This window comes from Micromonospora sp. NPDC005194, from assembly GCF_040608335.1.
Taxonomy (GTDB): Bacteria; Actinomycetota; Actinomycetes; order Mycobacteriales; family Micromonosporaceae; genus Micromonospora.
In genome coordinates this window covers 169,356-224,719 of record NZ_JBEXIA010000005.1, presented here as the reverse complement: position 1 = coordinate 224,719, position 55,364 = coordinate 169,356, and the positions used below count along the sequence as shown (strand labels likewise).

54 protein-coding genes, 1 other RNA gene and 2 pseudogenes (1 of these 57 only partly in view) are annotated in these 55,364 nt (G+C 70.6%); 23 read left to right on the top strand and 34 right to left on the bottom strand.

What is annotated here, in order from left to right:
- From ABZU53_RS06625 to ABZU53_RS06615, 3 genes are all read left to right on the top strand, one after another.
- A protein-coding gene (locus ABZU53_RS06625; protein ID WP_355064324.1) for an NAD+ synthase crosses the window boundary here: on the top strand, positions 1-150 show its end. 1,608 nt of this gene lie to the left of the window's left edge; only the last 150 of its 1,758 coding nucleotides appear in the window; its start codon lies off the left edge, out of view; the stop codon is at positions 148-150.
- A gap of 152 nt (positions 151-302) precedes the next feature.
- Positions 303-1,148 carry a 3-methyl-2-oxobutanoate hydroxymethyltransferase gene (gene panB, locus ABZU53_RS06620; protein ID WP_355064322.1) on the top strand — a complete coding sequence of 282 codons (846 nt, stop codon included), beginning with the start codon at positions 303-305 and terminating at the stop codon, positions 1,146-1,148.
- A 405-nt stretch (positions 1,149-1,553) separates the two neighbouring features.
- Positions 1,554-2,804 carry a DUF222 domain-containing protein gene (locus tag ABZU53_RS06615; RefSeq protein ID WP_355064320.1) on the top strand — a complete coding sequence of 417 codons (1,251 nt, stop codon included), beginning with the start codon at positions 1,554-1,556 and terminating at the stop codon, positions 2,802-2,804.
- A 497-nt stretch (positions 2,805-3,301) separates the two neighbouring features.
- Here the strand turns inward: ABZU53_RS06615 and npdG are convergent, their stop codons facing one another.
- From npdG to ABZU53_RS06595, 4 genes are all read right to left on the bottom strand, one after another.
- Complete coding sequence (npdG, locus tag ABZU53_RS06610) at positions 3,302-4,000, bottom strand: NADPH-dependent F420 reductase (RefSeq protein WP_354856662.1); 699 nt, start codon at positions 3,998-4,000, stop codon at positions 3,302-3,304.
- Between the two features lie 93 nt (positions 4,001-4,093).
- On the bottom strand, positions 4,094-5,524 hold the full coding sequence (locus ABZU53_RS06605) for an RNB domain-containing ribonuclease (RefSeq protein ID WP_355064318.1): 1,431 nt from the start codon (positions 5,522-5,524) through the stop codon (positions 4,094-4,096).
- Between the two features lie 86 nt (positions 5,525-5,610).
- On the bottom strand, positions 5,611-6,525 hold the full coding sequence (locus ABZU53_RS06600) for a histone (protein ID WP_355064316.1): 915 nt from the start codon (positions 6,523-6,525) through the stop codon (positions 5,611-5,613).
- Between the two features lie 82 nt (positions 6,526-6,607).
- Positions 6,608-6,811, bottom strand: a complete 204-nt coding sequence (locus ABZU53_RS06595; protein ID WP_354856657.1) for a hypothetical protein — start codon at positions 6,809-6,811, stop codon at positions 6,608-6,610.
- A 208-nt stretch (positions 6,812-7,019) separates the two neighbouring features.
- Between ABZU53_RS06595 and ABZU53_RS06590 the strand changes: the two genes are divergently transcribed.
- Both ABZU53_RS06590 and ABZU53_RS06585 read left to right on the top strand, forming a co-directional pair.
- Complete coding sequence (locus ABZU53_RS06590) at positions 7,020-8,285, top strand: M48 family metallopeptidase (protein WP_355064353.1); 1,266 nt, start codon at positions 7,020-7,022, stop codon at positions 8,283-8,285.
- 59 nt (positions 8,286-8,344) lie between these two features.
- Entirely contained in the window at positions 8,345-8,842 is a 498-nt protein-coding gene (locus ABZU53_RS06585) for an NUDIX domain-containing protein (protein ID WP_355064314.1), read from the top strand.
- 37 nt (positions 8,843-8,879) lie between these two features.
- Here the strand turns inward: ABZU53_RS06585 and ABZU53_RS06580 are convergent.
- The 4 genes and pseudogenes from ABZU53_RS06580 to ABZU53_RS06565 all read right to left on the bottom strand — a co-directional run.
- Positions 8,880-9,167 (bottom strand): annotated as a pseudogene (locus ABZU53_RS06580) (helix-turn-helix transcriptional regulator); the annotation flags it as partial.
- Positions 9,168-9,292: 125 nt separating this feature from the next.
- Positions 9,293-9,868 (bottom strand): GNAT family N-acetyltransferase, encoded by a 576-nt coding sequence (locus tag ABZU53_RS06575; protein WP_355064313.1) that lies wholly within the window; start codon positions 9,866-9,868, stop codon positions 9,293-9,295.
- Positions 9,869-10,120: 252 nt separating this feature from the next.
- Positions 10,121-11,191 carry a redoxin family protein gene (locus ABZU53_RS06570; protein WP_355064311.1) on the bottom strand — a complete coding sequence of 357 codons (1,071 nt, stop codon included), beginning with the start codon at positions 11,189-11,191 and terminating at the stop codon, positions 10,121-10,123.
- Entirely contained in the window at positions 11,192-12,418 is a 1,227-nt protein-coding gene (locus tag ABZU53_RS06565) for an epoxide hydrolase family protein (protein ID WP_355064309.1), read from the bottom strand.
- 255 nt (positions 12,419-12,673) lie between these two features.
- On the opposite strand from ABZU53_RS06565, the gene ABZU53_RS06560 reads away from it, so the two are divergent.
- Positions 12,674-13,594 (top strand): expansin EXLX1 family cellulose-binding protein, encoded by a 921-nt coding sequence (locus ABZU53_RS06560; protein WP_355064307.1) that lies wholly within the window; start codon positions 12,674-12,676, stop codon positions 13,592-13,594.
- A gap of 114 nt (positions 13,595-13,708) precedes the next feature.
- On the opposite strand, the gene ABZU53_RS06555 is transcribed toward ABZU53_RS06560, so the two are convergent.
- Positions 13,709-14,155: a DUF3592 domain-containing protein gene (locus ABZU53_RS06555; protein WP_355064305.1), complete on the bottom strand. Its 447-nt coding sequence runs from the start codon at positions 14,153-14,155 to the stop codon at positions 13,709-13,711.
- On the opposite strand from ABZU53_RS06555, the gene ABZU53_RS06550 reads away from it, so the two are divergent.
- On the top strand, positions 14,154-14,555 hold the full coding sequence (locus ABZU53_RS06550) for a hypothetical protein (protein ID WP_355064303.1): 402 nt from the start codon (positions 14,154-14,156) through the stop codon (positions 14,553-14,555). The two genes, ABZU53_RS06555 and ABZU53_RS06550, sit on opposite strands and share 2 nt — an antisense overlap.
- 168 nt (positions 14,556-14,723) lie before the next feature.
- On the top strand, positions 14,724-17,519 hold the full coding sequence (locus tag ABZU53_RS06545) for a TIM-barrel domain-containing protein (RefSeq protein WP_355064301.1): 2,796 nt from the start codon (positions 14,724-14,726) through the stop codon (positions 17,517-17,519).
- 68 nt (positions 17,520-17,587) lie between these two features.
- On the opposite strand, the gene ABZU53_RS06540 is transcribed toward ABZU53_RS06545, so the two are convergent.
- Both ABZU53_RS06540 and ABZU53_RS06535 read right to left on the bottom strand, forming a co-directional pair.
- On the bottom strand, positions 17,588-17,854 hold the full coding sequence (locus ABZU53_RS06540; protein WP_355064299.1) for a hypothetical protein: 267 nt from the start codon (positions 17,852-17,854) through the stop codon (positions 17,588-17,590).
- Positions 17,851-18,123: a hypothetical protein gene (locus tag ABZU53_RS06535; RefSeq protein WP_355064351.1), complete on the bottom strand. Its 273-nt coding sequence runs from the start codon at positions 18,121-18,123 to the stop codon at positions 17,851-17,853. The genes ABZU53_RS06540 and ABZU53_RS06535 overlap by 4 nt, the downstream gene beginning before the upstream one ends.
- A gap of 275 nt (positions 18,124-18,398) precedes the next feature.
- On the opposite strand from ABZU53_RS06535, the gene ABZU53_RS06530 reads away from it, so the two are divergent.
- The 3 genes from ABZU53_RS06530 to ABZU53_RS06520 all read left to right on the top strand — a co-directional run bounded on the left by ABZU53_RS06530 (position 18,399) and on the right by ABZU53_RS06520 (position 19,691).
- Positions 18,399-19,205, top strand: a complete 807-nt coding sequence (locus tag ABZU53_RS06530) for a helix-turn-helix transcriptional regulator (RefSeq protein ID WP_355064297.1) — start codon at positions 18,399-18,401, stop codon at positions 19,203-19,205.
- Complete coding sequence (locus ABZU53_RS06525; protein ID WP_355064295.1) at positions 19,192-19,383, top strand: DUF397 domain-containing protein; 192 nt, start codon at positions 19,192-19,194, stop codon at positions 19,381-19,383. The genes ABZU53_RS06530 and ABZU53_RS06525 overlap by 14 nt, the downstream gene beginning before the upstream one ends.
- A gap of 116 nt (positions 19,384-19,499) precedes the next feature.
- A complete protein-coding gene (locus ABZU53_RS06520) occupies positions 19,500-19,691 on the top strand; it encodes a DUF397 domain-containing protein (protein WP_355064293.1) in 192 nt (63 codons plus the stop codon).
- Between the two features lie 93 nt (positions 19,692-19,784).
- Here the strand turns inward: ABZU53_RS06520 and ABZU53_RS06515 are convergent, their stop codons facing one another.
- Entirely contained in the window at positions 19,785-20,315 is a 531-nt protein-coding gene (locus ABZU53_RS06515; RefSeq protein WP_355064291.1) for a hypothetical protein, read from the bottom strand.
- A gap of 146 nt (positions 20,316-20,461) precedes the next feature.
- Between ABZU53_RS06515 and ABZU53_RS06510 the strand changes: the two genes are divergently transcribed.
- Entirely contained in the window at positions 20,462-20,608 is a 147-nt protein-coding gene (locus ABZU53_RS06510; RefSeq protein ID WP_355064289.1) for a hypothetical protein, read from the top strand.
- Between the two features lie 610 nt (positions 20,609-21,218).
- Here ABZU53_RS06510 and ABZU53_RS06505 read toward each other — a convergent pair.
- Both ABZU53_RS06505 and ABZU53_RS06500 read right to left on the bottom strand, forming a co-directional pair.
- Positions 21,219-22,892 (bottom strand): DUF6119 family protein, encoded by a 1,674-nt coding sequence (locus ABZU53_RS06505; RefSeq protein WP_355064287.1) that lies wholly within the window; start codon positions 22,890-22,892, stop codon positions 21,219-21,221.
- A 319-nt stretch (positions 22,893-23,211) separates the two neighbouring features.
- The gene (locus tag ABZU53_RS06500) at positions 23,212-23,445 is read right to left on the bottom strand and encodes a hypothetical protein (protein ID WP_355064285.1); all 234 of its coding nucleotides are present in this window, start codon (positions 23,443-23,445) and stop codon (positions 23,212-23,214) included.
- 154 nt (positions 23,446-23,599) lie between these two features.
- Here ABZU53_RS06500 and ABZU53_RS06495 point away from each other — a divergent pair.
- The 4 genes and pseudogenes from ABZU53_RS06495 to ABZU53_RS06480 all read left to right on the top strand — a co-directional run.
- A pseudogene (locus ABZU53_RS06495) lies at positions 23,600-23,887 on the top strand (transposase); the annotation flags it as partial.
- The gene (locus tag ABZU53_RS06490; RefSeq protein WP_355064283.1) at positions 23,884-24,732 is read left to right on the top strand and encodes an IS3 family transposase; all 849 of its coding nucleotides are present in this window, start codon (positions 23,884-23,886) and stop codon (positions 24,730-24,732) included. The pseudogene ABZU53_RS06495 and the gene ABZU53_RS06490, both read left to right, overlap by 4 nt.
- A 577-nt stretch (positions 24,733-25,309) precedes the next feature.
- A complete protein-coding gene (locus ABZU53_RS06485; RefSeq protein ID WP_355064350.1) occupies positions 25,310-25,798 on the top strand; it encodes a GNAT family N-acetyltransferase in 489 nt (162 codons plus the stop codon).
- Positions 25,799-25,868: 70 nt separating this feature from the next.
- The gene (locus ABZU53_RS06480; protein WP_355064281.1) at positions 25,869-26,999 is read left to right on the top strand and encodes a hypothetical protein; all 1,131 of its coding nucleotides are present in this window, start codon (positions 25,869-25,871) and stop codon (positions 26,997-26,999) included.
- A gap of 547 nt (positions 27,000-27,546) precedes the next feature.
- Here ABZU53_RS06480 and rnpB read toward each other — a convergent pair.
- An RNA gene (gene rnpB, locus ABZU53_RS06475) (RNase P RNA component class A) lies at positions 27,547-27,964 on the bottom strand.
- A 127-nt stretch (positions 27,965-28,091) separates the two neighbouring features.
- Between rnpB and ABZU53_RS06470 the strand changes: the two genes are divergently transcribed.
- Positions 28,092-28,853, top strand: coding sequence for a sulfite exporter TauE/SafE family protein (locus ABZU53_RS06470; RefSeq protein ID WP_354856618.1), 762 nt, complete (start codon positions 28,092-28,094; stop codon positions 28,851-28,853).
- A 126-nt stretch (positions 28,854-28,979) separates the two neighbouring features.
- On the opposite strand, the gene ABZU53_RS06465 is transcribed toward ABZU53_RS06470, so the two are convergent.
- On the bottom strand, positions 28,980-30,212 hold the full coding sequence (locus ABZU53_RS06465) for an MFS transporter (RefSeq protein ID WP_355064279.1): 1,233 nt from the start codon (positions 30,210-30,212) through the stop codon (positions 28,980-28,982).
- A 54-nt stretch (positions 30,213-30,266) separates the two neighbouring features.
- Here ABZU53_RS06465 and ABZU53_RS06460 point away from each other — a divergent pair, with 54 nt between their 5' ends.
- Complete coding sequence (locus ABZU53_RS06460; protein WP_354856613.1) at positions 30,267-30,722, top strand: MarR family transcriptional regulator; 456 nt, start codon at positions 30,267-30,269, stop codon at positions 30,720-30,722.
- Between the two features lie 251 nt (positions 30,723-30,973).
- Here the strand turns inward: ABZU53_RS06460 and mctP are convergent, their stop codons facing one another.
- The 7 genes from mctP to ABZU53_RS06425 all read right to left on the bottom strand — a co-directional run bounded on the left by mctP (position 30,974) and on the right by ABZU53_RS06425 (position 37,718).
- Positions 30,974-32,623, bottom strand: coding sequence for a monocarboxylate uptake permease MctP (gene mctP, locus ABZU53_RS06455; RefSeq protein ID WP_355064277.1), 1,650 nt, complete (start codon positions 32,621-32,623; stop codon positions 30,974-30,976).
- Positions 32,623-32,865, bottom strand: coding sequence for a DUF3311 domain-containing protein (locus tag ABZU53_RS06450; RefSeq protein ID WP_354856610.1), 243 nt, complete (start codon positions 32,863-32,865; stop codon positions 32,623-32,625). Before ABZU53_RS06450 ends, mctP begins: the two co-directional genes overlap by 1 nt.
- Positions 32,866-33,041: 176 nt before the next feature.
- Positions 33,042-34,202 carry a bifunctional RNase H/acid phosphatase gene (locus tag ABZU53_RS06445; protein WP_355064275.1) on the bottom strand — a complete coding sequence of 387 codons (1,161 nt, stop codon included), beginning with the start codon at positions 34,200-34,202 and terminating at the stop codon, positions 33,042-33,044.
- Positions 34,203-34,205: 3 nt separating this feature from the next.
- Positions 34,206-34,943: a C4-type zinc ribbon domain-containing protein gene (locus ABZU53_RS06440; protein WP_354856603.1), complete on the bottom strand. Its 738-nt coding sequence runs from the start codon at positions 34,941-34,943 to the stop codon at positions 34,206-34,208.
- A complete protein-coding gene (locus ABZU53_RS06435; protein ID WP_355064273.1) occupies positions 34,933-35,805 on the bottom strand; it encodes a Nif3-like dinuclear metal center hexameric protein in 873 nt (290 codons plus the stop codon). The genes ABZU53_RS06440 and ABZU53_RS06435 overlap by 11 nt, the downstream gene beginning before the upstream one ends.
- 94 nt (positions 35,806-35,899) lie before the next feature.
- The gene (locus ABZU53_RS06430) at positions 35,900-36,472 is read right to left on the bottom strand and encodes a flavoprotein (protein WP_354856600.1); all 573 of its coding nucleotides are present in this window, start codon (positions 36,470-36,472) and stop codon (positions 35,900-35,902) included.
- A 16-nt stretch (positions 36,473-36,488) separates the two neighbouring features.
- Complete coding sequence (locus tag ABZU53_RS06425; RefSeq protein ID WP_355064271.1) at positions 36,489-37,718, bottom strand: helix-turn-helix domain-containing protein; 1,230 nt, start codon at positions 37,716-37,718, stop codon at positions 36,489-36,491.
- Positions 37,719-37,967: 249 nt separating this feature from the next.
- On the opposite strand from ABZU53_RS06425, the gene ABZU53_RS06420 reads away from it, so the two are divergent.
- Positions 37,968-38,639, top strand: a complete 672-nt coding sequence (locus ABZU53_RS06420) for a bifunctional DNA primase/polymerase (protein WP_354856687.1) — start codon at positions 37,968-37,970, stop codon at positions 38,637-38,639.
- A 320-nt stretch (positions 38,640-38,959) separates the two neighbouring features.
- Here ABZU53_RS06420 and ABZU53_RS06415 read toward each other — a convergent pair whose 3' ends face one another.
- Genes ABZU53_RS06415 through ABZU53_RS06395 form a run of 5 tightly spaced genes read right to left on the bottom strand, consistent with a single transcriptional unit; the run spans position 38,960 to position 45,308 of the window.
- Positions 38,960-39,682, bottom strand: a complete 723-nt coding sequence (locus ABZU53_RS06415) for an FAD:protein FMN transferase (RefSeq protein WP_354856685.1) — start codon at positions 39,680-39,682, stop codon at positions 38,960-38,962.
- 49 nt (positions 39,683-39,731) lie between these two features.
- Positions 39,732-40,358 carry an FMN-binding protein gene (locus ABZU53_RS06410; RefSeq protein ID WP_354856597.1) on the bottom strand — a complete coding sequence of 209 codons (627 nt, stop codon included), beginning with the start codon at positions 40,356-40,358 and terminating at the stop codon, positions 39,732-39,734.
- Positions 40,359-40,369: 11 nt separating this feature from the next.
- Positions 40,370-41,791, bottom strand: a complete 1,422-nt coding sequence (locus ABZU53_RS06405; protein WP_355064270.1) for a ferredoxin reductase family protein — start codon at positions 41,789-41,791, stop codon at positions 40,370-40,372.
- Positions 41,788-43,170: a DUF1501 domain-containing protein gene (locus ABZU53_RS06400; RefSeq protein WP_355064268.1), complete on the bottom strand. Its 1,383-nt coding sequence runs from the start codon at positions 43,168-43,170 to the stop codon at positions 41,788-41,790. Before ABZU53_RS06400 ends, ABZU53_RS06405 begins: the two co-directional genes overlap by 4 nt.
- An 8-nt stretch (positions 43,171-43,178) precedes the next feature.
- Positions 43,179-45,308 carry a DUF1800 family protein gene (locus ABZU53_RS06395; protein WP_355064266.1) on the bottom strand — a complete coding sequence of 710 codons (2,130 nt, stop codon included), beginning with the start codon at positions 45,306-45,308 and terminating at the stop codon, positions 43,179-43,181.
- Between the two features lie 427 nt (positions 45,309-45,735).
- Between ABZU53_RS06395 and ABZU53_RS06390 the strand changes: the two genes are divergently transcribed.
- The gene (locus ABZU53_RS06390) at positions 45,736-45,993 is read left to right on the top strand and encodes a DUF3040 domain-containing protein (RefSeq protein ID WP_234586377.1); all 258 of its coding nucleotides are present in this window, start codon (positions 45,736-45,738) and stop codon (positions 45,991-45,993) included.
- Between the two features lie 4 nt (positions 45,994-45,997).
- On the opposite strand, the gene ABZU53_RS06385 is transcribed toward ABZU53_RS06390, so the two are convergent.
- Together ABZU53_RS06385 and ABZU53_RS06380 are read right to left on the bottom strand one after the other, a co-directional pair.
- Complete coding sequence (locus ABZU53_RS06385) at positions 45,998-46,906, bottom strand: SWIM zinc finger family protein (RefSeq protein ID WP_355064264.1); 909 nt, start codon at positions 46,904-46,906, stop codon at positions 45,998-46,000.
- On the bottom strand, positions 46,906-50,220 hold the full coding sequence (locus tag ABZU53_RS06380) for a DEAD/DEAH box helicase (RefSeq protein ID WP_355064262.1): 3,315 nt from the start codon (positions 50,218-50,220) through the stop codon (positions 46,906-46,908). Before ABZU53_RS06380 ends, ABZU53_RS06385 begins: the two co-directional genes overlap by 1 nt.
- A 150-nt stretch (positions 50,221-50,370) precedes the next feature.
- Here ABZU53_RS06380 and ABZU53_RS06375 point away from each other — a divergent pair, with 150 nt between their 5' ends.
- Complete coding sequence (locus ABZU53_RS06375; protein WP_355064260.1) at positions 50,371-51,243, top strand: PfkB family carbohydrate kinase; 873 nt, start codon at positions 50,371-50,373, stop codon at positions 51,241-51,243.
- Between the two features lie 16 nt (positions 51,244-51,259).
- Here ABZU53_RS06375 and ABZU53_RS06370 read toward each other — a convergent pair whose 3' ends face one another.
- Positions 51,260-51,781 carry a DinB family protein gene (locus ABZU53_RS06370; protein ID WP_355064259.1) on the bottom strand — a complete coding sequence of 174 codons (522 nt, stop codon included), beginning with the start codon at positions 51,779-51,781 and terminating at the stop codon, positions 51,260-51,262.
- 82 nt (positions 51,782-51,863) lie between these two features.
- On the opposite strand from ABZU53_RS06370, the gene ABZU53_RS06365 reads away from it, so the two are divergent.
- Positions 51,864-52,070 (top strand): hypothetical protein, encoded by a 207-nt coding sequence (locus ABZU53_RS06365; protein ID WP_354856579.1) that lies wholly within the window; start codon positions 51,864-51,866, stop codon positions 52,068-52,070.
- 6 nt (positions 52,071-52,076) lie between these two features.
- On the opposite strand, the gene ABZU53_RS06360 is transcribed toward ABZU53_RS06365, so the two are convergent.
- Complete coding sequence (locus tag ABZU53_RS06360; protein WP_355064258.1) at positions 52,077-53,219, bottom strand: polysaccharide pyruvyl transferase family protein; 1,143 nt, start codon at positions 53,217-53,219, stop codon at positions 52,077-52,079.
- 79 nt (positions 53,220-53,298) lie between these two features.
- Positions 53,299-53,652 (bottom strand): N-acetyltransferase, encoded by a 354-nt coding sequence (locus ABZU53_RS06355; RefSeq protein ID WP_355064256.1) that lies wholly within the window; start codon positions 53,650-53,652, stop codon positions 53,299-53,301.
- Positions 53,653-53,680: 28 nt separating this feature from the next.
- Between ABZU53_RS06355 and ABZU53_RS06350 the strand changes: the two genes are divergently transcribed.
- On the top strand, positions 53,681-54,613 hold the full coding sequence (locus ABZU53_RS06350) for a phosphotransferase (RefSeq protein WP_355064254.1): 933 nt from the start codon (positions 53,681-53,683) through the stop codon (positions 54,611-54,613).
- Between the two features lie 52 nt (positions 54,614-54,665).
- Here the strand turns inward: ABZU53_RS06350 and ABZU53_RS06345 are convergent, their stop codons facing one another.
- Complete coding sequence (locus ABZU53_RS06345) at positions 54,666-55,301, bottom strand: HAD-IA family hydrolase (protein WP_355064252.1); 636 nt, start codon at positions 55,299-55,301, stop codon at positions 54,666-54,668.
- Between the last annotated feature and the right edge of the window lie 63 nt (positions 55,302-55,364).

Here is a 55,364-nt window from a genome sequence, read left to right as displayed (position 1 = left end):
GACCCGGCCGTTGTCGACAAGGTGCTGCGGCTGGTGGATACCGCCGAGTACAAGCGACGCCAGTCGGCGCCCGGCACGAAGATCTCCATGAAGGCGTTCGGCCGCGACCGTCGTCTGCCGATCACCAACCGCTGGCGCGAGCACGGCTGAGCCCGTCCTCCCGGGCCGGGTGACTGACCCGGCCCGGCGCGGCGGTCGTGAGTGACATCTTCCACTGCGCTCTGCCGTCACCGGGCCTGGCGGTGCGACGATCGCGACGGAACCCGGGGACCGCGCAGGCGGCCTCGAGGAAGGAGACAGTCATGACCGAGTCCACTCCCAACGAGGTGACCGCGCTGTACGGCGGACCGGCCACCCGTCGGGTCCGCACCCGCGACCTGATCGCCGCCAAGGAGCGTGGCGAGCGGTGGCCGATGCTCACCTCGTACGACCAGTACACGGCGGGGATCTTCGACCGGGCCGGCGTGCCGGTGCTGCTGGTCGGCGACTCGGCCGCGAACAACGTGTTCGGCTACGAGACCACCCTGCCGGTGACCGCCGACGACCTGCTTCCCCTGGTACAGGCCGTGGTGCGCTCGACCCAGCAGGCCCTCGTCGTCGGTGACCTGCCCTTCGGCTCGTACGAGGAGGGCCCCACCCAGGCGCTGCGCACCGCCGTCCGGTTCATGAAGGAGGGTGGCTGCCACGCGGTGAAGCTGGAGGGCGGCCGACGCTGCGCCGCGCAGATCGCCGCGATCGTCGGGGCCGGCATCCCGGTGATGGCGCACATCGGCTTCACCCCGCAGAGCGAGCACACCCTGGGCGGCTACCGCGTGCAGGGCCGGGGCGACACGGCCGACGAGGTGCTGGCCGACGCGCGGGCGGTGGCCGAGGCCGGCGCGTTCGCGGTGGTGCTGGAGATGGTGCCGGGTGAGGTGGCCAAGCAGATCACCCACGAACTGGCGATCCCCACGGTCGGCATCGGCGCCGGCCCGGACACCGACGCCCAGGTGCTGGTCTGGCAGGACATGGCCGGCCTGCGCACCGGCAAGGCGCCGCGCTTCGTGAAGCGCTACGCCGACCTGGCCGACGTCCTCACCGACGCCACCCGCCGCTTCGCCGACGAGGTCCGCGGCGGCGAGTTCCCGGCAGCCGAACACACCTTCTAGAGCGCTGCACGGGCCACGAGCCACGGACCACGGGCCGGGCCACGGACCACGGGCCGGGCCACGGGGCCACAGCCCTGCCGCTCCCACGCAGCTCCGGGCCGTGCCCAAACGAGGTGGGGCCGGCGGGAGCGGGCAGCGGGCAACACGCCCACACCGCCACGCAGATCGCGGGTTGTGACGGCCACAGGCTGCAGCCCCTGGACTCGGCCTGCGGCCCGTGTGTTGCGGCCCAGGGACTCGGCCTGCGGTCCGTGGCCCCGTGGTCCGTGGTCCGTGGCCCGTGGCCCGTGGCCCGGCGGCACGGTGTCTCGTTCGCTGGCTGGTCCCTCCGCTTTCAGTCTGAGCGCTGACAGATCATCGATCTTGGTCGCTGAAAGTGTCGTACAGGTGTTCTAGTCTCGGGTCATGGTGGAGGGGCTGGCGCAGGCAGAAGCCGCAATCCTGTCCTGCGCCGATTCGGCCACCTGGGCTCTGCCCGAGCAGGAACTGATCGCCGCGCTCGATGCCGCGCACCGCATCGAGCAGCGCCTCGCCGCCGTCAAGCTGGCGCTGATCCGAGAGTTCGACGGCCGGCGCGCGGCGACCGCGCAGGGCGCGTCCTCCACGGCGGTGTGGCTGCGCGAGCGCCTGCACCTCACCGTCCCCGCCGCCCGCCGCCTCGTCGACCTCGCCACCGCCCTCGACACCGGCAACCCCGGCATACGACAGGCACTGGCCGACGCCGACATCACGCTCGACCAGGCCCGGGTCATCGCCGACACCGTCACCACCGTCGAGGCCGCCGCCGGCAGCGCGGCGGCCGACAAGGCGGTCGGCTTGCTGGTCGAGTGGGCTGGGCAGTTCGACCCCACCCTGCTGCGCAAACTCGGCACCCGCATCGTCGACCACGTCGCCCCCGACATCGCCGACGCCGCCGCCCAGGCCGCTCTCGACGCCGAGGCCCGACGAGCCGCCCGCGACCGCCACCTCACCCTCTCCACCCTCACCGACGGCCGTCTGCGCCTCACCGGCACCCTCGACACCGAAACCGCCGGCCTGCTCCGCGCCGCCATCGACCCACTGACCGCGCCGTCCGGCCCCGACGACCAACGCTCCCCCGGCCAACGCCGCCACGACGCCCTCGCCGACCTGTGCCGACTCAGCCTGCGTACCGGCGAGCTACCCGAGCACGGCGGCGAGCCCGCGCAGATCGTCGTCACCACCAGCTACGACGGTCTCGGCCGGCAGCTCGGCGGAGGCACGTTGGACACCGGTTTCGAGCTCGCCCCGGAGACCGTGCGGCGCCTCGCCTGCGACGCCGCCATCCTCCCCGCCGTCCTCGGCAGCGCCGGCCAACCACTCGACGTCGGCCGGCAACGCCGCCTCATCACCGGCCCACTCCGACGCGCCCTCGTGCTCCGCGACCGCGGCTGCGCCTTCCCCGGCTGCGACCGCCCACCCCGCTGGTGCGACGCCCACCACATCCGACACTGGGCCGACGGCGGCGACACCAGCCTGCCCAACGCAGTGCTCCTCTGCGGCCACCACCACCGACACCTCCACCACAGCGACTGGACCGTCCAGTTGAGCGGCGACGGCCACCCCGAATTCATCCCACCGGCCTGGCTCGACCCCGAACAGGTCCCCCGCCGCAACCACTACCACCGGCGGACGTGACCACACCGAGACAGCCAATCACCCCAGTAGGGCCGTCGTTCAGCCTCGTTAGCTCGTGGTCAGATGCTGCGCGTGCGTGAGCCGACAAGGGGTGCCGCGGGGTGCAACCTGGCGGCGCATGGGCCGAGCCGCCCGGCCTCGGCGCGACCGGCATGGGCGGCTCGATCGGTAGCGACACCTGGCTCGATCGGTAGCGACACCTAGTTTTCGCGCACCTGGCGAGTGTCGGGCAGGTCGAGGTACGCCAGCAGCCGCAAGAGCCCGCTCACATGCGAAAGGTCGTGCCACAGCGACACGACGACCTCCGGATCATCTCGCTGTAGGAGGCTCGTCAGCTCTGCGAGGCGATCCTCAGCACCCCATCAGCATCGGTCACGCCGCATGGTCCCTCAGGGCGCTGTCATCTGACCAGCCGATTCAGAGCGACCGGGCAGACCCTGGCCGTCCGGCCAAGAGCCGTGCGCCCGACCGTCCCTACCCGGAGCGGACGTGCGCTCTCAGAGGTCGGTGACGCGGATGCCGGCGTGCGCCTTGTAGCGCTTGTTGATGGCGATCAGATTCGCGGTGAACGCCTCGATCTGGTGGGCGTTGCGCAGCCGGCCGGCGTAGATGCCGCGCATTCCGGGGATCCGGGCGGCGAGCGCCCCGACGATGTCGACGAGTTCCCGGTCTTCGGTGCAGATCAGCACGTCGAGGTCGATCCGGTCGACCTCGGGGTCGGCCAGCAGCGGGGCGCTGACATGGTTGAACGCGGCGCAGACGCGGGAGTCGGGCAACAGCGCGGCGGCCTGCTGGACGGCGCTGCCCTCGGCGACGGGGAGGGCGTACGGGCCCTGCTTGTCGAAGCCCAGCGGGTTGACGCAGTCGACGACGATCGTTCCGGCGAGCGGCTCGGCGAGGGCGGCGACGGTGGCGGCGTGCCCGTCCCACGGGACCGCGATGATCACGACGTCGCTGCGGCGAGCGACCTCGTCGTTGGCTGCGCCGGTGATGCGGACGTCGGCCGGCATCCGGGGCAGAGCGGCGATCTCGGCGGCGGACTCGGCGGCCCGCTCCGCCGATCGGGAGCCGATCAGCACCGTCTGCCCGGCCCGGGCGAGCCGGTAGGCGAGGCCACGGCCCTGGTCGCCGGTGCCGCCGATGATGCCGACCGTCAGCCCGGACACGTCGGGCAGCGTGCTCGCGTCGTATGCCATGGGCTCATCCTCGCAAACCGCCCGGTCCGTCAGCAGCGCGAGCCGCTGTGACAATCCCCGCTACCCGAGCGAACCACTCCCGAACGACACCGCTCAGGCCAGCTCGAACAGCACCGTGCGGGCCGCCGGGTCGGCGGTGACCAGGCGGACCCGGACCCGTTCGCCGAGCGGCAGCGCACCGAGGCAGCGGCCACGTACCGGTGGGGCGTCCAGGGCCACCGTTCCGCCGGGCGGGCGGGGCCGGGACTTGCCGTTGGGCGGGGCGTCGACGTCGAGCACCGCCGCGTCGAAGGTCTCCCCCACCCGGTGCTCCAACAGCACCGCCTCGGTGAGCTCGACGGCGCCGCGGCTGGCCGCCGAGGCGGTCCGGTCGGTGCTGGCCATCACCTCGGGCAGCCGGGGCAGCGCCGCGCGGGCCCAGTCGGGCACCTCGCGGCCCGCGTGCAGGGCCAGGCAGACCTCGGTGGCGTACCGGTCGGCGAGGCGCCGCAACGGCGCCGTGACATGGGCGTACGCGGCGGCCACCCCGCCGTGCTCCGGCTGCTCCGGCCGAGTGCCGTCGAAGGCGGTGTACGCGGCGCCGCGCATCAGCTCGGCCGCCTGGTCGATGAACGCGGCGGAACGCGGCTGCGCGGCGTCCAGGCCGGCGATCACCTCGCCGGGGCCCGCGCCGTCCGGCCAGTGCACGCCCAGCGGAGCGGCGGCCGCCCGCAGGCGTTGCACCGCCTCCGGCTTCGGTGCCGGCATCGTCCGCAGCAGGCCCACCCCGCCGGCGAGCATGATGTCGGCGGCGGCCATGCCGGTCAGCAACGAGATCTGCGCGTTGTGCTCCTCCATCGGCACCGGCCCGCGCAGCACCAGCCGCCAGCCGTCGCCGTCGGGCTCCACGTCCTGCTCGGGTAGCGGCAGGTTGATGGCGCCACGGCGCAGGCCGCGGGCCGTCAGCCGGTCGCCGATCTCGGGCAGCAGCGCGATCGGCTCGGGCAGTCGGCCTGCCTCGGCCGCCGCCTGCACCCCGGTGTAGTCGAGTTTCGCCCGGCTGCGCACCAGGGCGCGCTCCAGCTCGACGGCCACGGTGCCGCCGTCGGCGTCCAGGTCGATGGTCCACACCACGGCGGCGCGGTCGTCGTCGGGCAGCAGGCTGGCCGCGCCCTCGCTGAGCGTCAGCGGGTGCAGCGGCACGTTGCCGTCGGGCAGGTAGACCGTCTGCCCGCGCCGCCAGGTCTCCTCCTCGAGCGCGCCGCCCGGCTCGACGTGCGCCGCGACGTCCGCGATCGCGTACCGCACCCGGTAGCCGCCGCCTGGGCGGCGGGCGAGGTGCATCGCCTGGTCCAGGTCACGTGAGGTGGCCGGGTCGACCGTCACGAACGGTATGTCGGTGCGGTCGACGGACGGCCGGGGCGGCGCGGCAGCCGCCGCGTCGGCCTCCCGTTGGGCGGCCGCCGGGAAACCCTCGGGCAGGCCGAGTTCGCGGCGCAGCGCGCCGAAGTCGATGCGGGGCGCGAGTACGCGTCGGATGACCACGGGGTCAATCCTGACAGCGCCACCGGTGATCCGCTTCCGGTGACCGGCCGAGATCTCCGTGGGTGTCGAGCCGAGGCTGCCTGCGCTCAGCCGGTCGCCTTGCGGGCGGTGCTGCGCGTACCCCGTGGGGTGGTGGCTCGTGCGGCGACCGGGCGGGCGGGCGACTTGCGGGCGGTCACCGTGCGGGCTGGCGCCTTGGCCGCGGTGGTCTTCTTCGCCGGGGCCTTCTTCGCCGCCGCCTTGCGGGCGGTGATCGACGAGGTGCCGGTCGCCTTCGCGGCCGGGGCCTTCTTCGCCGGGGCGTTGCGGGCGCCGCCGCTCGGGCGGGTGGAAGCGGTCTTCTTCGCCGCCGTCTTCTTGGCGGGCGCCTTCTTCGCCGCCGTCTTCTTCGCCGGGGCCTTCTTGGCGGCCGTCTTCTTCGCCGGGGACGCCTTGGTCGCGACCTTGCGCGCGGGCGCCTTCGCGGCGGCGGTGGTCCTCTTCGCCGCCGACGCCGTGGTCTTCTTGGCGGCGCTTGTCGTCTTCTTCGCCGTACCCGTCGTCCTGCTCGCGGCGGTGGTGCTCTTGCGCGCCGGGGCCCGTTTCGCGGCGGTGGTCGTCTTGCGGGTGGCCGGCGAGGTCTTGGCCGGGGCCTTCTTCGCCGGGGCCTTCTTCGCCGCCGCGCTGGTCCTGGTCGCTGTCTTCTTCGCCGCAGCTGTCTTCTTCGCCGCAGCGGTCTTCTTCGCCGCAGCGGTCTTGGCGGCGGCGGTCGTGGTGGCGGCCGTCTTGGAGGGAGCGGCCTTCTTCGCCGGGGCCTTCTTCGCCGCCGTGGTGGTCTTCTTGGCCGGGGCACGCCCCGCGCCGCCGGCCGCCTTGCGGGCCGGCGCCTTCGCGGCGCCCGTGGTGGACTTGCGCACGGGGGTGGTCCGGCTCGCCGCCGTGTTGCGCTCCGCCGCGGCGGTCTTCTTCGCGGTGGTGCGTCGGGCGGCCGGACGGGTGGTGGCCTGCTGTGCTTCGGCCATCGTGGTTCCCTCCTCGGGGACGTGCTCTCGCGTGCGTCCTCGCGGAGCACGAACTACCGCGACGCGGGCCGTCCCGCGCCGTCTACCTGTCGTCCCCGGCCCAACGGGCGTCCTCGGCCTCCCACGCCTCGTTCCGCTCCTGCACTCGCTGCAGGGCGTTCTCCGCGTCGGCCGCCGAGTTGTACGGGCCGAGGACGTGCTTCGCCGGACACACGTCGGTGTCCGTCTCGACCCGGTGGTGCCGGGTGCACCAGTAGAACTGCCCATTACGTCCGCTGTCGCTCATGGGAATCACTGTGCACCGCGAACCGGCTGGCCGCCACCGGATCACACAAGTCGCCGAACCCTCTCCACAGTAGAGACGCATACCGCGCTCCGGGCGAAAACACCGAAAGAAGTGCAGGTGGGGGCACTAGGCGCGCGCGAACGCCGGTGACCGAACGGTCGATTCCCGCGTGCGGCGGTCCGGGGCAGGATTCGTGGCCGTGATCAACATGGCGACCGGCGCGGGGGCGTGCCCGGGATGCGGAACCACCACCGCATCGCTTCGGGACGCGGTGCCGTGGTGCCCCGGCTGTGAGTGGAACCTGGACGCCTACGACCCCCGGCGGCGCGAGCGCGAGTTCGGCTGGACCTGGGTCGACAGGTGGACCCACCGGTTGGCGTTCCAGGCGACCGGGCGGCAGTTCCGGCAGTTGGTTGGCCGCCCGCTCGGTGATGGCGGGTCGAACGGGGCACGGGTGCTGACCGCGGTGGTGTCCCTGCTGCTGGTCGCGGCCGTGCTCGCCCTCGCGGTCGTCGGCGGGTGGCTGATCGTGGCGTTCCCCTTTCCCAACCTGGCGATCCTGCTGGGCGTGGCGATGGTCGGCCTGGCGGTCGCTCTGCGGCCGCGCTTCGGCCGGGTCGACCCGGATCTGGAGGTGCTGTCCCGCGACCGGGCGCCGGAGCTGTTCGGGCTGATCGACGAGGTGGCCGCGGCGATCGGCGCGCCGACGCCGGACGTGGTCGGTGTCGACGGCGACATCAACGCGTACGCGAACGCGGTCGGGGTGCGACGCCGCAGGGTGCTGGGGCTCGGGCTGCCGTTGTGGGGCTCGCTTCCCGCCGGCGAACGGGTGGCGTTGCTCGGGCACGAACTCGGCCACTTCGTCAACGGCGACCCGCGTCGGGGTCTGCTCACCCAACCCGCGTTCACCATGCTCGCGTCGGCCGCCGACCTGTTCCGGCCGGTACGGACCACCATCGGCGCCGGCCTGGTGGAGATGGTGGGTGACGCGCTGGGCCGCGCGTTCCAGTGGGTGGTGTCCCGGGTGCTGTTCGGCGCGCACCTGGTGCTGGTGAGCGTGGCGCTGCGGGACAGCCAGCGCGCCGAGTACCTGGCCGACGACCTGGCCGCCCGCGTCGCCGGCACGACGGCCGCCACCGGCCTGCTCGACGCCCTGCTGGCCGGCGAGTCGATGGCGTTGGCGGTGCGCGTCCAGACGCGGGCGGGGCACGGCCCGGACCGCTGGCGATCGGCGTTCGCCGAGGCCCGGGCGGCGAGCAGCGACCGGCTGCCGCTGCTGCGCCAACTGTCGGTCCGCGACGAAGCCTCGCTCTTCGCCGCCCACCCGCCGATCGGGCTACGCCGCCGGATGCTCGCCGGACGCCCGTGGCAGGATCCGGCGGTGGTGCTCACCCCCGCCCGGATGGAGCGGATCGACGCCGAGCTGGCCGGGGAGTACGCGCGCTTTCGTCGTACCGTCGCCTGGTCGGGCTGAGCGCGGCGCGGCGCTGCCGGGACGGCGGCGGGCGCCCACGCGCGGCCTATGATCGCCCGATGGCGGTACCTGACTACATCGCGGGGATGCGCAAACACGTCGGCCACGACCTGCTGTGGCTGCCCAGCGTCAGCGCGGTGATCCGCAACGACGCCGGCGAGGTGCTGCTCGGCCAGCGCTCCGACGACGGACGGTGGTCGGTGATCAGCGGCTTCGTGGAGCCGGGCGAGCAGCCGGCCACCGCGCTCGTCCGGGAGGTACGGGAGGAGACGGGCCTGGACGTGACGCCGGTACGGCTGTCCAGTGCCGTCTCGCACCCGCACACCTACCCCAACGGGGACCACTGCGAATACCTGAACCTGGGCTTCGTCTGCCGGGTCGTGGCCGGCACCGCCCGGGTCAACGACGACGATTCGCTGGCCGTGCGGTGGTTCCCGCTCGATCGGCTGCCCGAGTTGGACAAGCACGCGCTGCTGGTCCTCGCCTACGCGCTGCGCGAGAACCCGTCAGCCGGCTACCTCCCGCCCGGCACGACCTGGGACGACGTCCCCGCCTGAGCCGCGTCCGTCAGGCCGCGACGCGCTCGACGGGCCCCACGCCGTGCACGGCGTGGAACGCCCGGGCGAACGCCTCGGCCGATCCGTAGCCGTAGCGCACGGCGACGTCGAGCAACGTCCGCTCCCCCGCCAGCACGTCCGCGCCGGCGACGGTGAGCCGACGCCGACGGATGTACTCCGACAGCGGCATGCCGGCCAGCGCGGAGAACAGCCGCCGGAAGTGGTACTCCGACGTCAGCGCGATCCGCGCCAGGTCGGCCACCTCGATCTGCTGGTCGAGGTGCCGCTCGATGTGCGCCATGGCCTCGTTGAGCCGCTCCAGCACCCGGACCTCCTTTCCCTTACGAGCAGCAACGCTAGGCGGCAGGGCAGGTGGCCCACCCGACATCCGATGCCCGCAACGGTCGGGTGGGCGGGGAGGCAGGGCTGGCAGCCGGCGGCGGCCACGGCTCAGCGGGGTGACTGCTGCATGATCCAGGTGGGCCTGGGCTCCGACAGCGACCCCACCACCTCCCAGCCGGCGCGGCGGTACAGCTCGACGTTGGCGGGGTTGCTGGTCTCCAGGATCGCCGGCAGGCCGTCGGCGGCGGCGCGGGCCAGCCCGGCCCGCATCACCGCGCGGCCCCAGCCGCGTCCGGCGCTGTCCGGGTGGGTGCCGAGGACACCGAGATACCAGAACGGGTACGTCGGCAGGGCCGCGTGCACGGCCTCGTCGTAGCCCTGGACGCGGGCCCACACGTCAGCCGGGTATCGAGCTTCCGCCGGCGATCCGTGCCCAGCCGCCGGGGATTCGGCCGGGGGCTCCCAGACGGCGACGGACGCACCCCCGCCGATCGTCCAGATCGACGACCGGTGCACCCGCCTGTCGAAGAGGTTCCCGAAGAAGGTGGCGGCGTAGCGCGGATAGGTCGCCTCGTCGGGGAACAGGTGCCGCAGGATGGGATCCTTGACGAACGCGGCGACCAGCGAGTCGACCACCGCGGAACGGTCTGCTGGCGTGGCGATGGAGATCACGGGCGCTGTCACAGCAGGCGACACTATCGCGTGCGGACGCCTTGACCCTGACACGGTGGCAGGACGAAGACTTGCCCCATGGACATCGACAACTACCGACAGCACTCCCCGTACAGCGACCCCGGCGGTTCGACGGCTACGACATCGATCCGACGGCAGGGCTCTTCGACTCGGCGGCGCGGGTCTGGTCGGCGTACCGGTCCGGGGCGATCGATCCCGACTCCTACGGCGTGAGCCCGGAACTGCCGATCCGCGGCCCGTGGTTCATCCATGACTACGTCCTGCACGAACTGGCCCATCGGCAAAGGACGAGTTGCTGCTCTGGGACGGCTTCGGCGCGATGACCGACGACCTCGCCGACGCCGACCTCACCCTCGTGGACGAGATCGCCGCGTTACTGCTCGCCGCCGACGACGGCGACGAGGCCGCCGAGAAGACACTCGCCGACCGGTACGCGACGGACGCCCGCCTACGCCCCGGCCCTGAGGTACGCAGGCGGCCGTCCTCCAGGACGCCGTTGCCATCGGCGTCGACGTCGACCCCGTGGGAGGGGCCGGGAGCCTCGCCGTCGAGCAACGCCCGGAACGGGATCGACCGTCCCGCCCCGGGGGCCAGCACGAGATGCGCGTCGCGGGCGTGGAACCGGAAGGCGATGCTGCCGCCGGCTTGATCGACCACGACGTGCTCCGACCCGATCGTCCACTCCCCGGCCAGGGCCCACTGGTTGAGGGCCAGGGCATCGGGGAGGTCGTAGGCGCGGCGTTCGTCGAGCGCGGGGCCGTTCGGCGACGCGAAGTGTTCGCCGCGACTGAACCCGAGGTACGTCTCGGGCGTCCGCAGGTTGCCCCAGTCGGCCTCCGCCTCCGGGCCGAGCCCGTTGACGGGTACGGGGTCGCGCTCGACGCCGAGCAGTTGCTGAAGCCGCCGCTCGGACTGCTCGTAGCGCCCCTCTCCGAAGTGCTCGTCGCGGATGACGCCATCGGTGTCGACGAAGTACAGCGCGGGCCAGTACTGGTTGGCGAAGGCACGCCAGATCGCGTAGTCGTTGTCGACCGCGACCGGGTAGTCGATCGAGCGCGCCGCGACCGCCCGGCGCACCCAGTCGACCTGATGCTCGAAGGTGAACTCCGGCGTGTGCACCCCGACGACGACGAGGCCGTCGTCGCGGTATGCCTGCGACCAGGCCCGGACGTACGGCTCCTGACGCAGCCAGTTGATGCAGGTCAGCGTCCAGAAGTTCACCAGGACGACGCGACCCCGCAGCTCGGCGGGGCCGAGCGGCTCGGAGTTGAGCCACTCGACCGCCCCGTTCAGCGGGGGCAGGTGCACCGCCATCTAGCGAAGCGACCGGAAGGCGGTGCGAAGCTCTTCGGAGAAGATTTTCGGCTGCTCCCAGGCCGCGAAGTGCCCGCCGACGTCGAGCTTGTTGAAGTAGATGAGGTTCGGGTACGCCTGCTCCGCCCAACTCTGCGGGGCCTCGTACAGCTCGTCGGGGAAGACGCTCACGGCCACCGGGACGTTGACGCCCTTGGCGGCGAAGAAGGAGAGCTTGTTCTCCGCGTACAGGCGGGCCGCCGAGATCGCGGTGTTCGTCAACCAGTAGAGCGAGATGTTGTCCAGGATGTCGTCGCGGGTCAGACCCGCCTGGGCGCCGTCGAAGACCTGCGCGATCAGGGCCAGACTCTTCGCGTCGTGGTCGAGCAGGAACGCCGCCAGGCCGACCGGAGAGTCCGCGAGCCCGGTCAGCGTCTGCGGACGCGTCGCCATCATCAGGGCGTACGCGACGTGCTTCCAGACGTAGTCCAGTTCGGTGGCCGCGCGCATCTCGTCGTCGGACAGACCCGAAGGCAGCGAACCCATGGCGTTGTTCGCGCCGGTGGTGTCGCCCTGGAACAGCAGGTCGATCTCGGGCGGCACCGCGCCGGCCATGTTGGTGTGGATGCCGAGCAGTTCCGGCGGCGCCTGCACGCCCATCTGGTCCACGATGACCGCGCCCCAGTCGCCGCCCTGGGCGACGAACCGCGAGTAGCCGAGGCGCGTCATCAGCTCGGTCCAGGCGGTCGCGATCTTCTGCGGGTTCCAGCCCAGCGCTGTCGGCTTGCCGGAGAAGCCGTGGCCGGGTAGCGACGGGATCACCACGTGGAAGGCGTCCGACGCGCTGCCGCCGTGTGCGGTGGGGTCGGTGAGCGGCTCGATGATCTTCAACTGCTCGATCACCGAACCGGGCCACCCGTGCGTGATGATGAGCGGAAGGGCGTCCTCGTGCTTCGAGCGCACGTGGATGAAGTGAATGTCCACCCCGTCGATGGTGGTCATGAACTGCGGTAGGGCGTTCAGCCGTGATTCGACCTTGCGCCAGTCGTACTCATTTTCCCAGTAACGGGCGAGGGCCTGGATCGTCGCGAGTGGCACGCCCTGCGACTGGTCGTCGACGATTTCCTTTTCCGGCCAACGGGTGGCCGCGATCCGTCGTTTCATGTCGTCCAGGTCCGCTTGCGGGATTTCCACCTGGACCGGGCGAATCTCCGTGGTGCCGGGACGTGTCTTCGTCTTGACCGCCATGCGTGCTTCCTCCCTGTCTGAGTTCGCGCCTCGCGAGGGGAATCATCGGGTGAGGGCATTGCCCGGACTTGTGCGCCAATGTCGAGAAGGGCACGCCACCGCCATATCTCGGAGCCTAGAACGCCGCACGCAGGCGCCGGGGCCATACGAGAAGTCACGGCCGCCGCAACGGAGTGCGCCCTCGCCGATCCGGGGCGTGACGGTCCGCTCGACGGCTTTGCGCTGCCGTGGCACGGTACGGCAACATCAGCCGCCGTGACGGCACCAGCCATGGATCCGGAGAACGCCACCCCGGCCGGCGACAACGGCACGCCCCGGTCGAATCGGCGGGTCAGGCACTGGTTGGCCGGCACCGGGATCGCCGCCCTGGCCGCCGTACTCGGCGTCACCCTCGCCGTACGCGGCGGCGCCGCCTCGGCCTGCGCCGCGCCGCCCGCGGGCAATACCGTCCACAAGGGAACGGCGAGCTTCTACGACGCGGGCCGCTCGGGCGGCACCTGCTCCTTCCCGGGCCCTCCCGCGGACCGGCTCTACGTGGCCCTGGGCGCCTCGCAGTACGCCGGGGCGGCGGCCTGCGGCAGTTACCTGGATGTCAGCGGCCCGAAGGGCACGGTCCGGGTGATGGTCATGGACCAGTGCGGCGGGTGCGGACCCAGCAAGATCGACCTCTCCGACGAGGCGTTCGCCCGGATCGCCGACCGGGCGCAGGGCATCGCGCAGGTGACGTACCGGGCGGTGGTGGACCCACCGCTCGACGGCGGCCTCACCTTTCGGATGAAGGGCGGCGCGTCGCAGTGGTGGTTCGCCGTGCAGGTCGGTAACCACGGCAACCCGCTGCGCTCGGTCGAGGCGCAGGGGTCGAGCGGGGGCTTTCGCAAGGCGGCCCGCCAGGTCGACAACTACTGGACCATCGAGGACGGGATCGGTCCCGGGCCGTACACCATCAGGGTCACCGACGTGTACGGCCACCAGACGACCGCCACCGGCATCAAGATGGTCACGAAGCAGGTCCAACGCAGCACGGCCTCCCTCGTCACGTCGACGCCGAGCAGTTCACCGTCGGCCTCGCCGAGCCCCACCATCGCGCCCTCGCCGACCCCGGCGGAGCCGACCGCACCACCGGCGACAGTCGAAGCCATCGCCGGCGCAGCCCCACTCGACCGCCCCCGCTGCTGACCAGGCGAACGAGAAGGGCGACGCTGGCCCGCAGAGAGGGATACGTGTTCCGGGTCAGCGTGAAATTGCTGCACTGCCTTGGCCTGCGCTGGAAAACCTCCGAACGTCGGACCGCTAGGGCATGCCCGCGTAGCGGAGGGGCAGCGGAGGTCGCGGCCGGCGCCAGACGACGTAGGCCATGATGACGGCGGCGGTCAGAATCACCACCGCGATGATGAAGATGTACCAAGGCGACCGGTCGCCGACCTCGCGCACTCCTAGACAGGGGTGGGTCTCGCCGTAGGTGACGCGGATACGCTCGCCGATGGTCACGGCTCGGTTCGCAGCGACCGACGAGCGAAAGCTCGCCTCACACACCTCGCCACGCTCGGTGCTGAACTGAACCGTCAGGATGGTTCGCGTCCCGCGCCCCTCGACGTCCAGCACCTCGGCCGATGTCTCCGATCCCCGCTGCTCGCCTGCGAGCGACCAGGCGACAAGCGCCACGCCCGTCATCGCGAAGGCGAGATAGAACGCCGAGAACACTCGTAGAAAAGTTCGGCTCGGCCGTCGACGGGGCATGGTCGGCACTTTAGAAGGGCCCAGCAACGCAGCCGGACGGGCGGCGCCGCTCACCCATGAGGTCGACCTGGCAGAGGCCGATGGGTTCGAGCCTCGCGAGAACCTGGTACGCGCGCCGTACCGGAGCGAGGTGCGTCTCCGGCTGGCGGACGGTCAACTCCGGGTTGAACTGCTGGCGTCGGCCTGGGGTATGCCGCGCCGTCACCGCCGGCCGCCCGCAGTGCGGCTCGCACACGGCGAATGGCTGCGCTGGCAGATCAACTACCGTTTCACCGGGATGAATGGTGGCACGTGGCTGTACCGGCTGGACACCCTCAACCTGGCGCACGGTGCGGTTCCGGTCGACACCTTCCTCGGCGATCCGCCTCGATCCATCGACGAACGCGGACACATCTGGTAGCTACCCGCGTGGACGCGGTGCTGCGTGAACTCGCCGAGCTGCTTTGGGGCACGCCGAAGGCCCACGAAAGAGAGAAGAGACACTCTCTGACGCCCGTTGACAGGTGTTTCAGGCGAGTGACAGCGTTGTCATCGACTCATTTCCTCCATATGAGACGAGGAGCGCACCTTGCTCTATCGGAACTCACCGCGCCGGCGTGCGACAGCAGCCGCCGCAGTCGGCATCCTCATCACGGGACTGGCGCTCGCTCCGGCCGGGCCGGCCCAGGCCAGCTCCAACAAGGACCAAGACGCAGCCGTACGGTCGGGCAACGCACGTTTCGAGGTGCTGTCCCCGACCCTGATCCGCACCGAGTACCAGAAGGACGGCAGGTTCACCGACGCCGCCACGTTCAACGCCATCGGGCGCGATGACTTCCCCCGTACGCGTTTCACGAAGCACGTCGAGCACGGCTGGCTCACCATCGACACCGGCGCGATGACGCTGCGGTACCAGGTCGGCTCGGGCGCGTTCACCGCCGACAACCTGACGGTGCGGCTCAAGACCGGCAAGCAACTCGTGCAGGGCCAGCCCTGGGCCGGCCACACTGCTCCGGCGTGCGCGTTCGGCGCGCTCTGCGAGGCCGAATCACTACAGCTGAGCGGTCCCGGCGTGGCCACCGACCACCGGGGGTACACCGGGCGCGGCTTCGCGGCCGGTTTCGCCTCGTCCGGCGACTCGGTCACGTTCGCGCTCGACGCGCCGGCCGGCGGCACGAAGCAGCTCGCCGTCCGCTACGCCAACAGCACCGGCGGCGACGGCCAGAACGTGACCCGCACCCTGACGGTTCTCATCGACGGCGACGCCGGCCGTTCGCTGACGCTGCCGCCCACCGCAAACTGGGACACCTGGGGCCTGGCCACCGTGCCGGTCGACCTCGCCGCCGGCCGGCACGAGATCAGCGTCGTGCGGGGCCCCAACGACTCCGGCAATGTGAACATCGACAGCCTCGCGGTGGTCAACCCGGGTGATCCGTTCCCGGCGCCGGCCGCGCCCGAGCCGCAGTCCCTGCGATTCGGCACGCTGGGTGAGGCCGAGACCGGCGCGCTGACCGGCGGCGCGAAGCCCGCGAACGACCACAACGGCGCTTCCGGTACGGGGTTCCTGGCCGGCCTGGAGAGCACCACGTCGGCAGTCGCGCTCACCGTGACGGATGTCCCGGCCCCGGGTGACTACCAGGTGCAGATCCGCTACGCCAACGGCCAGGCCGGTGCCCAGCCGAGCCAGGCGCGCACCATGTCGGTCACGGCCGGAACGGCGGCGCCGGTCACGGCGACCCTTGCGCCGACCAGCGGGTGGGACTACTGGAACACCGTTTCCGTCCCGGTCCACCTCGACCGTGGCACCAACACGGTGACGCTGGGGTGCCCCACGGACGCCAGTTGCAACGTCAACGTCGACACGGTCGCCGTCACGAGCAAGGACTCCCCGCTGCTCGCCCCGCACGCGCCGCTCGGCGGCTACCGCCGGGGTCTGGACGGCGTGACCGGTGCCGCGCTCACCGCCCCCGGCCTGCTCTACCAGGACGGCTGGTACCTGCTCGACGACTCCGCCTCGGCCCTGCGCACCACCAAGCCCCGGCCCGCCTCGGAGCAGGACGGCTACGTCTTCGCGTACGGGCAGGACTTCACCCGTGGCCTCAAGGACCTGTCCACCCTGACCGGGCCCACGAAGCTGCTGCCCAAGTGGGCGTACGGGGTGTGGTACTCCGAGTACTACGACCGCACCGCCAGCGAATTCCAGGACCTGGTGGCCCGGGCCAGGGCTGAGGGCGTACCCATGGATGTTCTTGTCCTTGACACCGACATCAAGGCGCCGGACAAGTGGAACGGCTGGAGCATCGACCCCACTCGGATTCCTGACCCGAAGGCGTTCTTCGACTGGGCCCGCAAGCAGGGCCTGCACACCGGCATCAACATCCACCCCAGCATCCTCGGCTCGGACCCGAAGTTCGCCCAGGCGCAGGCCACCGCGAAGGGCAAGCTCCAGCGCGTCGGCTGCAACGGCGGGCCCGACTGCTACGCGTTCGACTTCGGCGACCCGGACCAGCTCAAGGCATATATGCAGCTGCACGACGGGATGATCCCGAAGGGCACCAAGGGCCCGGACCTCTGGTGGCTGGACTGGTGCTGCGACAACACGAAGTCCTCCCTCGCCGGGGTGACGGCGGACGCGTGGATCAACCAGCAGTACGCCGACAAGACCGGCTTCGCGTTCTCCCGGGCGTACGGCTCGTTGCAGGCCGGCGGCTACGGCAGCCCGACCCCGGTGGCGACCGGCCCGTGGGCCGACAAGCGCACCACGCTGCACTTCACCGGCGACACCACCTCCGACTGGTCGACCCTGCAGATGGAGGTCGGCTACACGCCGGGCGAGTCGGCAGCGACCGGACTGGCCGCGGTCAGCCACGACATCGGCGGGCACACCGGCGGCCTCCAGGAGCCGGGCAGCGAACCGGGCAGCACCAAGCTGCCCGACGACCTGTACGCCCGGTGGGTGCAGTTCGGCACGTTCCAGCCGATCGACCGGCTGCACTCCAACCACAGCGACCGGCTGCCCTGGCAGTACGGCCCGGCGGCGAACGCGTCGGCCAAGAAGTTCCTCAACCTGCGTAAGGAACTGCAGCCGTACACCTACGCCGCCGCGAAGGAGGCCACCCGCACGGGTACGCCAATCGTCCGCTCCATGTACCTGGCGTACCCGAATGAGCAGGCCGCGTACGCCACCGCCGGTTCCGAGTACCTCTACGGGCCGGACTACCTGGTGGCACCCGTGACGACGCCCGGCAGCACCGCCACCACCTCGGTGTGGTTCCCGCCAGGCAACAGCTGGACCGACATCTTCACCGGGAAGACGTACCGGGGCGGCACCACGCAGAACATCACCACCACGCTGGACACCATGCCGGTGTTCAAGAAGCAGTGAACTTTTAGAGATCCGGACGGCCGGGTGGGGGCAACCCCGCCCGGCCGGTTCGTTTGATTGGGCTGGATTCAGTGTCGGCGGGGTCGGCGGGCCAGCGACAGCCAGCCGAGGAAGCGGGCGTGCAGCGTGGGCAGGTCCGGGCGCAACCCCAGGTTGTACGCGTCGTCGATGGCGTCGTGCATCGACGCGGCCAGGTAGAACGCCAGAGCAATGGAGTGACCGTAGAACTCGTTGGCGAGGGCGAGTTGGGCCGGGGCGCACGGCCAGGGCGCGGCGCAGTTGCGGCACAGCCACGCCGGACGCATCGGCAGGTGCGGGCGAGGGCGGACGGTCATCCGACCCGCACCGGCTGCCGGGTCGCTCCGCGTTTGACGGGCTTGATTGGTACGGCGGGCAGGGGTTGCAGCCGTACGCCCGCGCGCATCACGTACAACTCGCGCCGCGCGACCGCGTCGCCCGCCGCGTTCAGCTCGTAGCCTTCAATCCAGACCCACCCGTCGTACGTGTGCCGCTCGGGCAACTCGCGGATAACGCGTACGAAGATCGGGCGTAGGAACTGCACGCTCGCCGCGGTGGTCAGGTGGATTACGTCGCCAGCCTTCATCTTCCCGAACTTCTCGGACTTGTCGTCGGGCACGGTCTTCCCCTGGGTGCTGTTGGGAAGGGGCCGCTCCCGTGAGTGCTCGCCCGTCGGGAGCGGCCCCGTTACGCACGCGACCACCGGATCTCGTGGGCCTGCCAGCCGCGCCGCCTGGTGACACTCTGCTGTGAAGGCCACTACGCTCGGAAGGTGTTCCAGGTGTCCGGGCCGGAGCTGGCAGAACAGGCTCCAGGCGTGTGGCACCTCGGGTAGTCGATCTCCGATTTGAGGAGCGTTGAATGGCTGACGTGCCGAGTCCTCTCGCGGACTTCATCGTGAGCGAGATCCGCCGTGCTCGTGGAGCGTCCGGGATGACGCAGGAGTCGTTCGGCCGGGCGGCGGGCTTCAGCGCTTCGCATGTCAGCGCCGTGGAGAGCGGCACCCGAGCGCTGACGATGGACTTCATTCGGGGAGCGGACCGCGCCTTCAACAACGACGGGCTGTTCGGACGCCTGGTGGTGAAACTCGGCGCGCCGTCGTGGTTTCTGCCGTGGCTGGACGCCGAGCGCGGCGCTCGGCAGCTTCGTCTCTTCGAGCCGCTACTGATCCCGGGCCTGCTTCAGACCGAGAACTACGCCCATGTCGTGATGCGCTTGAACGACCTCATGTCGGCCACCGAGGTCGACCAGCAGGTAAGCGCCCGCATGAGTCGACACAAGATCCTCACCGGCGACAGCCCACCGCAGGTGGTGGCTGTGCTGGACGAATCCACGCTCCGCCGCGCGGGCGACGAACACGCCGGCATCATGGCCGAACAGGTCGCCCACCTCATCACCGTCGCCCAGCTGCCGCACGTTCACATCCACGTGATCCCGGCAAGCGCCGGCCTCCACATTGGGCTGTCCGGGCCGTTCGCGCTGGCGCGGGCTGGCGACGGGTCCTGGGTCGGGCACCTCGAAAATCAGCTGGGCGGGATCGTGGTCGACAACGAAGATGGGCTACATACTCTTCATGCGAGGTGGGAGAACGTTCGGAACGAAGCACTCCCGCGCCGACAGTCCGACGAGCTGATGAAGGAAGTGCACGGCCACCATGGACCTCACTAACGCCATCTGGCGCAAGTCCCGGCGCAGCGGATCGTCGGGGGGCAACTGCGTCGAAGTTGCTGACAACCTGCCCGGCGTCATCGGTGTCCGAGACAGCAAGGATCCTGCGGGCCCGATCCTGGCCTTCGCCCCGGCAGCCTGGCGGGCGTTCGTCGCCCAGGTCGCCGGGCGGCCGTAACTATAGTCAGGCGCGCGAGCCCTTTGCGCCGGATCAATGCGCCGCGTTCGACCATGGCTCAAATCGCCGCGCTACCGCGCCGTTAGTCCACCTGCTGAAGGAAGTTGAGAGCCATCATGGACCTCAGTAACGCCCGGTGGCGCAAGTCCACCCGCAGCGGCGCGAGCGGCGGCAACTGCGTCGAGGTGGCGCGCAACCTGCCCGGTGTCGTGGCGGTACGCGACTCGAAAGACGCTGCCGGTCCGGCACTGACCTTCACCCCGGCAGCCTGGGCCAGGTTCGTCGCCCAGGTCGCTGGGCGGCCGTAGCGCCGCGACGCACTACGGCCTCACCCGGCGCATCGGGGAGTCCACAAACCGGGCGGGTTCCCCACATACACAACTGCGGCCCACTACCGCTGATCAGCATGCGTCCTTTCCGAGACTCGCGAACTCATCGACAGATACGCTTCTCTGCACCTCGCCGTTGCCCACAATTTCGGTGATCAGAACCGATCCGGGCCGCATGTCTTCCAATTCAGTAAGCCGGAAGGTCACCGAACGCGAGGTGAAGCTGCTGTCGCTGGCGACACCGAACAGCTGGAAGGCCGCGTTCGGGCTGGGGGCCGGGTCACGTGGGAAGCCCTCCAGACGCACCGTCGTCGGCGAGGTCGCCGCACGCGGTACGGCGTACCGTCGTCCCGGCCAGTAGGGCCAGCTCGTGGAAGTCGCCACGGCGGACGGGGATGGCGAGATCGACGCCCGTTCGGCAAAGAACATAACAACGTCTGGCGGACGGTCCGCGCACCAGGACAAAACCGCAACGGGCTGCCCATCGGCATCCACGCCCACGCCGGTAACGCCTTTGATCTCAGGCGTGCAAGCGGTCAACCCGGCCAGCACGAGAATGGCAGCCGCCAGCAAGACACTGAGCCGCCGCGCCTTCAGCAGCATTTGAACGGCCATGCCCGACGGTCGCAGCGCCGCGTCAACCTGCGACCCCAACTCCGTCACAGACTGATGACGATTAGTGACCCCCGGTCTGTAGCCCGAACAGGTTGTCGAGCACCTTCCTCTGCCACCTCGACAGAACTGCCGAGGTGGCAGCTGAGAGCCTGGAGCTGACGCACCACCCGTCGTCAGTCCTCGTCGAGGAGGCCTCTGTCCCGGTCCCAGAGCAGCCCTTGATGACCGTGGCCGCCGCCTGGCGCTCGTCGCAGGCCCTCAAGCGCCTCAACCAGCGGTGAACCATGCTGACTCCTCAGCGGCAGCCAGAGCCCTCGTTCCCCGTCCTGATGGCTGGCTACGTCATCGACTTCCATCACCGGTCAGTCTGCTCGAAGTGCTCTGACGACGGATGCCCGCGACTGACGGCGGCCGGCGAGACCCTACGCGCCTGGAGGTACCGGAAGAGCCGACGTGAAGGCCGGTGACGTGTTGTATCTGACCACTTCAGCAAGCCCACAGTTCGCACAACCGATCCTCTGCCGCCTGATTAAAATCCGCAGGGATCTCCACACTTATGACGGGTGGGTGTGGCTTGACGGGCTACCAACTGCACCAAGAAGGCGAAGCTATAGCCCGCAGGGAGTTGTTTGCTCTTAGAAAGGGCGTGCAGATACTGCCATTGGACAACGAAAAGCCCCACCAATAGCAGTTTGAAGCCCTCAAGGCACCGGGAGATGGACCAACCTGAACTGTACTCGCCGGCCCTCCGCCTCAACTCCCATCCAGGCCGCTAGGAGCACACACCGGATCTTCGCGCCTAACGTGCCGCCGCGCCGCTCGACCCGATTGCGATCCACCACCGCTGGCTTCGAAGATGAGCAAATTCCAACCATCGAGCTATTTGCGCCCCTAAAAGAGCCGCGGTCTTTCGCTGCGATCGTCACCACGACGTATCACCCTGTCTTTACCTGCACTCCGACGGGTGGATGGGACCACCCCAGGCTTAACAAGATCGATCTTCGCTAGCGCGACACCCAGTCCAGCGCCACGGATAGCACGCTCAGCAAGGTCAAGATTGACCTTGCTGAAAAAGAACAGTGAATCCGCAAGCTTTCCAGGCTTGTCAGTAGCTATTGCAAAAACAATCTTCCAGTCCCCCAAGGCTCCCACCCTGGCAGCCTGAGCCATTTTGTTGAAGTGTTGTAGAACAGCGCTCTGATACTGCCTACTGTCACTAAAGAGTCGAGCCGAAACCGCACCCTGCGCAAAAAGGTGAGAAAGCGTAGGCGAGGACTCTTTCATTTTCTTCACACAAATCAGCTCCTTGCGACGCGTCAGCAGATCGCAAATTTCTACTTTTAGATTCCTTCCTCCTTTGCTGTAGAAAAGGGACTGATCCAAAACCACGTGGTCGATGTTACTACCCAACGCCTCGAGATTGTAATCGCCTTCATCTTCCGCTCCAGCAAACCAGGAGCGCAGCGACAATTCTTCAGTCAGGTCAGGAATTCGCCGGATCCGTTCCTGCAGGCCCGCAAGGTGGTCTCTATCGATGCGATACCATGCGCCAGCGCATGGCGCATAAATCCCCTCGCCTAGCTCCACCTCTGCCACAACGTAGGGCATGAGCGAGGTCTTAACAGGCTTCTCGACGCCCTCGTAAAAGGCATGAACTTGAACTGATGCCATCGGATCGGGGATGTCCCATTGAGAAACGGCCCCCAAGACGGCATCCTTGTTTATCTCACCTTGAACTTGGTAAGACTTGCGACCCCATTTAAGAAGAACACGATCAGGCCTGGCCAGCCGATCCGAGTCGGGATTCATAAATTCGATGTCCTCGCCACCCGACAGGATCTTCTTATCCAACTCCGCTTTAAGTTTCAAGTGGAGTTCGCCTCTTGTGCGGGGAACGCGAGTAAAGTAATCCAAGAACGGAAACTTCTCTTTGTACTCCCGCGAATCATACGCCGCGATTACTTCATCAAGCTTCTCCGGCAACGATCTATAACTAAAGGACTTCATCGTGAGCCGTAGGGAATCACCCCCCGCCACACCCGTGCCAAGCTCTTCTGGTGGCTTTCCTTCTAAGTATCGAACGAGATCAGCGGTGGGTTCGATGCCAAGCTTGTGCAGAGAGCCAGCCGACGGCATCGAGATAACTTGACTTCGTCCCGAGCCGACGATCGCCCGTGTATCTACACCCCTCAGCGCTTCAGGGTCAACTACATTCGCCGCCACCCTCAGGCCAAATCCAGCCTCAATCGAACTTGAATCAACCGCGTGACGACCTGTGCCGTAGACGAGCAGGAAGCGGTGGCCGCTTCGCTCTATTCGGACTACCGCCCCTGTGCTCTGATTCTTGAGCCCAATTATTTCCTCTGCAGTCTGGTCGAGCGCCAAAAGCATCAAGTCTTTCTGCCATTTGGGTACATTAACCTTGGCAGTCTTAACGTACAGGCCGATCTCTAGGCCAACTATCTCCTTGACGGGGACTGGCTTATATTCCTCGTCGACCACAGCCCTGAGACCCCAATCACCCTCGTCGAGATCATCGCGAAGCTTGAATAGGACTAGATCCACTTCCCCTCCCAACGACAAGGAATAGGCCAGGCTAACGGACCAGTCGTAGTCGGTGAAGGATGCGATCGCCCTTCAGTCGGATTAATGACGGCGCTCTTGACGGCTCGCCAACGCCAAACGCACAACCGCGCTGTGGCAATGGAGCCAGCGGACAAGTCCACCCCACCGATCCGCCCTGGTCATCCATCCTGGGGCATCCATCCTGGGCGAGGAATTGCCGAATAGGCCTGTTGTAGATCAAGGCACCGCGCTCCGCGCGGTGCGGGCGGCAAGCCCGGCCGGCGGCAAGCCGCCGGGAAACCGCCCCCACGGTCGGATCTCAGCGCAGCGCGAGTTCGTCCGGGAAGCGCTCATGAAGCGCGGCGACCGCATCCTTCAGGCAGTAGTCGAGGCTGTGGCCGTCGACCCTGATCGACGCGCCGTCGAGCCCCTGACCCGAGATCACCACGGTCCAGGGCTTGCGCTCCCGCTCCCCGTCAATCTTGACCAGCCCGACCAGACCCATCTCCCCCAGGTGCTCCAGCACCTCCAGCACGCACTCGTCCCACCTCATCCACGAATGGGACCACCAAGACCGCTACGGAAGCCAGCCGGTCGGTCCGGTCGTGCGTCAGGGCTTCTGAGCCACCCCCGCTTTATGGAGCTTCTTGACCATGGCCTGATGGCCATGGGGAGGAAGTCGTCCGTGGCAGCACCGAAGAAGTACCCCGACGAGCTACGTCCGCGCTGTGCGCTTGTACCGCGAGTCGGACCCGAAGCCGGTGATCCGGCGCCTGGCCGAGCAGCTGGGCGTGCATCACGAGGCATTGCGGAACTGGATCCGCCAAGCCGAGGCCGACGCCGGCGAGCGTCACGACCGGCCGACCAGCAAGATGGCTGAGGAGAACCGCCAGCTGCGCAGAGAAGTCACCGAGCTGCGGCGGGCGAACGAGATCCTGAAAGCGGCGAGCGCGTATTTCGCGGCGGAGCTCGACCCGACCCGGCGACGGTCATGACGTTCATTTATGAACACCGTGACCAATTCGCGGTCGCGCTCCTGCTACGGGTCCTGAACATCGACGCCTCGACCTACTACGCGTGGGTCAGGCAGGCCGAGCAGCCCTGCGACCGCGACGTGGTCGACCTGGGCCTGTTGTCGAACATCTACGAGATCTGGGAGACCTCCGGACGCACCTACGGCGCGGACCGGGTGCACCGGCAGCTACGCCGTGACGGCATCGGTGTGGGTCGCAAGCGGGTCGAGCGGTTGATGGCGGCCCACGGCTGGCAGGGTGCGTTCCTGCGTCGAGGCTGGCGCGGCGGCTCCACCCGGCAGGATCCACGGCACACGCCGGCGCCAGATCTGGTCAACCGGCAGTTCACCGCCGCCGGGCCGAACCGGCTCTGGGTCGCCGACCCCACCCGCATCCCCTGCGGCGAGGGCGTGTTCTGGCTCGCCGCGGTCCGGGATGCGTTCTCCCGCCGGACCGTCGGCGGGAAGACCTCCGACCGCTGCGACACCGACCTGATCCTCGCCGCCCTCGAATACGGCATCTGGTCCCGCGACGTCCGCGACGGCCAACTGATCCACCACTCGGACCGTGGGTCGAACTACACGTCGTTTCGCTTCGCGGAACGCTTACAGGACAACGGGATCCTGCCGTCGATGGGCTCCGTCGGCGACTCCTACGACAACGCCCTGATGGAGAACTTCTGGTCCACGCTGAAGATCGAACTCGTCTACCGCACGAGCTGGCGGACCCGCGACGAGGCCGAGAACGCGATCTTCGCCTACATCGACGGCTGGTACAACACCCGCCGCATCCAGAAGGAACTGGGCTACCTCAGCCCGGACGAGTAGGAGACCGCCTGGCACAGCCGCCAGACGCAACCCTCCGAGCCACCTATCGCCATCCCTGCACCAGCCGGGAGCAGGTAACCACCGCTCCATCAAAGCGGGGGAACTCATTCGCACCTCGGATTCCAGCTTTGACCGATAGGCGCGTTTCCGTCGAAGGACCGGGTCGTTTACCAAGGTTGGGTACGCTTGAGGTCGCGGATGCCGCGTTGAGCCGCAAACCCTGCTCTGTTTGGACGCCAGCACTACGGGTAGGCCTCGACTGTGGGTGGTAGCTGCCGTTAACGCGGGCATGGTACGGTGCCGTCCTTCGGACGCGATCTTTAGGCAGCGCGCACATCGCCGTGCGGCATGCAGTCGTTAGCCGCGGGCAACCAGAGGCTACCGGAATGGTTAGGGGGTAGCGGTGGCACTCTTTCCAGGTCACCGCCCAAACGGCACTGTCTCGGCCGTTACGCCCAAAGTCGCCCAAACCCCTCTGGTCGATGCTATCGCTACCGCCCCCGATGCCTCGCTGGCCCAACTGCCCTGCTACGACATCCTGATCCGGCCACTTCAAGGCATCGATCTGCTGCCAGTCATGCAGTCGGTAGGACCCACAGTGAGGCAGCTCTATCCTCAGGGGGACCAGCAACTCTTCCGGAGGCTAGGCGAGGTTCTAGACGGGCAAGCTAGGTGCACCGTCGCCGTAGCCCTCGGGCGTGCCGGAGGCCAACATCTGGTCGGGGTAGCGGTTGAAACGCCAAAGGGCCCGGACCGCTTCAAGCTCAGCACGCTCTGGGTTGACCCGACAATGCGCCGAAGAGGCGTGGGCCGTCGTTTGGTGCAGAATTGTCTTTGCAGATGGGCTCGAGAAGAGACGGAAGTCGGATTTCTGACAGTGCGGAACCAGCACTCCGCGAGCGTACGCTCACTTCTGGTACCGTTCGGCTTTGACCAAGCTTCTCTTGAGTTGAACAGATACGGCTTTGGCGAGGATGAGCTTGTCCTGCAGTGGTCACTGGCGGAGCAGCTCGCGGCGGCGGACTTCGCAACACCTTCCATGCTTGACAACGCCGAACTAAAGTAAGGCACCTGCACCCCCCGTCGAGTGCCCTCACGCTCGGCTACACCCCTCGGTTCTTCGAAGGTGAAGCTTAATGGGCTTCTTCGCGGTCGTCCGCCATCCCAGGCCACCTGCATTCGAAGTCTGCAAGCTTGACATCAATCTGTGGTGCCTGCCGGGCCTATTTCGCAGGTCCTTGTTCTTGTGTGACATCGGCTTGAAGGTAAGACCATCCTCCTCAGCGTTGGACTCCTTCCGGATCGCCGTACCTTTCGGAACCGCTGAAGGGGAGTTGACAGACGTAATTCCCCGGATGCTGAATCGCACCGCAGACCTGAATCTTGTCTTCGGCAATACGGCCGTCAGTGTTGCCACAGACGGGAACGGAGAGCGGGTCTACGACGACGGTGATGGGCCGATGATCCTTATGTCACTCGACACAAGAAAATGCGTTCGCGACTCGAAGATAAGCACGGCAGAGTTCTCACTGTGGGAGATTTTCCCGGCTCGAGCGATAGAGGCAGAGGAGGAGGTTTACCTCAGATTTCGCCTTCCGGTCAGGAACCCTGGGCGGATGTGGACTTGGCACCGCCTCGGACACCGCCGTGCGGGCGCACTTCTCGATATGCGAGTAAATGAGCTCCGCGAGACGGTTGCGGTTTCATCGGACCTTGACTGGTCACATCTGGTCGTGGACGTGCAGCATGTCAACTGTCTTGCCGTAGTGCCTGCCTCACTGCAGAGCTACCAGCAGGCGCCCGAGATGCACTACACGCGAATTCTCGAGGGCCTCGTGTGGGAACCATATCTCGATCGTGCGATAAACCTGTTCAGCAAAAGCAAGGTCCTCGTCTACTTCTGGCGAAGCAAGGGCGTAGTTTCTCGAGATAACGAGTTCCGGTCCTTTGCGGCGTTTTCGAGAGCTCGCGGTGGTTCGGTCATGCGGACGGCTATGACCGCAGCTCTCTTCGTTTCCGTTCTCCTGTTTCTTACCCAGGACCCGGTTACATTTGAGCGGAGCTACCTCTTTAGGGCATTCAGTGGGACCTGGACGGCGATGCGCAGTCATCTGCTGCTCCTCGGCGGCGGCGCCGGCACTCTGCTAATTGCTAGCAAATTTGCTGCACCGGCTCTGCGATACATCCCTCTTCTGAAGAAGTTGCCCAAGTGGGCGCGCGGAGTGGAGCAGAAGATATACCGGAGCCGCAGATACAGAAATGGCTAGCCTCAGGCCGGGTACTGGCAATCTCTTTGTCGAGCCTGTCGGCAGGGATGGACCAGCCCTGGCTCATCAGGCGGACCAGGTAGCACGACAGGAGCAGGCGACCCGGCCATAGGGTGGAGGTCCGTTCATCCGGTCACACGGCCCCTTAACCTCAGTGTGAGCCGGCGGGCGTTGGGGATAGGTTGCACTCCGCTCATCAACTTCATCGGGCACACTCTTGAACAGAACTGAGGCCGACAGGGCGCCGTCTGCCGCGCCAGTCCCACCCTGGGACTGGCTTGCCGCTGGATCACAGGTCGCGGCGCCATCTCCACCGGCGGGACGTTCCCGCCCCTCCCCCACAGCTGCTGCCCGACTCGGGGACTATCAAGCGGGGGCCTGAAGATGACCCACGACGGCACAGCCAGCCCGATCTGAGACGAGGTTCGACTCAGTCGACCCTCAGGGCGTCTCCAGGGCACCGGATGCCGCCCGACGTTTGACCATGAATGACGCCTCAACATCGAACCAGCTCAAGCCTTGATCAGGTCTCTGAGCTGGGGGGCGACGGACGAGTCGACCTGTACGCCGGATTCTGTGCGCGGCGCGTACCCCAAAGGGGTTCCGCGCCGGCGGCGGCCATCCATCTCGGCCTGCCGTTGCCGGCAGGCTCTAGCGGCCTACCCGCAGACATCGGGCGGGCAGCCCTCAAGCGTCTGCGCCGGGTCGTCATCTTGCGGTGACGGCCCTTGCTTGGCCTTGCTCCGGGTGGGGTTTACCGAGCCACCCCGGTCACCCGGGGTGCTGGTGGGCTCTTACCCCACCGTTTCACCCTTACCGTCCCCGTTGGGGTCGGCGGTCTGTTTTCTGTGGCACTGTCCCGCGGGTCGCCCCGGGTTGCCGTTAACAACCACCCTGCCCTGTGGAGTCCGGACGTTCCTCGGCGGCGGGCCGGAGCCCGCCGACGCGACCGCCCGGTCGACTCGTCCGTCGCGCTCCCATCCTAACGACGGACGCTCTTCCAGTATTGCCGCCCCGCCTGGGCAAGATCGGGCAGCTCATAGGCGATCCGGCGACGCCAGCCTAAAAGGCGGCGGCTAGCCTCGTGGGGCTATGGATCTCTCCCACGCCGCGCTGCTGCTCGCCGCCGGTCTCGCCGCTGGCACGGTCAACGCGGTGGCCGGTGGCGGTTCGCTGATCACCTTCCCGGCGATGATCGCGGTCGGGTTGCCGCCGGTGCCGGCGAACGTGAGCAACTCCGTCGCCGTGTTCCCCGGGTACGTGGCCAGCGTGGCGGGCAGCCGGCAGGACCTGCCGCGCCCGCGGGCGCTGGCCACGCTGGTGCCGACCACAATCGTGGGCACGATCGTCGGGGCGCTGCTGTTGCTGGCCACCCCGGCCCGCGCGTTCGAGCTGGTCGTACCGTTTCTGGTCCTCGGCGCGACCGCGGTCCTGGCCTTCCAGGACCCGCTGCGCCGGCTGGTCGGTCACCCCCGCGACCTGTCGCCACGGCGGCGCACGGTCGCGGTGCAGACGATGGTCGCGCTCGGCGCGGTGTACGGCGGGTACTTCGGCGCGGCGCTCGGGGTGATGCTGGTCGCCGGCCTGGCTCTGGTGCTGGACGCGACGCTGGCGCGGGTGAGCGCCATCAAGAATCTGCTCTCCGCATTGGTGGGGCTCACGACGCTTGTGGTGTTCGCCCTGTTCGGCCCGGTGAACTGGGCGGCGGTCGCGGTGGTCGCGCCGGCGACCCTGATTGGGGGGTACGCGGGCGCCCGGCTCGTCCGTCGGCTGCCGCCGGTGCTGCTCAAGACGCTGATCGTGGTGTTCGGTACGACGATCGGCCTCTACCTGCTCTGGCGTGCCCTGCACTGAGCGGCGTCAACGCCAAGATCCGCGCAACTTCCGGGATGTTGCTGCCTCAGCGAGCCCGGAGGCAGCAATATCCCCGAAAGTGCGCGGATCTCGAACGGCGCAACGGCCCCGGCCGAGGGCCGGGGGTCAGTACGCCTCGCCGACCGGCTCCTCGGCGGTGTTCTCGGCACTCGCGGCGCTGCGGTTCCGGCGGGACCACAGCACCCGCTCGCCGTAGCCGGCGGCCATCACGTGCGCGAAGGCAAGGTAGACCAGCACACCGACGGCGAGCACCCCGAAGCCGACCCAGAACGGCAGCGACAGCGAGCGCTCGGCGAGCTTGCCGGAGATGATCGGCGCGGGCGCGGCGGCGCCCCAGCGGACCAGGTTGAACGCGCCGGTGGCGAGCCTGCGGTCGCTGGAGCCGAGGCCGAGCGCCAGGTCGGTGAGGTTGGCGTTGGCCAGGCCCATGCAGAGGCCGGCGAGCACGAGCACCACGAGCGCCTCGGCGGTGCTGGTGGAGGTGGCGAAGAGGACCATGCAGACCAGCAGCCCGGCGATGGCCACGCCGACGGTCTGCACCGCGCCGATCCGGTGGGCCAGCCGGTGGCCGATCACCAGGATGCCGGTGGCCAGGCCGAGCCCCCAGCCGGTGAACGCGAGCCCTAGCGGGACGACGTCCAGGCCGAGGAAGAGCGGCGTGTAGCCGAGCACGACGAAGAACACGAAGTTGTACGCGGCGGTCACCACGCAGAGGGCGATGAACGCCGGTCGGCGGTAGGTGGCGAAGATCTGGCCGACGCGTACCGGGGCCTGCCGGTTGGTGGGTTCGCGCAGCTTGCGGGCGGCCACGCCGAGCGCGAGCACCATGAAGACGCCGCAGACGAAGAACGGCAGCCGCCAGCTGACCTGGCCGAGCAGGCCGCCGATCAGCGGTCCGACGGCGAAGCCGAGGCCGAGGGCTGTCTCGAACAGGCCGACCACCCACTCCCGGTCGACGGCCAGGTTGACCAGCACCACCATGGCGGTGGCGAAGAACATCGCGTTGCCCAGCCCCCAGACGCCGCGCAGCACGGACAGCTGCACGATGTTGTCGCTGAACGAGGCGAGGATGGCGGCCAGCCCGACCACCGAGACCCCGGTGATCAGGACCGGCTTGAAACCGAACCGGCCGCTGGCGAGCGTCGCCGGGATCATGCCGAGGGCCATGACCGCGATGTACGCGGTGAACAGCAACTCGACCTGCCAGGCGGTGACCCCGATCGCGTCGCCGATGGCCGGCAGGATCGGATCGACCACGGCGATGCCGGCGATCGCGAGGAAGGCCACCAGTGTGGTGGCGTAGATGGCACTGCGGTTTGGTTCGGATGACCGATCCACTCCGACTCCCCAATTAGCTGTATGGTACAGGTACTTACGCGGTATCATACAGCTATGAGCGACGACCACGAGAGCACCCTCGGCCGGATCGAGACCGAGGTGGCCCTGTTGATGCGCTTCGGCGAGGCCACCCGGCGGGCCACCGGCACCGCCGAGCACCGGGTGCTCGACCGCGCGGCGTACGTCATCCTGCGGCACCTGGACGCCGCCGGCCCGCAGAACGTCTCCGCCCTCGCCGCGCGACTCAACCTGGACGGCTCGACGGTGACCCGGCAGGTTTCCGCCCTGCAACGCGACGGCCTGATCGTCCGCGCCCCCGACCCGACGGACGGCCGCGGCACGGTCATCTCCCCCACCCCGGCCGGGCTACAGCGGATGGCCGCCGTGCAGGCCGCCCGCACCCGGCTCTACGGCGACATGCTGGCCGACTGGAGCGCCGAGGACCGGGCCGCCCTGGCGACCCTGCTGGGCCGCCTCAACCAGGCCCTGGTGAACCGCAACCGCCGCTAACCCACGCCCGCTGACCCGCCACCGCCCCGGGTCGCCGGACGCGCGTGACCCTTCGACCGCCCAGATCGCGCAACATCCTTGTTGTAGTGGCATCCCCAGGGCCCGACACCACTACAACAACGATCGAGCACGATCTTGAGGCGACGGCGCGACAGGCGACGGCGCGAGCGGGCGACGGGCCTGCCGGGCACCCCGGGCGCCGACCTCGCGGCGGGCGCCCGGGGAACGGGGAACGGGAACGGGGAACGGGGTCAGGCGACCGGTTCGCGGGCCGAGTCGGCGTCGCGGTCGACGCCGGGGGTGATGCGGGGGTCGCCCTCGTCGGCGAAGTAGTCGTCCGGCGTGGTGCCGTCGACTCCCTCGGGCGCCTTGGCGGCCCGCAGGACCAGCGTCAACAGCGCGGCGACCGCCAGGTTGACCAGCACGGCCACGATGCCGACGTAGATTGTCTTGGGCGTGTCGAACCCGAACTTCTCCAGCGGGAACGCCGACCCGCCGAAGTGCTTCCGGGTGGGGCTGGCCACCTGGTAGAGCATCCACATGCCGAGCCCCATCCCGGCGACCCAGCCGGCGATCAGGGCGGTCCGGTGGAACCAGCGGGTGTAGAGGCCCAGCGCCACGGCCGGCAGCGTCTGCAGGATGATCACGCCGCCGATGAGCTGGAGGTCGATCGAGAACTGCGGGTCGAGGAACACGATGCAGGCCACGGCCCCGACCTTGACCACCAGCGAGGCGATCTTCGAGACGTTCGCCTCCTGCGCCGGGGAGGCGTCCCGCTTCAGGTACTCCTTGTAGATGTTGCGGGTGAACAGGTTCGCCGCCGCGATCGACATGATCGCCGCCGGCACCAGCGCGCCGATGCCGATGGCGGCGTACGCGACCCCGGCGAACCAGTCCGGGAACTGCTGGTCGAACAGCAGCGGCACGATCGTGTTGTTGTCGACGCTGCCGGCCGACGCTCCCGCCAGCGGCTTCACCCCGGCCGCGATGGCCATGTAGCCGAGCAACGCGATCAGACCGAGCAGCAGGCTGTACGCCGGCAGCGCCGACATGTTGCGCTTGATCACGTCGCGGTTCCGGCTGGCCAGCACGCCGGTGATGCTGTGCGGGTAGAGGAACAGCGCCAGCGCCGAGCCGAACGCCAACGTGACGTACTGCAGCTGGTTGTTGCCGTTGAGCAGGATGCCGTCGTTCGGGTTCGGTGACGCCTGGAACTTCGCGTCCGCCGCGTCGAAGATGTCGCCCCAGCCACCGAGCTTGTACGGCAGGTAGATGACCGCCACCAGGATGACGATGTAGATCAGGCTGTCCTTGACGAACGCGATCAGCGCCGGAGCGCGCAGCCCGGACTGGTAGGTGTACGCCGCCAGGATCGCGAACGCGATGATGATCGGCAGGTGCCGGGCCAGGGTGCTCTCACCCGTGACGCCCATCGTCTTGAGGACCGCCTCGATGCCGACCAGTTGCAGCGCGATGTAGGGCATCGTGGCCACGATGCCGGTGATCGCGATCAGCAGCGCCAGCACCGGCGAGTCGAACCGCGTACGGACGAAGTCGGCCGGGGTGACGAAGCCGTGCCGGTGCGAGACCGACCAGAGCCGGATCAGCACCAGGAAGACCAGCGGGTAGACGACGATCGTGTACGGCACCGCGAAGAACCCGGCCGCCCCGGCTCCGAACATCAGCGCCGGCACCGCCACGAAGGTGTACGCGGTGTAGAGGTCACCGCCGACCAGGAACCAGGTGATCCAGCCGCCGAAGCTGCGCCCGCCCAGGCCCCACTCGTCGAGGTGCGCCATGTCCTTCGGCCGCCGCCACCGCGCGGCCACGAAGCCCATCGCGCTGACCAGCAGGAACAGCAGGGAGAAGACGATGATCTCGGTGAGATGGTCACGCCACATCAGTGCTCACCCCGCTTCTTGGTCATCTGGTAGACCAGCGTCGTCGTGGAGACGCCGAGCAGGATCCAGGCCAGTTGCAGCCAGTAGTAGCGCGGGAACCCGAAGATCCGGGGCGCGTCGCCGTTGAAGAACGCCGGGATCAGCGGCACCACGATGGGGAGAAAGAGCAACCAGTTCCAGGGACTGTGGTCCTTCGCCCGGGTTGGCGCCGTGGTGGGCGCCTCCGGTTCCGGTGCAGGCATCTGACACACCTCCGGGGAGTCGAGGCACTCGATGTAACGGCCGGAGGCTACGACTCTGTGACCGCCGTCACGATCAGCGCGCGGACGGCTCTGCGCCGAACGGCGCACCGGCTGCGCCGAACGGCGCGACAGTTCCGCCGGCGGGCGAGGTGCGACGGGTGCCGGAGGGGCGCGGCTCAGGCGGCGGGCAGGTGCGCGGTGTCGTTGACCGTGCGGACCGCGATGCCGCCGTCGGGCCACATGTCGAGCACCGAGATGCCGGCCGCGTCCAGGAAGAGCCGGTGCAGGAAGGCGTCGCTGGCGGCGAGGGCGTCGCGCAGCGCCAGCTTGATCGGCGAGACGTGCGAGACGACCACCACGGTCTCCCCGGGGTACGCCGCCGGCAGCGCGTTGACGACCCGGTGGACGCGTTCGGCCACCTGCGTGAACGATTCGCCGCCCGGCGGTGCGATCCGCGGCGAGGCGAGCCAGGCGTCCATCTCCCCCGGCCACTCCTGGCGTACCTCGGCGAAGGTGCGCCCCTCCCACTGCCCGAAGTCGCACTCGATCAGGTCGGTCTCGGTGCGGACCGGCACGTCACCGAGCGCCCCGGCGATCGCCGCGGCGGTGGCCGTACACCGGGACAGGGGTGAGCTGAGCACGGCCGCGACGGACGGGGCCAGCGCGGCCACCCGGGCGCCGGTGGCGCGGGCCTGGGCCCGGCCGCGCTCGGAGAGCGGCACGTCGCCGCGGCCGGAGTAGCGGCCCTGCTCGGTGTACGCGGTCTCGCCGTGCCGCACGAGGATCAGGCGGGTGGCCGTGAAGCTCGGGCGGGGCTCCCAGGAGGCCGGCGCGGTGGCCGGGTCGCTGCCCGTCGTGGCGCCCCCGGCCGGGGCGCTGGCCGAGGCCGGTGCGCCGAGGGAGGCCGGCGGCGGGGTTGGTCTGCCGGCGGCGGCGTCCATGGCGGCGTTGGCCAGCGCGTCGGCGTGCCGGTTCTGCTCGCGGGGGATCCAGGTGAAGCGGACCGCGCCGAAGCGGCCCACCAGCGTGGCCGCCTGGGCGGCGAGCGGGCGCAGGCCCGGGTGCTTGATCTGCCACCGGCCGCACATCTGCTCGACCACCAGCTTGGAGTCCATCCGGACGTCCACCTCGGCGGCGTTCAGCTCGGCGGCGGCCCGCAGACCGGCGATCAGGCCCTGGTACTCGGCGACGTTGTTGGTCGCCGTACCCAGCGACTCGGAGCGCTCGGCGAGCACCTCGCCGGTCTCCGGGTCGCGCACCACCGCGCCGTAGCCGGCCGGCCCGGGGTTGCCCCGGGACCCGCCGTCGGCCTCGACGACGACCACGCGCGGCGCCACGACCTACAGGCCCGACTCGTTGGTACGGACCATGATCCGCCGGCAGTCCTCGCAGCGGACCACGTCGTCCGGGGCCGCCTTGCGGATGCGGGCCAGGTCGGCGCCGGAGAGGTCCAGCCGGCAGCCGCCGCAGCGGCCCGCGGTGAGCAGCGCCGCGCCCAACCCGGTGTCCGCGCGGATCTTGTCGTAGAGGGTGACCAGCTCGGCCGGGAGGTCGGCCGCGAGCGGCTGCCGGGCCCCCCGCTTGAACTCCTCGTCCTTGGCGATCTCGGCCAGCGCGTCGTCACGGCGCTGCTCGGTGGCGGCCCGCTTCTCCCGGGTGTCGGCCAGCCGCTGCTCCACGCCGTCCAGCACGCCCTGCGCGGTCTCCCGCTGCTCCATCAGCTCCAGCTCGGCGTCCTCCAGGTCGCCCTGGCGCCGGTTGAGCGAGGCCAGCTCGTGCTGGAGCGCCTCCAGCTCCCGGGCCGGGCCGGTGCCGGCGGCGAGCCGGTTCTGGTCCTTCTCCTTGCGGGCCCGCACCTGCTCGACGTCCTTCTCCAGGCGGGCGATGTCCCGGTCCAGGTCGTCGACCGCGACCTGGGCGCGAACCCGCTCGTCCTCCAGCGACGACAACTCCCGGGCCAGCGCCTCCAGTTCGGCCCGCTCCGGCAGCGAGCGGCGGCGGTGCGCGAGCTGGGCGAGGTTGGTGTCGATCGCCTGAAGGTCGAGCAGGCGGCGCTGGACCTGGGGGTCAGCCTTCACGGTCGGGCTCCTTGTCGTCCACAACGGGTGCGGCGGCGTGCATGGTCCACGGATCGGTGTCCAGGTCGGACACCAGCGCCTCGACGCCCGGCGCCTCTCGCAGGAGGGCGGCCAGGTCGTCCAGCCACGGTCGTTCGGTCGCCCAGTGGGCGGCGTCGATCAGGGCGGGACCATCGGCGGCGAGGTGCTCGCTGGCCGGATGGTGCCGCAGGTCGGAGGTGAGAAACGCGTCCACCCCGGCGGCGGTCGCGGCGCCGAGGAAGCTGTCCCCCGACCCACCGCTGACGGCGAGGGTACGAACCCTACGCCCGGGATGCCCCGCGGCGCGAACTCCCCAGGACGTGACGGGAAGCACGGCTGCGGCGTGCCGGGTCAGCTCGGCGAGGGTCATCGGACGGGGCAACTCCCCGATCCGGCCGATGCCCCGGTCGTCGCCTTGGGCGGGAGAGCCGGTCGCCGGCCGCTGCAACGGGCGCAGCCCGGTCAGGCCGAACCGGGCGGCGAGGGCGTCGGAGACGCCGGGGGACGCGACGTCGGCGTTGGTGTGCGCCACGTACAGCGCCACGCCGGCCCGGATCAGCTGGTGGACGATCCGCCCCTTGACTGTCGTCGCAGCGACCGAGGAGACCCCCCGCAGCAGCAGCGGGTGATGCGCGACGATCATGTCCGCGCCGACGGTCAGCGCCTCGGCGACCGTCTCGGGCACCACGTCGACCACGCAGAGCACCCGGCGGACCGGGGCGGTCGGCTCGCCGAGCACCAGGCCGACGCGGTCCCACTCCTCGGCCCAGCTCGGCGGATAGCGCCGTTCCAACTCGGCGACGACGTCCGTCACCGTGGCTGTGGATGCGCTGATGCTCACGGCGGGCCAGCTTACCGGCGCGGGGACCTTCGGGCGGCGACGCCCGGCCCGGCCGCGCCGGTCTGTCGACCCGTGGGAGGCGACCGGCGGGCGCTCAGGCGGCCCGGTACGCGACGGTCCGCAGCGCGGCCAGCGGCATCTGCCAGGGGAACGCGTGCAGATGCTGCTCACCCGTCCCGGGCGGGTGCAGGGCGACCACATGATCACCGAAGAGCACCGTGACGCCCCAGTCGGCCAGCCGGGCCACACCGGCCCGGAACGCCGGGTGGGCGGCCATCGCGACATTGGTGTACGGCACCGCGACGATCGGAACGCCCTTGCCCTGCGCCTCGACGAGCAGCCCGAGAGCGAGGGTGTCGGCGATGCCGGCCGCCCACTTGTTGACCGTGTTCACGGTCGCCGGGCAGACGATCATGGCATCGGCGGGCGGCAGCACGTCCGGGTCGCCGGGATTCTTGTAGTGCGTCCGCACCGGGTGGCCGGTCTGCCGGACCAGGGCCGGGCGGTCGACGAACTTGGCGCCGTCCGGCGTGGTGATCACGCAGACGTCCCAGTCATCCGACTGGGCCAGCTCGACCAGACGGCCGACGTGGCGGGCCAGCGGCGAACCGCAGGCGATGACGTAGAGCACCGCACGGTGCTCGCTGGTGTGTGGTGCGCCGGTCATCAAGCCGGCTCCGCGCTCATACCCCTACTCCCATGTGCTCAGCCAACTCCGCTACCGGAGAAGGCGGCGCACCACGTGTGCGACGAAGGACGTCCGACATCACCTCGTGGGCGATCGGCCGGCAGCGGATCTCCGACGGCGCGAGCCGATCGCCGAGCAGCAGCATCTCGCCGGCGTTCGCCACGTCGCCGATCTGGGCGTACCCCCGGGCGATGTCGAGCAGGTGGTGGGCGCGGCGCTCGGGCAGCAACGCGTTGAACGCGGGCTCCACGATGCGTACCTGGTGCACCTCCACCGCGCGGCCCCCGTCACCCAACTCGACGGCGGCGGCGGCCCGGTGCAACTCGACGTTCGTCGGGCCGAACGAGGTCCAGTAGTGGTTGTGGTCGCCGCCGAGCAGGGTGGCGGCCTCCTGCGCGCAGTTGATCAGGTCGTCGACGCTTGCCGAGTCACCGATCCGGGACGCGGCCATGGCTCCCTGCAACAGCAGCATCCCGTAGACCGACAGCCGGGCCGGGGAGACCTCGTTGCTGCCGCCGGGAGCCAGCCGGTTGGCGATCTGGACGTTCAGCTCCAGCGCCGGCCGGGCCCGCCCCATGGCGACCAGGGCGTTGCAGACCCGGGTGGTGGCGATGCCGGCCAGCAGCGGGTCGTCGGCCCGCTGGGCCACCGCCATCGACCGGTCGGCGGCCAGCCAGGCCAGCTCGCACTCACCGAGCTTGCGCAGCACCGACGAGGCGATCTGGTAGACCTGCCCGAGCAGGTGGGCCGCCTCCGGCGCCTGCGCTCCCCCGTAGGCGGCGTCGGCCGCCTGAGCGTCGCGCAGCAGCTTGGGCAGCGCCCGGGTGAGCATCCCGTAGCGGCCGTACTGGTAGGTGAGCCAGGCGTGGTTGACGGCCTTGCGCATGTCGTCCAGCGGAGGCGGGTACGGCACGGCGTCGAAGTAGGCGCTCATCGAGTCGTACCGCTCCAGGGCGGCCCGGATCTCCTGCACCTCGACCTGGTCGATGCAGTTCAGCGCGTCGGTACGCCGCTCCGGGTCACGGCCCAGCAGCAGTTGCACGTCCATCTGCAGGATGTCGGCGATCTCGTAGAGGACGGAGAACTTGTCCAGCCGGCGGACGCCCCGCTCGACCTTGTCCACCCAGCTCTTCGACTTGCCCAGACGGTCCGCGAAGACCTGCTGCGACATCTTGCGTCGCCCCCGCCAGTAGGCCACTCGCCGTCCAATGGGTAGCTCGTCCATCTCCCCATCCCTCCCCTGCCGCCGCCACCCATCGGTTGGCGGCGATGTCCGCGGGTGCGGCGATCCGTCGTTCGTCTTGCAGTTTTCGCTGGTCGCACAGCCTGTACGTCAGCCGGACAGCCAGTCCTCGTACTTTTCGTGCAAGTTGCACGAGCCGTTCGTCAACCTCAACGATCGTGGGTTACGGCAGTGACGGTGCTCGACATGCGACCTGGCGTTCGCCGGGCCCGACGAGGGGAGATGGCACACATGTGGGGGAACGTCGTACCGCGCGTCGCCGAACTGTCGCCGCTGGAACGCGTCCGGCTGCGCCGGGTCGCCATCCGGTACGCCGTACACGGCTGGGAGGTGACCCCCGGCGCCTGCCTCGCCCGCAGCCGGTTCGTGTGCGGTCGGGCCGGCTGCCCCACGGTGGGCTGCCACCCCGCCCTGGAGAACTGGGAGCTGGCCGCCACCACCGATCCGGCCCGGGTGGCCACCTGGTGGCGCACCCGCCCGCACGGCGTGCTGCTGCCCACCGGCCGGACCTTCGACGTGCTGGAGGTGCCGGCCCACCTCGGCCGGCACGTGCTCGACGCCGTGCAGGTCCACCCGGCCGGCACCGGCGTACGCGGGCCCGTGCTGGTCACCCCCACCGGCCGGTGGATGTTCCTGGTCCGCCCGGGCGACCCGCTCCGACCGGAGTTGGAGCACTGCTTCCACGTCGTCCGGCACGGGCCGGGCTCGTGGATCCCGGCGCCGCCCACCCGGCTGCCCGAGGGGACCGTCCGCTGGGCGGTCGCCCCGGAGCAGGCACGCTGGCGGCTTCCGGACTCCTACCTGGTGCAGAACACCTTGATCGAGGCGCTGCGGGCCAGCGGGGTGACGCTCGCCCCCGACCTGCTCCCGGGTCACCTGCCCCTGCCCCGCCGGGGCAGGTGACCCGGGCCCCGGCCGACGATTCGATCCGGTGACCGACAGCGTCGCCGGACGGCCGGTGCTCGTTGAGCAGGTGACAGCGCGAACGCGCGCCACGAACGGGGGAACGATGTCCACGGACGACAGGTCGCCGTATCCCGGCGGCACCGAACCGCCCCGTCGCAGCTATCCGCGGCACCGCTGGGCGGGCACCCGCCCGGCCGGCTCGCGCCCCGGGCGGCCCCGCCCCACCGGCACTCGCCCCGCCGGCACCCATCGCCCGCTGCGCTAGACCGTCTCTCCGGATCGTCGCCGGCTCGCGCCCGGATCCAGGAGACACGCGTCTAGACCGTCAGCGGAAGCGCGGTGGAGTGGAACTGGCGGGCGTCGTCGGTGACGACCGCGTGGGTGTGGTCGCCGAGACGGTCCAGCCAGCCGATCCCCGCCGCCCCCATGGCCAGGGCGGCGGTGGCGTAGGCGTCGGCGACGCCGAGGTCGCTGCCGACCACGGTCACCGAGCGCAGCCCGCTGGCCGGCGCGCCCCGACGGGGGTCCAGCACGTGCCGACCCCGCTCGTAGACCCCCGAGGTGGCCACGGCCAGATCGGTGCCGGCGAGCACCAGACACGTCGCCATCGCGTCCCAGGGGTGCCGGATGCCGATCCGCCACGGCTCCCCCGTCGGCGAGAAGCCGCGGACGCGCACGTCACCGCCGGCGTTGACGCAGTGGTTCGCCGCGCCGGCGGCGAGCAGCCGGTCGGAGGCGACCTGCGCCGCCCAGCCCTTCACGAACCCGGACGGGTCGAGCCGCCCGGTGGCGTACGCGTCGAAGAACCCGTCGGTGGCGCCCCACAGGTCGGCGCACGCCTCCAGGACGAAGCGCAGGTCCGCCGACGCCTCGGAGAGCAGCACCTCGCCCCGGTCGAAGCGGCACACCTCGCTGTCGGCCTTGTACGTGCTGAAGCGGCCGTCGACCTCACGCATCCAGGCGAAGACGTCATCGGCCAGTTCGTGCAGGCGGCCCGGTGGCAGGTCGTCGGCGAGGTCCAGGGTGATCGTCGTACCCATGATCTGCTCGACCCGGCAGAGCCCGGGTCGGATCATCGCGGCCGGCACGTCAGAATGCCTGCTCGATCGCGGCCCGCAGTGAGCTCTTGTAGGCGTTGCTGGTGGCGGTGGCGCCGGAGACGGTGTTCAGGTTGGCGCTCTGTTTCCGCACCACCTCACTGGGGGTGTTGGGAGCGCCGGTGCCGTTGTACGTGTCCCGCACGTCGCCGCTGTGGATGTCGGACTCGCCGCCGCTCGGCAACGCCAGGGTGGTGGCTTCGATGATCTTGCTGCCGGAGACCACGATCTGCACCTGCACGTACCCGTAGCCATTGGCCGTGTCCACCGGAGGGCCGGTGACCCGGCGGGTGGTCGACTGGGGCGCCTTGGTGGTGGTCTTCGGCGCCGAGGGCGCCTTCGCGGTGGTCTTCGTGCCCGACGGGCGGGCGGTGGTCTTGCTGGGCTTGGGCGACGTGGAGGGGCCGGCGGTCACCGACGGCTTCGGGCCCGCGCCAGCCGGGTCGGTCCCGGGCGCCTCGGGGTCGGCGCTCGGGTCGACGCCCGGCCCGGCGGGGTTGACCGGCTGCGCGGTCGGCAGGTTCTGGGCGACCTGGGTGGCGCCCGGCGAGCCCTTGAGCACCACCAGGGCGGTGGTGCTGGCGGCCAGACCGGTGATCGCGAACAACGCGCGACGCATGCGATGCCTTCCTACAGCTCGAAGGTGGCCAGGTGGATCTGCCGGCGGGGCACGCCGGCACGGCGCAGCGCGCGCACCGACTGCTCGACCAGCCCGGGGGGCCCGCAGAGGTAGACGTCGCGCCGGGCCACGTCGGGCACCAGTTGGCGCAGCCCGTCCGGGCTCATGAGCTGGCGGGGGCCGGGGTCGTCGCGGGAGCCGATGACGTACCAGATGGAGGTGTCGCGTTCCTGGGCCAGCCAGTCCAGTTCCCGGCTGAGCAGCACGTCGGCCGGCGTACGGGCCCGGTAGATCAGGGCCGCGCCGGGCGGCAGCTCCTCCAGCATGGCCCGGATGGGCGTGATGCCGCTGCCACCGGCGATCAGCAGCGCCCGCTCGCGCACCCGGTGCGCGGCGGTGAAGGTGCCCGACGGGCCGTGGGCCCAGACCCGGGTTCCCGGGTCCAGGTCGCGCAGGTCGGCGGTGTGCCGGCCGACGACCTTGACGGTGAGCCGCAGCCAGCGGCCGTTGGCGGCGGCCGAGACGGAGAACGGGTGCGACTGCCACCAGCAGCCGGGGGTGAGGAAGCGCCAGCGGAAGTACTGCCCGCCGAGCATCTCCAGGCGGCCCAGCCGCTCCCCGGTGAGGTAGATGGAGATGGTGTCCGGGCTCTCCGCGACCACGTCGGCCACCCGCAGCCGGTAACGCAGGTTGAACGCCAGTGGCGCGATCACCCGACCCCAGAGCAGGGCGGCGACCACCAGCAGGTACAGGGCGATCCAGCCGGTCCGCACCGGGCCCGGCTTGTAGAGCTGCGCGCCGTGGGTGAACTGGTGCCCGTAACCGAGCAGCAGCACCAGATAGCTCGACCGGTGCAGTAGGTGCCACGCCTCGTAGGGCAGCGCCCGGCGGATCGCCCGGACGCTGCTGAAGCCGACCACCAGCATGATGCCGGTGGCGACGAAGGCCGAGAGCATGTCCTCGTAGCCGCCGAGCAGCGTGCCCACCTCGGCGAGGACCGAGTGGTTTCGCAGGTCGGCGTACCCGACGAGGATCAGCGACAGGTGCGACAGCACGGCGACCAGCAGCGTCGCGCCGATGTCGCGGTGCCAGCGGCCGAGCTGCTCGCCGCCGATCCACCGCTCCAGCACCGGCAGCCGGCTCATCATGAGCACCTGCACGAGGAGCAGGTAGCCGGCAATCAGGCCGGTGATCCGGCCGGCCGCGGTGACGGTGGCCGCGGTGGTCCGCAGCGAACCGGCGGGGGTGCCCAGCCACCAGGGCAGCACGCTGGCGAGCAGCCCGACCAGGAGCAGCGCGGCCAGCAGCCGCCGGCCGCCGGGTCCGCGCCGGGCCGGGATCTGCGGGAGTACGGGTTCCGCCGACCGGCCGCCGTGCCAGGACGAGGTCGTCCCGGTGCGGCGGCCGGCGGCGTGGGTGTGCGAATGCGTCACGCGTACAGCTTCATCGGTGCGTACTTCATGCGGGGGAACACCTTCTGCACCTCGGCGTTGGTGAGCCCGAAGCGGCCCTGCGCCAGGGAGCCGTACACGTTGAACATGTTGTTGTATTCCGGCACGTCACCGGAGTCCAGCTTGTCCAGGCCGTTCCAGGTGCCGAGCAGCGATCCGGCCAGCTTCTTGCCGGACAGGACGGTGACCACGCCGCCGTGGCCGTGGTCGGTGCCGCCGGTGTTCGAGCTGACCCGGCGGCCGAACTCGCTGGACACCATGATCGTGACGTCGGCGGCCTGCGGGCCGAGGTCGGTGAAGAACGCCGCCATCGCGCTGGCCAGCTCGTTCAGCCGGCGGTGCAGCTGGCCGCCCTCGCGGGTGCCCTGGTTCTCGTGGGTGTCGTAGCCGCCCATGCCGACGGTCGCGACCCGGACGTTGGCACCACCCTTGATCAGCTGCGCGAGCTGCTGGAACGCGTTGCCGACGCCCTCGTACTTGACGCCCGCGGCGGGCTGGTACGGCTTGGCGGCGAGCTTCTGCGCCGTGGCCAGCGCGCCCATGCCCTCCTGCACGGCCTCCTCGACCGGGTGGTTGATCCCGGTGAAGAGCCCCTTGATGGCCTTCTCGGTGGCGGCCCGGAACTTGTCGTCGCCGTTGAGCCGCAGCGAGCCGACGCTGTTGAGCGAGAGCGCGCCGTTGTTGCCGACCAGCGAGCGGGGCAGCGTGCTGCCGATGCCGACGCTACGGAACGCGGTGCCCTTGCCCAGGTGGTCGACCAGGCCGTCGAGCCAGCCCCGGCCGCCGGTCTCGTTGGGCAGGCCGCCCAGGTTGCAGGCGTCCGCGGCCTGGAAGTGGCTGCGGGACAGCCGCTCGTCGGAGACCGCCGGGATGAAGCCCAGCTGACCGGCCTTGAGGTACTGCTCCAGCGGCTTGAACGCGCTGGTCAGCTTGAAGCCGCGGCTCAGGGCCAGCGAGTCGTTGCCGAGCAGCAGGTCGGGCCGGGCCTTGGCGAGCACCGGGTCGTTGTCCGGCGCGACCAGGCTCAGTCCGTCCAGGCCGCCGTAGAGGAAGACGTGGATCAGCGTGCCGGTCTTGGTCGCCGCGAACGACGCCGAGGTGGTGACGAACTGCGCGGTGGCCAGGGCGGTGGCGGTGGCCGCCGCACCGGCGACGAACGTCCGTCGGGTGACGCCGCGCCCGTCCTGCTGGGCCTCCTCCAGGTCCTCCAGCGTGCGGTAGCGGTCGGCCTCGGCCGCGTTCTCGGCGGCGACCAGGTCGGCCTCCGCGCGCAGCAGCGCCTCGGCCGGGTTGTCGGCCAGTCGCCGCAGGTCGGGGCATTCGGGGTGCAGGGGGAAAGAGTTGTACACAGTCTTCTCCATCGGGTGCCTCACCGGAGGTGGTGCTGGGGGGACGCGAGGATCGCCCGCGCGACGGCGGTGATGGCCCCGTTGAACGTGGCATCGACCTTGGCGGTCGCCGGCACGCCGGCCACGCCGAGGATCAGGTTCTTCTCCCGGGTGCTCAGCTTCTGGTTGACCAGTCGCATCGAGAGCGCGTCCACGTACGCCCCGGCGGTGGCCGGCGGCTTGGCGACCAGCTTCTCCGGCGCCGTGTACGTGAAGGCGGTGCGGTAGCCCGCCACGATCTCGCCGGCCTCGTTCCAGCCGTTGACCATCGTGCCGGCCGAGGTCCACGCGACGTAGACGTCGGGGTAGCCGTCCGGGGTGGGCTGACCCATCGGGTACTGGCCCAGCTCACGCAGCTTGTCCTGGATCTGCCGCAGGCCCCGGGCGAACGGGGTGCGCTTGTTGTCGCCGTTGTCGTTCTTCGCCGACGCCTCCGGCGCGACGCCCAGGGTGCGGTACGTGGCGACCAGGTACTCCATCGGCCGGCGCACCTTCTGACCCACCGCCGCCCAGAACTCCGACGAGCTGAACAGCGTCATCAGCACCGGCTTGATCATGCCGTTGTTGCTGGTGTACGACTTGGCCAGCCGGTCCACGAGGGACTTCGGCGGGGTGTCCGAGACGAACCGGGTCGCCAGGCTCTGCGCCACGTACTTCGCGGTCGACGGGTGCAGCGCGATGTAGGTGATGTACTTGTCGATCGCCGCGTCCACGGCGGCGATCTGCTGCTTCGTCGGCTCCTTGTTGTCCTCGATGCCGAACGTGTTCGCGTGGGTGAAGCCGAGAATCTTCACCTTGCCCTGGTAGTGATTCCGGGCGTTCAGGACGTACTCGCCCTTGTCGTTGACGCCACGGCCGGTCTGCAGCATGGCGGCCTGCCGGACGTCGCCCTCCTTGTAGCCGCCGTCGACGCCGACCGAGTAGAGCTCCAGGTTCTCCCGGGCGAGGTTCTCGTTGATGGCGTCCTTGCGGGAGTCCTTCTGGTTCAGGTAGATCAGCAGCGCGGGGTGCTTGTTCGCCGCGACCAGCATCTCGGGGTAGCTGCCCAGCGCGTGCTTGCGTACCACGTCCTTGTCGAACGACGTGCGGTACACCTCGCCGCCGTCGAAGTCGGCGGCGACGTGCAGGTAGTCGTTCCAGAAGTCGACCATGACCTCGAACAGCTGGCGCTTCGACCAGATCTGGCGGGCCAGGGTGGCGTCGACCACCTCACGCTCCGGCTGGGCGCCCTGCTCGTTGAGCTTGTCGCGCTGGGTCCGCAGCTGCTCCACCGAGAGCGTCTGGGTGGGCAGCTCGGCGAGCTTCAGCTCGGCCTTGCTCGGCTCGATCTTGTCCGGGTCGAGCTGCCCGCGGATCCACGCGTCGATGCCCTGGCGCTTGATGTCGGCGACCACGGCGGGCGTCGCGCCGAAGGTGGCCCGCCGGGCCAGGTGCAGGATCGGGTCCTTGGCGAGCACCGTCTTGACGGTCACCGTGGTCTCCGCGGCGGCCGCCGCCGGGCCGGAGAAGGTCCGGCCACCGGTCGGCGCGTTCTTCTTCAGCGCCTCGCCGGCCCGGGAGCCCATGTAGCTCTCGTTCTGCTCGGTGTAGGTACGCACCGTGCTGGGCTGCTGGCCGCTGGGACGCGCCGCGGTCCCGTCGGTCACCGTGTTGCCCGTCGCGTCGCCCGCGGCCGCCTCGTCACCGAAGAGGCTGCGGAACTGCGGCGTCATGGCGAGCGCCGCGCCACCGGCCACGACGGCGGCGGTGCCACCGAGCGCGACAATGGCCTTGCGCCGGCCGACCTTGCGGCCCGGCTCGTCGTCATCGTCCAGGGTGGGCAGTCCAGCACCGGCCGGACGCGCCGGGGCCGGACGACCCAGACCTTCCGGGCCGACCCACTGCGGCCCACGCGGGGCGGGGGCGGGTTGTCCGGCGTGCGCGTACCCGTCGCCGTACTGCTCGCGCGGGTCCCCCTGCGCCGGGTAGCCGCCCTGGTAGGGGTGGGGCGAGTCGTATCCGTACGACGCGGACGCGGTGGGGTCGCCGTAACTGTCCGAGGTGTGGTGCTGGCGTCCGTCCCAGCCGCGGTCGTCCCGCGGTCGACGTGGTGGCACATTCTGGTCGGCCATGTACCAATCCCGATTTCTGATGAGCGCCGGAAGCTGCGACCGAGCAGGTGCGGCAGGTGCGGCGACTGTTGCCTGAGGGGGTTGCTACGGCAAGGTAACCAAGCGCACAGGTGCCTTCAAGGTGAGCCGATTGCGCCGGTGAGGGCACTTAAGACAGCCCTCACCACCGCGTTCGTGGCAGGCCGGGGACGCGGGCCGGGCTCCGACCTTCCCAGCAGGGCGGACGTGCGGCAGCCGGGTACGGATCGGACCTGGCCGCCGTACGCGACACGTTCCGCGTCGTTCACCACCACAGGCAAACTTAAGGCTCGGCTAAGCCGGACGTGAAGTGTCCTCACGCCGGGAAAAGGAGGAGCGGGCGAGCGTGAGCCGCCGCCGCAGCGGGTATGCCGCCGAACCGCTGAACGCGTGAGGGGAAGGCAGCGCCATGCTCAGCAAAGAGGATCAGCGCAGGTTCGACCAGATCACCCGTCAGCTCCGGGAGAGTGACCCGGCCTTCTTCGCCCGGCTGGACCACCGGGTCCGAGCCCGCAGGGGCCGCTACCTGATGTTGTTGACCATCGTGCTGTGGGCGTCGCTCCCGGCGATGGCCGTATTCGCCGGCCGGCTGGCCGGCGCGATCTGCGCGGTGGTGCTGGTGGCCAACGCGGCGATCATGTGGCGGTTCCGCCGCCGCTGGACGTGAGGGCTCACCCCGGGCCGAACGCCCGGTACGCACGACGCAGCCGCTCCAGCAGGCCCGGCCCTCCGATGGCCGGCGCCGGCGGGCCGAGCTGGCGCAGCAGGAGATCCGGCCCGGTCGCCAGTCGGGGTGGCCGGTCGGGCAGCGGCACCGGCGACGCCCAGAAGCGGTCCACCGCCTCCGCGAGGGGGGTGGTCGCCAGCCCGGCGAGCGCCCGGGCCGCACCGACCGGCGGCAGCACGTCCACCGCGGACGAACTGTCGTCGTCCGAAGTGGACCCGGGGGCGGCAGCCGGCGCGGGCGACACCGCCGTGCCGGTGGCCTCGGCCCGGCGGGCGCGCAATCGGTCGAGCAGGTCCGCGCGCGAGCGGCCACGCCAGTGCAGCAGCTCGAACGGGTCCGCGTCGAACGCCTCGGCGAGCAGATAGAACGTGGCCGCGAGGTGCTTGCACGGCACCGCGAAGTCGGGGCAGTTGCAGCGTTGGGTCAGCTCGTCCACGGCGGCCGGGAAGAGCGGGGCGCCCGCCGCCACGAACAGCTCCTCCAGCTCGTCGGGCAGGTCCCCGGCGAGCAGGCGGGCGCTGAAGAACGCCTGCCCGGCCAACTCGTCCTCGATCCGGGTCCAGAGCGCGGCCGGGAACGTCGCCAGCGCGATGGAGACCTCGTACGGCCGGGGCCGGGAACCCTGCACCTGGGCGGTGACCCGGCCCGGCGCGATGTCGAGCCGGAGCACCTGACCGGCCCGCGCGTACGACCGGCCACGGGTCAGCCGGGTGCCGAGCGCGAACGACTCCAGCACCTCCAGGAAGCGCCGGGACCACCAGGACCGCCCGATCGCGCCCCGGGCGCTGCGCGCCCGCAGCCCACCGTCGACCCGTCGGGGACGGCCGTAGTCGGCGAACCGGTCCGTGCTCATCACTCCACCACCGCCCCGGCCTCCAGGGCGAACAGCTCCCGCAGCTGACCCGTGGACAGCTCGGTGATCCACTGTTCGCCGGTGCCCACCACCCGCTCGGCGAGGGCGCGCTTGTCGGCGATCATCGCGGCGACCTTCTCCTCCACCGTGCCGGCGCAGACGAACTTGCGGACCTGCACCCGCCGGCGCTGCCCGATCCGGAACGCCCGGTCGGTGGCCTGGTCCTCGACCGCCGGGTTCCACCACCGGTCCACGTGCACCACGTGGTTGGCGGCGGTAAGGGTGAGCCCGGTGCCACCGGCCTTGAGGGACAGGACGAACAGCGGCGGGCCGTCGGCCGACTGGAAGCGCTGCACCAGGGCGTCCCGCTCGGCCTTGCCGAGCCCACCGTGCAGGAACAGCACCTCGCGGCCGAACCGCGCCGACAGGTGACCGCGCAACATCGCGCCGAACTCCGCGTACTGGGTGAACAGCAGCGCCCGCTCCCCCGCCGCCAGCACCTCCTCCAGGATCTCGGTCAGCCGGGCCAGCTTGCCGGAGCGGCCCTCCAGCGCCGAGCCGTCGCGCAGCAGCTGGGCGGGGTGGTTGCAGACCTGCTTGAGCCGGGTCATGGTGGCCAGCACCAGCCCGCGTCGCTCGATGCCGTCGCTGGTCTCGATCCGGGCCAGCATGTCGTCGACCACCACCCGATACAGGGCGGCCTGCTCGGCCGTGAGGTTGCAGAGCACCTCCATCTCCAGCTTCTCCGGCAGGTCGGAGATGATCGACGAGTCGGTCTTGAGCCGGCGCAGCACGAACGGGCCGGTGATCCGGCGCAGCCGCTCGGCGGCCTCGACGTCGCCGTGGCGCTCGATCGGCTCGGCGAACCGCTTGCGGAACGTCGCGGCCGGGCCGAGCAGCCCCGGATTGGCGAACTGCATGATCGACCAGAGATCGGCGAGCCGGTTCTCCACCGGCGTACCGGTCACCGCCACCCGCTGCCGGGCCGGCAGCGCGCGGACCGCCTCGGCCTGCCGGGTCGACGCGTTCTTGATCGCCTGCGCCTCGTCCACCACCACCCGGTGCCAGTCGATGCCGGCCAGGTCGACGGCGTCGCGCGCGGCCACCGAGTAGGTGGTGAGTACCAGGTCCGCGCCATGCACGGCAGCCGTGAACTCCGCCCCCCGCGCCCGCTCCGCCCCATGGTGTACGTGCACCCGCAGCGTCGGCGTGAACCGGGCCGCCTCCCGCTGCCAGTTGCCGACCAGCGACATCGGACAGACCAGCAGGGTCGGTCCGGCCTCCGGCGGGTCCCCGGCGAGCAGCGCCAGCAACTGCACGGTCTTGCCCAGCCCCATGTCGTCGGCGAGCACCCCGCCCAGGCCGAGTGACCGCAGGAACGCCAGCCAGGCCAGTCCCCGCCGCTGGTACGGCCGCAGCGTCCCCTGGAAACCCGGCGGCGGGTCGAGCGGGGTGAGCCGGCGCTCGACCGCGCCGGCGAGCAGGTCGCCCAGCGCCCCGTCGGCGGTCACCTCCAGCACCGGCAGCGCCTCGGTGTCGTCGCCGTCGGCGAGCCCGAGGCGCAACAGGTCGGCGACGGTCAGCTCGCCGGCCGAGCGCAGCAGACGCAGACCGGCCGCGAGCCGACCCGGGTCCAGCTCCACCCATCGGCCCCGCAGCCGTACCAGCGGGGTCTTCAGCTCGGCCAGCGCCGCCAGTTCGTCGGCCGACAGCGGCTGGTCGCCGAGCGCGACCTCCCAGCGGTAGTCGACGAGCGCGTCCAACCCGACGCCGGCCTCGGTGCTGGCCACCGTGCCGGGCGCGGTCCGGCTGCGGGCGCGCAGCCGAGCGCCGAGCCGCGCCGACGGACGCCGCCACCAGGAGGGCAGCAGCACCCCGAAGCCGGCGGCGTGCAGCACCGGGGCGCCCTCGCTGAGGAACCGGTGCGCGCCCTCGACGTCCAACTCCATCGCCTCGGGCGCGGCGGTGCGCAGCGCGGCGTCCAGGTCGGGCCAGAGCCGGCTGGCCCGGCCCAGCTCCGCGAGCAGGGTCTCCTGCGGGCTGGCCGTACGGTCGGCGAGACCGTCGAGCGGGTGCGCCCGCCAGACCTCCCCGGCGTCGATGTGCAGACCCGGCTCATCGGCCGCCTGCAACCCGAACTCCAGCCGCCACCGCGCCGCCGGGGAGTCCTCGTCGCCTGTCGGGCCACCCTCGGCCAGCTCACCGCCGCCCGTGCGAACAGACGCGGGCGGCGCGTCGCCCGGCACCGGGCGGGTGGCCAGGATCGGCTCGGTGACCTCGTCCGGGGCCGGCTCCACCAGGCGGAAGCTCGCCCGGACCGCGCCGCCGGCCGCGTCGCGCTGCCAGTCGTCGAGTTCGGCGCGCAGGATGTCCAGTGCGGCCCGGTCGACGGTGAAGTCGCGGCGGGGGCCGGCGAGCGCGGCCAACCAGGCCGGCGCGGGCCCGCCGGGGCGTACTCCTCGGGCCAGCGTGGTGGTCACGAGGGCCGCTCGGGCGGCGGCGTCGGTGAGCGCGTCGAGCGCGTCCGCGACCAGCTCGGCGGCCGGCACCGCAGCAGCGGTAGCGGCAACGGCCGGCGGCGCGGTGGCAGCCCCAGCGGGGACGGCGACCGGGACGGGGGCGGCGGCGCGGGCTGCGGGCGGCAGTGCCAGTGCCAGCGAGCGCGCCCAGGCGGCGTCGGTGCCGGTCAGCAGCGGACGCCAGACGGCCCGCGCAGCCACCTGGGCTGCCCGGTCTGCCACCAGCCCGGTCACGTCGACATCGGCCGACCCGGCCTGCGACGCCACGCCGGCATCCGGCGAGCCGACAGGGGCATCGACCGAGCCGGCCGTGGGGATCGGCGTGCTGACGCCGGGCAGGACGCGGCCCCGGGCCACGAGGTCGGCGGCGAAGTCGGCCAGCTCGGCGAGGTGACGCAGGGTCGCCCCGGGCACCACCGGGAGGTCGTCCAGGGCGCGCAGCAGTGCGAGGGCGTCGTCTGGGGCGTACACCAGGACGGGCACCCGCCACGCGGCGAGGGTGAGCTGGCCGCGGGCCGGGGGTGCGACGGTGGTCCGGATCAGCTCGGGTGAGTCGGTCGGCGCGCCCGCCCGGGTGGGCAGGGTGAGCAGCGCGGTGGCCGGGCGGGCCGGCTCGGCGGCGTCGGCGAGGGCCGCGACCAGGTCCGCGTGCCCGACGGCGAAGGGATGCGGGCGCTCCCGGGGCGGCCTGCCGGGGCGGACCGGAGACGGCGGCGCGGCGCTGTCCTCGGCCCAGACCGCGAGGCCAGCGGTCGAGTCGTCGCAGGGCTTCCACAGCCCATGGATGACCAGCACCTACTCCCCCTCCGCCGCCCGCGCCCAGGATAGGCGGCCCGGGGCGACGAGCGTCAGCGCCCACCGCACGACACACGCCGCCGACGGGTTGATCGACTCCAGGTCGGGGGTGTGGGGGTGCCCACGCCGGGCTGGGCTAGCGTCGGCACCATGGTCGATCTCCTGGTTGTCGGCGGGCTCGGGGTGGATGTGCGGGTTCGGGTGCCCGCGCTGCCGCTGCCGGCCGCCGACTCGCACACCGTCGAACCGATCGAGCTGCGGATCGGCAACACCGGCGCCGGGGTGGCGCTGGCCGGCCGGGCGCTCGGGCTGCGGGTACGGGTGGTCGACACGCTCGGCGCCGACCCGGCCGGCGATCTGATCCGGGCGGCGCTGACCCGGGCCGCGGTGCCGGCGGTGCTGGCGCAGGACAGCGGCGGGACCCGACGGTCGGTGAACCTGGTGGACCCGGGCGGCCGACGCACCTCGCTGTACGACCCGCGCCCGTGGCGGGGCGACCCGCCGTTCTCGCCCGCGGAGGTGGCCGAGCTGGTCGCGGACGCCCGGCACGTACACCTTTCGATCATGGACTGGGTGGTGCCGTTGCTGCCCGCCGTGCGGGCCGCGCTCCCGGCGGGCGTGTCGCTCTCCACCGACCTGCACGACTGGGACGGCACGAACCCCTACCACCGGCCGTTCGCCGAGGTCGCCGACCTGGTCCTGGTCAGCGGGGTGCGGCTGGGCGAGCGGGCCGCGGCCCTCGCCGGCACGCTGGCGCCCCGGACCGTGGTGGTGACCCGGGGCGCGGACGGCGCGGAGCTGTACCCGGGCGACGGCACGCGGGTGCCGGTGCCGCCCGCCGCCGCGCCGGGGCCGGTGGTGGACAGCAACGGGGCCGGCGACGCGTTCGCGGCCGGGCTGATCGCCGGGCGGCTGCGGGGCGAGCCCCTGCCCGAGGCGGCCCGGTACGCGGCACGGGTCGCCGCGGCGGCCTGCGCCCACGACGGCATGGAGTATCCGCCGGGCCTGTTACCCGCCGGATGACGACGGGCGGCCGGGCTCAGAGCGCGCCGGTCGACCCGTCGGTCAGTTCGCGCAGGATGTCGGCGTGGCCGGCGTGCCGGGCAGTCTCCTCGATCAGGTGGACCAGGATCCAGCGCACCGACACCTCACCGAGCTGCGGATGCGGCACCACGTGGTCGAGGTCGAAACGCGCGGCGACCGCCCGGGACCGGGCGCAGGCTTGCTCGTACGCCTCGACGAGCCCGTCGACCGTGTCGTGCTCATCGAGGGTGAAGCTCGCGATCGCGTCCTCTTCCGAGTTCAGGTAGACGTCGCCCGGCTCGGGTGCCAGCAGCACCGGAAACCAGTTCCGCTCGACAAGCGTCAGGTGCTTGACCAGCCCGGCGAGCGTGGTCGCGGAGGGCACCAGCCGGCGGGCCGCCTCGGTGTCGGACAGGCCGCGCAGCTTGCGCAGCACCACGCCACGGTGGAAGTCGAGGAACGAGTCCAGCACGGCGCGCTCGTCGCCGACGCGGGCGAGCACCGGGCCGAGCGTCGGATCGATGGTCTGCTCCGTCATCCGCCGACCGTAACCACGTCGGGCCCCTCGCGCTGCCCCGTATCCCGCTGCGAGGCGCCCTCGTGACGGGCAGGATGGGCGCATGGCTTCATCCGTGCAGATCCTCCTCGTCGGCGGCGCGGCGGACGGGCAGACCGTGACCGTCGAACTGGACACCAACGGCCGGCCGCCGCTCACCCACCACCACATCGGGTCCGGTGGGCTGGCGGAGGCGCAGATCTACGAGTTGGAGTCCGCCCGCGAGGAAGGCCGCGAGTGGCGCTACCGGTGGACCGGTCCGGCGGTGTGACGCGGGTCAGACTCGGGTGAGGGCCTGAGCGCGCAGTCTGTCCAGCACGCCACGGGTGACCTCCGAGGTGCCCCGCGCCTGCTCGCAGACCTCCGCGACCCGACGGGCCGTGGCTGCGGCGCGTTCCTCGCGTTCGTCCCAGAGCCGGTCGACCTCGGCCAGCAGCGGCCCCTCCACCTCCCGCTCCACGCCCCGCAGCGCCGGCACACCGAGCCGCTGGGCCAGGTCGAAGACCTTGCCGGCGTACGGCAGCGGCAGGAACGGCGTGCCCACCATCGCCGCGAAGATCAGGAAGTGCAGACGCATGCCGACGGCCAGGTCGAAGTGGCGCATCAGCCCGAGCACCTGCTCCGGTGAGTAGGTGCCGTGCAGGATCCGCCCCCGCTCGGCGGCGACCATGTGCGACAACACCCCGTGCGAGTGCCGGATGTCGTCGCGTTCCATCGGCACGAACAGCACGTACGCGTCGATGCGGTGCACCAGGAAGTCACCGATCTGGGCCAGCAGCCGGTGGTAACCGTCGACGTCGAGGCGTTCGGCGGCCCGTCCCGGCTCCCGCACGCTGATCCCGACCAGCCTCTTACCGGCCGGCACCCCCTCCTCGCTGAGCAGGTGCACCGGAAAGTCGGCCGGCTGCAACAGAAACGCCGGGTCGGCGGTGACCGTAATCGGGTTGAGCAGCCCCGCCTCTTCCAGGACCATCCGGGACTCCTGGTCGCGGACGGTCACCTGGGTCGCGCTGGCGAGCGTCTCCCGGACCATGCCGGTGTCGACCGCGTCGCTGAGCGGCCCGACCCCCACCGCGTACGTGAGGAGGGGCAGGCCCCGTTCCTGGGCGACCCGCACGACCCGCAGGTAGCGGCGGGCCTCCCGGTCGTAGAGGATCCCGCCGCCACCGAGGATGAGCAGGTCGAGTTGAGCCAGCACCAACGCCGAGTCGGTACGGCTGACGCCTTCCCAGGGCACCGCCTCGACGTCCGGGTGGGCGGCACGGGTGTGTTCCGGGTTGCGGGAGAAGACGATGATCCGGGCGTTCGGTTCCTGCATGCGTAGATCGATGAGGAGACCGGTGAGGATCGCCTCATCGCCGAGGTTCCGGCCACCGTACGAGCCGAGCACACCGATGGTCAGTCCGGCGCCATGCGTCATCCGTCGCTCCTCCCCGGGTGCGGTCCGCAGCGGTTTCCCGCTGGTCGGGCGAACAGTCCTGAACCGGGGCCGGGGTGGCTCAGCCCGCCGGATCGATGCGCTTGGCCATCTGCTGCGCGGTGACCTCGAAGCCCAGGCTCCGGTAGAGCCCGATCGCCACGGTGTTCGTTCCGAAGACGTTCAACCCCAGCTCGGGCACCCCGAGTCCGACCAGTTCGGCCTCGATGAGCTGGATCATTCGCCGCGCGTGGCCACGCCCCCAGTGCGCCGGATGTACCTCGATGTTCTGAATCCAGGCCCGCGTCGGGCCGGGTGCCGCAGAACCACGCAGACGCCGCCACCGTGATACCCGCGACGGGGCCGCGACCCGGCCGATTTCCCAAAGAGGCCCGGCAACCACATGATCATCGAGCCCGGGAAATGGGTTGTTCATCGGGGCGGGGCGGGCGCACCGTGGCGGGATGCAGGGGACAGCGACGCGGATCGGCTGGGGTGATCTGCCGGCGGCAGTCCGATCCGCGGTGGAGGGCATCATCGGTGATCGGGTGGTCGAGGCGGTGTCCCAGTCGGGTGGCTTTTCGCCGGGCACCGCCGACCGGGTCCGCACCGCGACCGGCCGGCGGGCTTTCGTGAAGGCGGTCAGCCCGGCTCAGAACCCGGACAGCCCGGTCATGCACCGCGCCGAGGCCCGTACCGCCGGCGCGCTACCGCCGACGGCGCCGACGCCCCGCCTGCTGGGCTGCCACGACGACGGCGAGTGGGTGGCACTGGTCTTCTCCGACGTGGACGGACGGCACCCGACAACCCCGTGGCGGGCGGACGAGCTGACCCGCGTGCTGGGCGCCCTGGAGGCGATGGCCGGCGCGCTCACCCCGAACCCCGTCGCGCACGTGCCGGCCGCCGCCGAGCTGCTGGCCGGGGACTTCGCCGGCTGGCACCGGATCGCCGCCGACCCGCCGCCACGACTCGATCCGTGGGTTCGGGCCCACCTGGATGACCTGCGGCACGCCGCCGACGAGGGCGTCGCCGCGCTGACCGGGGACACGCTCTGCCACCTGGACGTGCGGGCCGACAACCTGCTGCTCGACGCGGCCGGGACGGTGACAGTCGTCGACTGGCCGTGGGCCTGCCGGGGGCCGGCCTGGCTGGACACCGCGTTGCTGCTGGTGAACGTCCGGCTCTACGGCGGGCACGACACGGAGGCGATGCTGCGCCGGCTGCCGCTCACCGCCGGTGTCGACCCGGCCGCGCTCACCGGGGTGTACGCCGGACTGGCCGGCTTCTTCGCCGACAGCGCCCGCCGTCCGCCGCCGCCCGGCATCCCCACAGTACGGGCGTTCCAGCAGGCGCAGGCCGACGCCCTGCTCCCCTGGCTGGCCGAGCGGCTCGCCTGATGCGGCCCGTTGGCGCTGTTGCGCTGCCGGGTGCCGTACTGCGGTGCTGGGGTCAGCGTGCCGTGGGCGCCGCGGTGAACCCGTACGCCAGCTGCGTCAGGTCGACCAGCCGCAGGTCGCCGTCGAGTCCCTTGAGCGCAGCGGTCATCGCGCCGGCCGCGCGCCCGGCCTGCAACCCGACCTCGGCGTCCTCGACGACCAGGCAGCGCGCCGGTGCCACGTCGAGCAGCGCGGCGGCCCGCAGGTAGCCCTCCGGGGCCGGCTTGCCCGCGCGTACGTCCTCGACGGTGACCAGCACGGGCGCGGTGATGCCGGCGGCACCGAGCCGGGCCTCGGCCAGCCGGACGTCGGCGCTGGTCACCACCGCCCAGGGCAACCCCAACCGGGCCAACGTCGACAGCAGCTCGAGGGCGCCCGGGGTGGCGGTCACGTCGGACAGGTCGTCGTACTGCAACGCCAACTGCCGTGCCGCCGCCACGGCGACCGCCGCGTCATCGAGCGAGGGAAGGAGCCGGCGGATCGTCTGATCGGCGGGCCTGCCGTGCGCGATCGCGAGCGCCGCCGCCGGCTCGACGGCGTACTCGGACGCCCAGCGCTCCCAGGCCCGCTCGACGGCGGCGTCGGAGTCGACCAGGGTGCCGTCCATGTCGAACAGCACCGCGTCGACGTCTGCCAGCTCCACGATCATGCCCCCCCGTACGCTCCGTCACGAGGATAGGGCGTCCCTGGCCGGCGGCGGGAAACGGACCCG

Bases quoted from the DNA above. Each gene is read 5' to 3' on its own strand.
- ABZU53_RS06595 (WP_354856657.1), bottom strand. From the start codon at position 6,811: ATGAGCGACAGCGGACGTAATGGGCAGTTCTACTGGTGCACCCGGCAC.
- ABZU53_RS06420 (WP_354856687.1), top strand. From the start codon at position 37,968: ATGTGGGGGAACGTCGTACCGCGCGTCGCCGAACTGTCGCCGCTGGAA.
- ABZU53_RS06590 (WP_355064353.1), top strand. From the start codon at position 7,020: ATGGCGACCGGCGCGGGGGCGTGCCCGGGATGCGGAACCACCACCGCA.
- ABZU53_RS06460 (WP_354856613.1), top strand. From the start codon at position 30,267: ATGAGCGACGACCACGAGAGCACCCTCGGCCGGATCGAGACCGAGGTG.
- ABZU53_RS06390 (WP_234586377.1), top strand. From the start codon at position 45,736: ATGCTCAGCAAAGAGGATCAGCGCAGGTTCGACCAGATCACCCGTCAG.
- ABZU53_RS06490 (WP_355064283.1), top strand. From the start codon at position 23,884: ATGACGTTCATTTATGAACACCGTGACCAATTCGCGGTCGCGCTCCTG.
- mctP (WP_355064277.1), bottom strand. From the start codon at position 32,623: ATGTGGCGTGACCATCTCACCGAGATCATCGTCTTCTCCCTGCTGTTC.
- ABZU53_RS06565 (WP_355064309.1), bottom strand. From the start codon at position 12,418: ATGGCGGTCAAGACGAAGACACGTCCCGGCACCACGGAGATTCGCCCG.
- ABZU53_RS06570 (WP_355064311.1), bottom strand. From the start codon at position 11,191: ATGGCGGTGCACCTGCCCCCGCTGAACGGGGCGGTCGAGTGGCTCAAC.
- ABZU53_RS06450 (WP_354856610.1), bottom strand. From the start codon at position 32,865: ATGCCTGCACCGGAACCGGAGGCGCCCACCACGGCGCCAACCCGGGCG.
- ABZU53_RS06480 (WP_355064281.1), top strand. From the start codon at position 25,869: ATGGGCTTCTTCGCGGTCGTCCGCCATCCCAGGCCACCTGCATTCGAA.
- ABZU53_RS06365 (WP_354856579.1), top strand. From the start codon at position 51,864: ATGGCTTCATCCGTGCAGATCCTCCTCGTCGGCGGCGCGGCGGACGGG.
- ABZU53_RS06500 (WP_355064285.1), bottom strand. From the start codon at position 23,445: ATGAGGTGGGACGAGTGCGTGCTGGAGGTGCTGGAGCACCTGGGGGAG.
- ABZU53_RS06425 (WP_355064271.1), bottom strand. From the start codon at position 37,718: ATGGACGAGCTACCCATTGGACGGCGAGTGGCCTACTGGCGGGGGCGA.
- ABZU53_RS06535 (WP_355064351.1), bottom strand. From the start codon at position 18,123: ATGAAGGCTGGCGACGTAATCCACCTGACCACCGCGGCGAGCGTGCAG.
- ABZU53_RS06355 (WP_355064256.1), bottom strand. From the start codon at position 53,652: ATGAACAACCCATTTCCCGGGCTCGATGATCATGTGGTTGCCGGGCCT.
- ABZU53_RS06395 (WP_355064266.1), bottom strand. From the start codon at position 45,308: ATGGCCGACCAGAATGTGCCACCACGTCGACCGCGGGACGACCGCGGC.
- ABZU53_RS06415 (WP_354856685.1), bottom strand. From the start codon at position 39,682: ATGGGTACGACGATCACCCTGGACCTCGCCGACGACCTGCCACCGGGC.
- ABZU53_RS06350 (WP_355064254.1), top strand. From the start codon at position 53,681: ATGCAGGGGACAGCGACGCGGATCGGCTGGGGTGATCTGCCGGCGGCA.
- npdG (WP_354856662.1), bottom strand. From the start codon at position 4,000: ATGGCATACGACGCGAGCACGCTGCCCGACGTGTCCGGGCTGACGGTC.
- ABZU53_RS06585 (WP_355064314.1), top strand. From the start codon at position 8,345: ATGGCGGTACCTGACTACATCGCGGGGATGCGCAAACACGTCGGCCAC.
- ABZU53_RS06400 (WP_355064268.1), bottom strand. From the start codon at position 43,170: ATGGAGAAGACTGTGTACAACTCTTTCCCCCTGCACCCCGAATGCCCC.
- ABZU53_RS06600 (WP_355064316.1), bottom strand. From the start codon at position 6,525: ATGGCCGAAGCACAGCAGGCCACCACCCGTCCGGCCGCCCGACGCACC.
- ABZU53_RS06615 (WP_355064320.1), top strand. From the start codon at position 1,554: ATGGTGGAGGGGCTGGCGCAGGCAGAAGCCGCAATCCTGTCCTGCGCC.
- ABZU53_RS06370 (WP_355064259.1), bottom strand. From the start codon at position 51,781: ATGACGGAGCAGACCATCGATCCGACGCTCGGCCCGGTGCTCGCCCGC.
- ABZU53_RS06375 (WP_355064260.1), top strand. From the start codon at position 50,371: ATGGTCGATCTCCTGGTTGTCGGCGGGCTCGGGGTGGATGTGCGGGTT.
- ABZU53_RS06345 (WP_355064252.1), bottom strand. From the start codon at position 55,301: ATGATCGTGGAGCTGGCAGACGTCGACGCGGTGCTGTTCGACATGGAC.
- ABZU53_RS06555 (WP_355064305.1), bottom strand. From the start codon at position 14,155: ATGCCCCGTCGACGGCCGAGCCGAACTTTTCTACGAGTGTTCTCGGCG.
- ABZU53_RS06360 (WP_355064258.1), bottom strand. From the start codon at position 53,219: ATGACGCATGGCGCCGGACTGACCATCGGTGTGCTCGGCTCGTACGGT.
- panB (WP_355064322.1), top strand. From the start codon at position 303: ATGACCGAGTCCACTCCCAACGAGGTGACCGCGCTGTACGGCGGACCG.
- ABZU53_RS06525 (WP_355064295.1), top strand. From the start codon at position 19,192: ATGGACCTCACTAACGCCATCTGGCGCAAGTCCCGGCGCAGCGGATCG.
- ABZU53_RS06520 (WP_355064293.1), top strand. From the start codon at position 19,500: ATGGACCTCAGTAACGCCCGGTGGCGCAAGTCCACCCGCAGCGGCGCG.
- ABZU53_RS06540 (WP_355064299.1), bottom strand. From the start codon at position 17,854: ATGACCGTCCGCCCTCGCCCGCACCTGCCGATGCGTCCGGCGTGGCTG.
- ABZU53_RS06430 (WP_354856600.1), bottom strand. From the start codon at position 36,472: ATGACCGGCGCACCACACACCAGCGAGCACCGTGCGGTGCTCTACGTC.
- ABZU53_RS06385 (WP_355064264.1), bottom strand. From the start codon at position 46,906: ATGAGCACGGACCGGTTCGCCGACTACGGCCGTCCCCGACGGGTCGAC.
- ABZU53_RS06485 (WP_355064350.1), top strand. From the start codon at position 25,310: ATGCAGTCGGTAGGACCCACAGTGAGGCAGCTCTATCCTCAGGGGGAC.
- ABZU53_RS06550 (WP_355064303.1), top strand. From the start codon at position 14,154: ATGGTCGGCACTTTAGAAGGGCCCAGCAACGCAGCCGGACGGGCGGCG.
- ABZU53_RS06515 (WP_355064291.1), bottom strand. From the start codon at position 20,315: ATGCTGCTGAAGGCGCGGCGGCTCAGTGTCTTGCTGGCGGCTGCCATT.
- ABZU53_RS06470 (WP_354856618.1), top strand. From the start codon at position 28,092: ATGGATCTCTCCCACGCCGCGCTGCTGCTCGCCGCCGGTCTCGCCGCT.
- ABZU53_RS06410 (WP_354856597.1), bottom strand. From the start codon at position 40,358: ATGCGTCGCGCGTTGTTCGCGATCACCGGTCTGGCCGCCAGCACCACC.
- ABZU53_RS06530 (WP_355064297.1), top strand. From the start codon at position 18,399: ATGGCTGACGTGCCGAGTCCTCTCGCGGACTTCATCGTGAGCGAGATC.